The 54,825-nt window shown below is 68.9% G+C and carries 66 protein-coding genes (2 of these 66 running past the window's edge); 55 read left to right on the top strand and 11 right to left on the bottom strand.

The window, feature by feature from the left end:
* From Pka01_RS27540 to truA, 38 genes are all read left to right on the top strand, one after another.
* A protein-coding gene (locus Pka01_RS27540; protein ID WP_203885795.1) for a DNA-directed RNA polymerase subunit beta' crosses the window boundary here: on the top strand, window positions 1-2,401 show its 3' portion. Its footprint begins 1,475 nt before the window's first position; 2,401 of the gene's 3,876 nt are visible here — the last part of the coding sequence; its start codon lies beyond the left edge, outside the window; it ends in the stop codon at window positions 2,399-2,401.
* Window positions 2,402-2,941: 540 nt separating this feature from the next.
* A complete protein-coding gene (gene rpsL / locus Pka01_RS27535; protein WP_067130077.1) occupies window positions 2,942-3,316 on the top strand; it encodes a 30S ribosomal protein S12 in 375 nt (124 codons plus the stop codon).
* A 1-nt stretch (window position 3,317) separates the two neighbouring features.
* Complete coding sequence (rpsG, locus tag Pka01_RS27530) at window positions 3,318-3,788, top strand: 30S ribosomal protein S7 (RefSeq protein WP_061253214.1); 471 nt, start codon at window positions 3,318-3,320, stop codon at window positions 3,786-3,788.
* 39 nt (window positions 3,789-3,827) lie between these two features.
* Entirely contained in the window at window positions 3,828-5,927 is a 2,100-nt protein-coding gene (gene fusA, locus Pka01_RS27525; RefSeq protein WP_203885794.1) for an elongation factor G, read from the top strand.
* A gap of 166 nt (window positions 5,928-6,093) precedes the next feature.
* Window positions 6,094-7,287, top strand: coding sequence for an elongation factor Tu (gene tuf / locus Pka01_RS27520; protein ID WP_203885793.1), 1,194 nt, complete (start codon window positions 6,094-6,096; stop codon window positions 7,285-7,287).
* Between the two features lie 242 nt (window positions 7,288-7,529).
* The gene (rpsJ, locus tag Pka01_RS27515; protein WP_012887830.1) at window positions 7,530-7,838 is read left to right on the top strand and encodes a 30S ribosomal protein S10; all 309 of its coding nucleotides are present in this window, start codon (window positions 7,530-7,532) and stop codon (window positions 7,836-7,838) included.
* Window positions 7,839-7,852: 14 nt separating this feature from the next.
* Window positions 7,853-8,506, top strand: coding sequence for a 50S ribosomal protein L3 (gene rplC, locus Pka01_RS27510; protein ID WP_203885792.1), 654 nt, complete (start codon window positions 7,853-7,855; stop codon window positions 8,504-8,506).
* Window positions 8,503-9,150: a 50S ribosomal protein L4 gene (gene rplD / locus Pka01_RS27505; RefSeq protein WP_203885791.1), complete on the top strand. Its 648-nt coding sequence runs from the start codon at window positions 8,503-8,505 to the stop codon at window positions 9,148-9,150. Before rplC ends, rplD begins: the two co-directional genes overlap by 4 nt.
* Entirely contained in the window at window positions 9,150-9,452 is a 303-nt protein-coding gene (gene rplW / locus Pka01_RS27500; RefSeq protein WP_203885790.1) for a 50S ribosomal protein L23, read from the top strand. Before rplD ends, rplW begins: the two co-directional genes overlap by 1 nt.
* A gap of 129 nt (window positions 9,453-9,581) precedes the next feature.
* Window positions 9,582-10,418 carry a 50S ribosomal protein L2 gene (gene rplB / locus Pka01_RS27495; RefSeq protein WP_203885789.1) on the top strand — a complete coding sequence of 279 codons (837 nt, stop codon included), beginning with the start codon at window positions 9,582-9,584 and terminating at the stop codon, window positions 10,416-10,418.
* An 11-nt stretch (window positions 10,419-10,429) separates the two neighbouring features.
* A complete protein-coding gene (gene rpsS / locus Pka01_RS27490) occupies window positions 10,430-10,708 on the top strand; it encodes a 30S ribosomal protein S19 (RefSeq protein WP_203885788.1) in 279 nt (92 codons plus the stop codon).
* 32 nt (window positions 10,709-10,740) lie between these two features.
* A complete protein-coding gene (rplV, locus tag Pka01_RS27485; protein ID WP_203885787.1) occupies window positions 10,741-11,100 on the top strand; it encodes a 50S ribosomal protein L22 in 360 nt (119 codons plus the stop codon).
* Window positions 11,100-11,963: a 30S ribosomal protein S3 gene (gene rpsC / locus Pka01_RS27480; protein ID WP_203885786.1), complete on the top strand. Its 864-nt coding sequence runs from the start codon at window positions 11,100-11,102 to the stop codon at window positions 11,961-11,963. The genes rplV and rpsC overlap by 1 nt, the downstream gene beginning before the upstream one ends.
* A gap of 2 nt (window positions 11,964-11,965) precedes the next feature.
* Window positions 11,966-12,385: a 50S ribosomal protein L16 gene (gene rplP, locus Pka01_RS27475; protein ID WP_203885785.1), complete on the top strand. Its 420-nt coding sequence runs from the start codon at window positions 11,966-11,968 to the stop codon at window positions 12,383-12,385.
* Window positions 12,385-12,621, top strand: a complete 237-nt coding sequence (gene rpmC, locus Pka01_RS27470; RefSeq protein ID WP_203885784.1) for a 50S ribosomal protein L29 — start codon at window positions 12,385-12,387, stop codon at window positions 12,619-12,621. The genes rplP and rpmC overlap by 1 nt, the downstream gene beginning before the upstream one ends.
* The gene (gene rpsQ / locus Pka01_RS27465) at window positions 12,614-12,898 is read left to right on the top strand and encodes a 30S ribosomal protein S17 (protein ID WP_203885783.1); all 285 of its coding nucleotides are present in this window, start codon (window positions 12,614-12,616) and stop codon (window positions 12,896-12,898) included. Before rpmC ends, rpsQ begins: the two co-directional genes overlap by 8 nt.
* 180 nt (window positions 12,899-13,078) lie before the next feature.
* Window positions 13,079-13,447, top strand: coding sequence for a 50S ribosomal protein L14 (gene rplN / locus Pka01_RS27460; protein WP_203885782.1), 369 nt, complete (start codon window positions 13,079-13,081; stop codon window positions 13,445-13,447).
* A gap of 9 nt (window positions 13,448-13,456) precedes the next feature.
* The gene (rplX, locus tag Pka01_RS27455; RefSeq protein ID WP_203885806.1) at window positions 13,457-13,768 is read left to right on the top strand and encodes a 50S ribosomal protein L24; all 312 of its coding nucleotides are present in this window, start codon (window positions 13,457-13,459) and stop codon (window positions 13,766-13,768) included.
* On the top strand, window positions 13,768-14,337 hold the full coding sequence (gene rplE, locus Pka01_RS27450) for a 50S ribosomal protein L5 (RefSeq protein WP_203885781.1): 570 nt from the start codon (window positions 13,768-13,770) through the stop codon (window positions 14,335-14,337). The genes rplX and rplE overlap by 1 nt, the downstream gene beginning before the upstream one ends.
* A gap of 2 nt (window positions 14,338-14,339) precedes the next feature.
* Entirely contained in the window at window positions 14,340-14,525 is a 186-nt protein-coding gene (locus Pka01_RS27445) for a type Z 30S ribosomal protein S14 (protein ID WP_030451489.1), read from the top strand.
* A 121-nt stretch (window positions 14,526-14,646) separates the two neighbouring features.
* Window positions 14,647-15,045, top strand: a complete 399-nt coding sequence (gene rpsH, locus Pka01_RS27440) for a 30S ribosomal protein S8 (protein ID WP_203885780.1) — start codon at window positions 14,647-14,649, stop codon at window positions 15,043-15,045.
* Between the two features lie 18 nt (window positions 15,046-15,063).
* Window positions 15,064-15,606: a 50S ribosomal protein L6 gene (gene rplF / locus Pka01_RS27435; protein WP_203885779.1), complete on the top strand. Its 543-nt coding sequence runs from the start codon at window positions 15,064-15,066 to the stop codon at window positions 15,604-15,606.
* A gap of 2 nt (window positions 15,607-15,608) precedes the next feature.
* Window positions 15,609-15,992: a 50S ribosomal protein L18 gene (gene rplR, locus Pka01_RS27430; RefSeq protein ID WP_203885778.1), complete on the top strand. Its 384-nt coding sequence runs from the start codon at window positions 15,609-15,611 to the stop codon at window positions 15,990-15,992.
* Between the two features lie 40 nt (window positions 15,993-16,032).
* A complete protein-coding gene (gene rpsE, locus Pka01_RS27425) occupies window positions 16,033-16,662 on the top strand; it encodes a 30S ribosomal protein S5 (RefSeq protein ID WP_203885777.1) in 630 nt (209 codons plus the stop codon).
* Between the two features lie 3 nt (window positions 16,663-16,665).
* Window positions 16,666-16,848, top strand: coding sequence for a 50S ribosomal protein L30 (rpmD, locus tag Pka01_RS27420; RefSeq protein WP_020542293.1), 183 nt, complete (start codon window positions 16,666-16,668; stop codon window positions 16,846-16,848).
* 2 nt (window positions 16,849-16,850) lie between these two features.
* Window positions 16,851-17,306, top strand: a complete 456-nt coding sequence (gene rplO, locus Pka01_RS27415) for a 50S ribosomal protein L15 (RefSeq protein WP_203885776.1) — start codon at window positions 16,851-16,853, stop codon at window positions 17,304-17,306.
* 180 nt (window positions 17,307-17,486) lie between these two features.
* Window positions 17,487-18,794, top strand: a complete 1,308-nt coding sequence (gene secY, locus Pka01_RS27410) for a preprotein translocase subunit SecY (RefSeq protein ID WP_203885775.1) — start codon at window positions 17,487-17,489, stop codon at window positions 18,792-18,794.
* Window positions 18,794-19,447 (top strand): adenylate kinase, encoded by a 654-nt coding sequence (locus Pka01_RS27405; RefSeq protein ID WP_203885774.1) that lies wholly within the window; start codon window positions 18,794-18,796, stop codon window positions 19,445-19,447. Before secY ends, Pka01_RS27405 begins: the two co-directional genes overlap by 1 nt.
* Window positions 19,448-19,532: 85 nt before the next feature.
* Entirely contained in the window at window positions 19,533-20,360 is an 828-nt protein-coding gene (map, locus tag Pka01_RS27400) for a type I methionyl aminopeptidase (RefSeq protein ID WP_203885773.1), read from the top strand.
* 60 nt (window positions 20,361-20,420) lie between these two features.
* Window positions 20,421-20,870, top strand: a complete 450-nt coding sequence (locus Pka01_RS27395; RefSeq protein WP_203885772.1) for a DUF1707 domain-containing protein — start codon at window positions 20,421-20,423, stop codon at window positions 20,868-20,870.
* A gap of 432 nt (window positions 20,871-21,302) precedes the next feature.
* The gene (gene infA / locus Pka01_RS27390; protein ID WP_012887858.1) at window positions 21,303-21,524 is read left to right on the top strand and encodes a translation initiation factor IF-1; all 222 of its coding nucleotides are present in this window, start codon (window positions 21,303-21,305) and stop codon (window positions 21,522-21,524) included.
* 49 nt (window positions 21,525-21,573) lie between these two features.
* On the top strand, window positions 21,574-21,687 hold the full coding sequence (gene rpmJ / locus Pka01_RS27385) for a 50S ribosomal protein L36 (protein ID WP_003956441.1): 114 nt from the start codon (window positions 21,574-21,576) through the stop codon (window positions 21,685-21,687).
* A gap of 246 nt (window positions 21,688-21,933) precedes the next feature.
* Window positions 21,934-22,314, top strand: coding sequence for a 30S ribosomal protein S13 (gene rpsM, locus Pka01_RS27380; protein ID WP_203885771.1), 381 nt, complete (start codon window positions 21,934-21,936; stop codon window positions 22,312-22,314).
* A 34-nt stretch (window positions 22,315-22,348) separates the two neighbouring features.
* Window positions 22,349-22,753 (top strand): 30S ribosomal protein S11, encoded by a 405-nt coding sequence (gene rpsK / locus Pka01_RS27375; protein ID WP_020542285.1) that lies wholly within the window; start codon window positions 22,349-22,351, stop codon window positions 22,751-22,753.
* A 19-nt stretch (window positions 22,754-22,772) separates the two neighbouring features.
* A complete protein-coding gene (gene rpsD, locus Pka01_RS27370; protein ID WP_203885770.1) occupies window positions 22,773-23,399 on the top strand; it encodes a 30S ribosomal protein S4 in 627 nt (208 codons plus the stop codon).
* Window positions 23,400-23,559: 160 nt separating this feature from the next.
* Entirely contained in the window at window positions 23,560-24,576 is a 1,017-nt protein-coding gene (locus Pka01_RS27365) for a DNA-directed RNA polymerase subunit alpha (protein WP_203885769.1), read from the top strand.
* Window positions 24,577-24,675: 99 nt separating this feature from the next.
* Entirely contained in the window at window positions 24,676-25,200 is a 525-nt protein-coding gene (rplQ, locus tag Pka01_RS27360; protein WP_203885768.1) for a 50S ribosomal protein L17, read from the top strand.
* A 166-nt stretch (window positions 25,201-25,366) separates the two neighbouring features.
* On the top strand, window positions 25,367-26,281 hold the full coding sequence (gene truA, locus Pka01_RS27355; RefSeq protein ID WP_203885805.1) for a tRNA pseudouridine(38-40) synthase TruA: 915 nt from the start codon (window positions 25,367-25,369) through the stop codon (window positions 26,279-26,281).
* Here truA and Pka01_RS27350 read toward each other — a convergent pair.
* The 3 genes from Pka01_RS27350 to Pka01_RS27340 form a co-directional block, all read right to left on the bottom strand.
* A complete protein-coding gene (locus Pka01_RS27350; protein WP_203885767.1) occupies window positions 26,271-29,249 on the bottom strand; it encodes a hypothetical protein in 2,979 nt (992 codons plus the stop codon). The genes truA and Pka01_RS27350 overlap by 11 nt on opposite strands.
* Window positions 29,250-29,406: 157 nt before the next feature.
* The gene (locus Pka01_RS27345; protein WP_203885766.1) at window positions 29,407-30,663 is read right to left on the bottom strand and encodes an atrophin-1 family protein; all 1,257 of its coding nucleotides are present in this window, start codon (window positions 30,661-30,663) and stop codon (window positions 29,407-29,409) included.
* 41 nt (window positions 30,664-30,704) lie between these two features.
* Window positions 30,705-31,403 carry a CAP domain-containing protein gene (locus Pka01_RS27340; protein ID WP_203885765.1) on the bottom strand — a complete coding sequence of 233 codons (699 nt, stop codon included), beginning with the start codon at window positions 31,401-31,403 and terminating at the stop codon, window positions 30,705-30,707.
* 355 nt (window positions 31,404-31,758) lie between these two features.
* Between Pka01_RS27340 and rplM the strand changes: the two genes are divergently transcribed.
* The 3 genes from rplM to glmM are packed head-to-tail and all read left to right on the top strand — an operon-like array spanning window position 31,759 to window position 34,111.
* Window positions 31,759-32,202 (top strand): 50S ribosomal protein L13, encoded by a 444-nt coding sequence (gene rplM, locus Pka01_RS27335; protein ID WP_203885764.1) that lies wholly within the window; start codon window positions 31,759-31,761, stop codon window positions 32,200-32,202.
* Between the two features lie 30 nt (window positions 32,203-32,232).
* Complete coding sequence (gene rpsI / locus Pka01_RS27330; protein WP_203885763.1) at window positions 32,233-32,754, top strand: 30S ribosomal protein S9; 522 nt, start codon at window positions 32,233-32,235, stop codon at window positions 32,752-32,754.
* A gap of 1 nt (window position 32,755) precedes the next feature.
* On the top strand, window positions 32,756-34,111 hold the full coding sequence (glmM, locus tag Pka01_RS27325; protein ID WP_203885762.1) for a phosphoglucosamine mutase: 1,356 nt from the start codon (window positions 32,756-32,758) through the stop codon (window positions 34,109-34,111).
* Window positions 34,112-34,196: 85 nt separating this feature from the next.
* Here the strand turns inward: glmM and Pka01_RS27320 are convergent, their stop codons facing one another.
* The 6 genes from Pka01_RS27320 to coaA all read right to left on the bottom strand — a co-directional run bounded on the left by Pka01_RS27320 (window position 34,197) and on the right by coaA (window position 39,717).
* A complete protein-coding gene (locus Pka01_RS27320; protein WP_203885761.1) occupies window positions 34,197-34,913 on the bottom strand; it encodes an ABC transporter permease in 717 nt (238 codons plus the stop codon).
* A gap of 46 nt (window positions 34,914-34,959) precedes the next feature.
* Entirely contained in the window at window positions 34,960-35,913 is a 954-nt protein-coding gene (locus Pka01_RS27315) for an ABC transporter ATP-binding protein (protein WP_239115378.1), read from the bottom strand.
* Complete coding sequence (locus tag Pka01_RS27310) at window positions 35,910-36,779, bottom strand: ABC transporter permease (protein ID WP_239115376.1); 870 nt, start codon at window positions 36,777-36,779, stop codon at window positions 35,910-35,912. Before Pka01_RS27310 ends, Pka01_RS27315 begins: the two co-directional genes overlap by 4 nt.
* On the bottom strand, window positions 36,776-37,705 hold the full coding sequence (locus Pka01_RS27305; RefSeq protein ID WP_203885760.1) for an ABC transporter ATP-binding protein: 930 nt from the start codon (window positions 37,703-37,705) through the stop codon (window positions 36,776-36,778). The genes Pka01_RS27310 and Pka01_RS27305 overlap by 4 nt, the downstream gene beginning before the upstream one ends.
* An 89-nt stretch (window positions 37,706-37,794) precedes the next feature.
* On the bottom strand, window positions 37,795-38,757 hold the full coding sequence (locus Pka01_RS27300) for a DUF389 domain-containing protein (protein WP_203885759.1): 963 nt from the start codon (window positions 38,755-38,757) through the stop codon (window positions 37,795-37,797).
* A gap of 18 nt (window positions 38,758-38,775) precedes the next feature.
* Entirely contained in the window at window positions 38,776-39,717 is a 942-nt protein-coding gene (gene coaA / locus Pka01_RS27295) for a type I pantothenate kinase (protein WP_373318191.1), read from the bottom strand.
* A 157-nt stretch (window positions 39,718-39,874) separates the two neighbouring features.
* Between coaA and Pka01_RS27290 the strand changes: the two genes are divergently transcribed.
* From Pka01_RS27290 to tsaD, 13 genes are all read left to right on the top strand, one after another.
* Window positions 39,875-40,225, top strand: coding sequence for a holo-ACP synthase (locus Pka01_RS27290; protein ID WP_203885757.1), 351 nt, complete (start codon window positions 39,875-39,877; stop codon window positions 40,223-40,225).
* Window positions 40,226-40,286: 61 nt separating this feature from the next.
* On the top strand, window positions 40,287-41,783 hold the full coding sequence (locus tag Pka01_RS27285; protein WP_203885756.1) for an NAD(P)H-hydrate dehydratase: 1,497 nt from the start codon (window positions 40,287-40,289) through the stop codon (window positions 41,781-41,783).
* Window positions 41,784-41,869: 86 nt separating this feature from the next.
* Complete coding sequence (gene alr / locus Pka01_RS27280) at window positions 41,870-43,015, top strand: alanine racemase (RefSeq protein WP_203885755.1); 1,146 nt, start codon at window positions 41,870-41,872, stop codon at window positions 43,013-43,015.
* 25 nt (window positions 43,016-43,040) lie between these two features.
* Window positions 43,041-44,087: an alpha/beta fold hydrolase gene (locus Pka01_RS27275; protein WP_203885754.1), complete on the top strand. Its 1,047-nt coding sequence runs from the start codon at window positions 43,041-43,043 to the stop codon at window positions 44,085-44,087.
* Window positions 44,088-44,149: 62 nt separating this feature from the next.
* A complete protein-coding gene (gene tsaE / locus Pka01_RS27270) occupies window positions 44,150-44,569 on the top strand; it encodes a tRNA (adenosine(37)-N6)-threonylcarbamoyltransferase complex ATPase subunit type 1 TsaE (protein WP_203885802.1) in 420 nt (139 codons plus the stop codon).
* Between the two features lie 97 nt (window positions 44,570-44,666).
* Complete coding sequence (locus Pka01_RS27265; protein ID WP_203885753.1) at window positions 44,667-45,191, top strand: PadR family transcriptional regulator; 525 nt, start codon at window positions 44,667-44,669, stop codon at window positions 45,189-45,191.
* A complete protein-coding gene (locus tag Pka01_RS27260) occupies window positions 45,188-45,883 on the top strand; it encodes an ABC transporter ATP-binding protein (RefSeq protein WP_203885752.1) in 696 nt (231 codons plus the stop codon). The genes Pka01_RS27265 and Pka01_RS27260 overlap by 4 nt, the downstream gene beginning before the upstream one ends.
* On the top strand, window positions 45,880-48,210 hold the full coding sequence (locus Pka01_RS27255) for an ABC transporter permease (RefSeq protein WP_203885751.1): 2,331 nt from the start codon (window positions 45,880-45,882) through the stop codon (window positions 48,208-48,210). The genes Pka01_RS27260 and Pka01_RS27255 overlap by 4 nt, the downstream gene beginning before the upstream one ends.
* A gap of 147 nt (window positions 48,211-48,357) precedes the next feature.
* Window positions 48,358-48,993 carry a hypothetical protein gene (locus Pka01_RS27250; RefSeq protein WP_203885750.1) on the top strand — a complete coding sequence of 212 codons (636 nt, stop codon included), beginning with the start codon at window positions 48,358-48,360 and terminating at the stop codon, window positions 48,991-48,993.
* A gap of 2 nt (window positions 48,994-48,995) precedes the next feature.
* The gene (locus Pka01_RS27245; RefSeq protein WP_203885749.1) at window positions 48,996-49,550 is read left to right on the top strand and encodes a class F sortase; all 555 of its coding nucleotides are present in this window, start codon (window positions 48,996-48,998) and stop codon (window positions 49,548-49,550) included.
* A 124-nt stretch (window positions 49,551-49,674) separates the two neighbouring features.
* Window positions 49,675-50,397, top strand: a complete 723-nt coding sequence (gene tsaB, locus Pka01_RS27240; RefSeq protein WP_203885748.1) for a tRNA (adenosine(37)-N6)-threonylcarbamoyltransferase complex dimerization subunit type 1 TsaB — start codon at window positions 49,675-49,677, stop codon at window positions 50,395-50,397.
* A 47-nt stretch (window positions 50,398-50,444) separates the two neighbouring features.
* Window positions 50,445-50,900 carry a ribosomal protein S18-alanine N-acetyltransferase gene (gene rimI / locus Pka01_RS27235; RefSeq protein WP_203885801.1) on the top strand — a complete coding sequence of 152 codons (456 nt, stop codon included), beginning with the start codon at window positions 50,445-50,447 and terminating at the stop codon, window positions 50,898-50,900.
* Window positions 50,887-51,924: a tRNA (adenosine(37)-N6)-threonylcarbamoyltransferase complex transferase subunit TsaD gene (gene tsaD, locus Pka01_RS27230; RefSeq protein ID WP_203885747.1), complete on the top strand. Its 1,038-nt coding sequence runs from the start codon at window positions 50,887-50,889 to the stop codon at window positions 51,922-51,924. The genes rimI and tsaD overlap by 14 nt, the downstream gene beginning before the upstream one ends.
* Before the next feature lie 26 nt (window positions 51,925-51,950).
* On the opposite strand, the gene Pka01_RS27225 is transcribed toward tsaD, so the two are convergent.
* Together Pka01_RS27225 and Pka01_RS27220 are read right to left on the bottom strand one after the other, a co-directional pair.
* Window positions 51,951-52,763 (bottom strand): hypothetical protein, encoded by an 813-nt coding sequence (locus Pka01_RS27225; RefSeq protein WP_203885746.1) that lies wholly within the window; start codon window positions 52,761-52,763, stop codon window positions 51,951-51,953.
* Window positions 52,764-52,927: 164 nt separating this feature from the next.
* Complete coding sequence (locus Pka01_RS27220; RefSeq protein WP_203885745.1) at window positions 52,928-54,205, bottom strand: class I SAM-dependent methyltransferase; 1,278 nt, start codon at window positions 54,203-54,205, stop codon at window positions 52,928-52,930.
* Window positions 54,206-54,589: 384 nt separating this feature from the next.
* Here Pka01_RS27220 and groES point away from each other — a divergent pair, with 384 nt between their 5' ends.
* Window positions 54,590-54,825, top strand: the 5' portion of a protein-coding gene (gene groES / locus Pka01_RS27215) for a co-chaperone GroES (RefSeq protein WP_425571062.1). 76 nt of this gene lie beyond the right edge of the window; the window shows 236 of its 312 coding nt (coding positions 1-236); its start codon is at window positions 54,590-54,592; its stop codon lies beyond the right edge, outside the window.

Raw genomic sequence — 54,825 nt, 5'->3', positions numbered from 1 at the left:
CGAGCACCCGGTGCTGCTGAACCGTGCGCCCACGCTGCACCGTCTGGGCATCCAGGCGTTCGAGCCGCAGCTGGTCGAGGGCAAGGCGATCCAGATTCACCCGCTCGTCTGCACCGCGTTCAACGCGGACTTCGACGGTGACCAGATGGCCGTCCACCTGCCGCTGTCCGCCGAGGCCCAGGCCGAGGCGCGCATCCTGATGTTGTCCACCAACAACATCCTCAAGCCGGCCGACGGCAAGCCCGTGACGATGCCCACCCAGGACATGGTCATCGGCCTGTACTGGCTGACGACGGACAAGGCCGACGCTCCGGGTACCGGTCGCGTGTTCGCCACCGTGTCGGAGGCCCTCATGGCCCACGACCGCCACGAGCTGGACATGCAGGCCAAGATCCAGGTTCGGCTCAAGGACGTCCCGCCGCCCCGCGGCTGGGAGGCCCCGGAAGGATGGGAGGCCGGCGAGCCGATCCGGCTGGAGACCACGCTCGGCCGCTGCCTGTTCAACCAGACGCTGCCGGACAACTACCCCTTCGTGAACTACCAGGTCGGCAAGAAGCAGCTCTCCGGAATCGTCAACGAGCTGGCCGAGCGGTACCCGAAGGTCGAGGTCGCCAACGCGCTCGACTCGCTCAAGGACGCGGGCTTCCACTGGGCTACCCGCGCCGGTGTCACGATCTCGATCGAGGACGTCGTGGCCCCGCCGAACAAGGCGGCGATCATGGAGTCGTACGAGAAGCGGGCCGACAAGGTCCAGCGCGAGTACGACCGCGGTCTGATCACCGACGAGGAGCGCCGTCAGGAGCTCATCGAGATCTGGACCCACGCCACGGCGGACGTCGAGACCGACATGGTCAACGCGTTCCCCGCGACGAACCCGGTCTGGATGATGGTCAACTCCGGTGCCCGCGGTAACAAGATGCAGGTGCGTCAGATCGCCGGCATCCGCGGCCTGGTGTCCAACACCAAGGGTGAGACGATCCCGCGTCCGATCAAGTCCTCCTTCCGCGAGGGCCTGTCGGTGCTGGAGTACTTCATCTCCACCCACGGCCAGCGCAAGGGTCTGGCGGACACCGCCCTGCGGACCGCCGACTCCGGTTACCTGACCCGTCGTCTGGTCGACGTGGCCCAGGACGTCATCGTCCGCGAGATCGATTGCGGCACCGACCGCGCGGTCCCGCTGCACGTCGGCGAGCGCGACCCCCAGGGCAACCTGGTCAAGGCCGAGAACGCCGAGAGCAACGTGCACGGCCGGATCCTGGCCGAGGACGTCGAGGTGGACGGCAAGCTCGTCGCCTCGGTCGGCGTCGACATCAACGACGCGATCGTGACCGCGCTCGTCGAGGCCGGCGTCGAGACCGTCCGGACCCGCAGCACCCTGGTGTGCGAGGCCAAGATCGGTGTCTGCGCCACGTGCTACGGCCGTTCGCTGGCCACCGGCAAGCTGGTCGACGTCGGTGAGGCCGTCGGCATCATCGCGGCCCAGTCCATCGGTGAGCCCGGCACCCAGCTGACCATGCGTACCTTCCACACCGGTGGTGTGGCGGGTGCGGACATCACGCACGGTCTGCCGCGTGTCCAGGAGCTGTTCGAGGCGCGCATCCCCAAGGGTGTCGCTCCGATCAGCGAGGTCATGGGCCGGGCGCGGATCGACGAGACCGACAAGACCCGCAAGATCGTCATCACTCCGGACGACGGCTCGGAAGAGATCGCCTACCCGGTGTCGATGCGGTCCAGGCTGCTGGTCTCCGACGGTCAGCGCGTCGAGGTCGGTCAGCTGCTGATCGCCGGTGCGCGCAACCCGAACGAGGTCCTGCGCATCCTCGGCCCCCGTGCGGTGCAGCTGCACCTGGTGGACGAGGTCCAGCAGGTCTACCGCTCGCAGGGTGTGTCGATCCACGACAAGCACATCGAGGTCATCGTCCGGCAGATGCTCAAGCGCGTGAACGTGCTCGAGTCGGGCGACACCGAGCTGCTGCCCGGAGAGCTCGTCGAGCGGCCGCGCTTCGAGGTGCTCAACCGTGAGACCAAGGCGGAGGGCGGCCAGCCGGCCTCCGGCCGTCCGGTCCTCATGGGCATCACGAAGGCGTCCCTCGCCACCGAGTCGTGGCTGTCGGCGGCGTCCTTCCAGGAGACGACCCGGGTGCTCACCGACGCGGCGATCCACGCCAAGTCGGACTCCCTGCTCGGCCTCAAGGAGAACGTCATCATCGGTAAGCTCATCCCGGCCGGTACGGGCATGCCCCAGTACCGCAACATCCGGGTGGAGCCCACCGAGGAGGCCAAGGCCGCGATGTACACGGTCGGCGGCTACGACGGCTCGGCCGCGGACTACACGTTCGGCTCCGGCAGCGGCGAGGCCGTCCCGCTGGAGGAGTACGACTTCGGCCAGTACGGCCGGTAAGTCCTAGCTCGTACGTCACACATGAAACGCCCGGGGTGGTCCGCCACTCCGGGCGTTTCATGTTCTTTGTCCTCGCTCCGAGCGGAGCGAGGACAACTAGACACGGAAATGGCCAGATGACCTGTCCGGTGCAGGTAGACTTCGCAGCGAGCCCAGTGGCGGCCTGTGAGGAAGGCAGGACGCGGGGGCCATGGGTACGGGGTGCAAACCATCCGGCGACAACCGTTTTGACGTGTTGCGTAGTCCTGGGTAACCTGTGTCTTCGTGCCTATGGACTCCATGGGCTCGCATGCGTGCGCTCGAAGGTCGTTCCCGAAGGGGAGGCTAGAGCGGCGTGTGACTCCTCCAAATCGGCCGGGCTTGCCGAGTGTGGGCGCGCCAAGTGCGCGACACGCCCGAGCGCGTGGGCCGAAGGAGACTAAAAACCAGCAGGTCATGACACCGGCAGTGCCTGCGAAATGCACGGCCTGGATCGAGATGCCAACGGCGTCCTGGACCAGGAACTACGTATCACCGGCCAAGGCACGAAACGGAGACGCGGTGCCCACCATTCAGCAGTTGGTCCGAAAGGGCCGGCAGGACAAGGTCACTAAGACCAAGACTCCTGCCCTCAAGGGAAGCCCGCAGCGGCGCGGCGTATGCACGCGCGTTTACACCACGACCCCCAAGAAGCCCAACTCGGCGCTGCGCAAGGTGGCCCGTGTTCGGCTCACCAACGGCATCGAGGTCACGGCGTACATCCCTGGAGTGGGTCACAACCTCCAGGAGCACTCGATCGTGCTCGTGCGCGGCGGCCGTGTGAAGGACCTGCCGGGTGTTCGTTACAAGATCATCCGTGGCTCACTGGACACCCAGGGTGTCCGTAACCGCAAGCAGGCCCGCAGCCGCTACGGCGCGAAGAAGGAGAAGAGCTGACATGCCGCGCAAGGGTTCCCCTGGCCGCCGCCAGCTTGTCGCTGACCCGGTGCACAACTCTCCGCTGGTCACGGCGCTGATCAACAAGGTTCTCCTTGATGGCAAGCGCTCGATCGCGCAGTCGATCGTCTACGGCGCCCTCGAGGGATGCAAGGACAAGACCGGCAACGACCCTGTCGTCACCCTCAAGCGGGCGCTCGACAACGTCAAGCCCACTCTCGAGGTTCGCAGCCGCCGCGTCGGCGGTGCGACCTACCAGGTGCCGGTCGAGGTGCGCGCGGCGCGCAGCACCACGCTGGCTCTGCGGTGGCTCGTGCAGTACTCCCGGGCCCGCCGCGAGAAGACCATGACCGAGCGGCTCATGAACGAGCTGCTCGACGCGAGCAACGGCCTCGGCGCCAGCGTCAAGCGGCGCGAGGACACCCACAAGATGGCCGAGTCCAACAAGGCCTTCGCTCACTACCGCTGGTAGTCGGCGGAATTTCGACGAGACGACGAGGACGCGAGAGAAGTGGCCGCAAGTACCGCTCTTGACCTGGCCAAGGTCCGCAACATTGGGATCATCGCCCATATCGATGCGGGCAAGACCACGACGACCGAACGCATCCTGTTCTACACCGGTATCAACTACAAGATCGGTGAAGTCCACGATGGCGCTGCCACCATGGACTGGATGGAGCAGGAGCAGGAGCGCGGTATCACGATCACGTCGGCCGCGACGACCTGCGAGTGGGACGGTCACACGATCAACATCATCGACACTCCGGGTCACGTCGACTTCACCATCGAGGTCGAGCGCAACCTTCGTGTCCTTGACGGTGCGGTCACCGTGTTCGACGGCGTCGCGGGTGTTGAGCCCCAGTCCGAGACCGTGTGGCGTCAGGCCGACCGCTATAACGTCCCGCGCATCTGCTTCGTCAACAAGATGGACCGGGTCGGCGCGGAGTTCCACCGCTGCGTCGACATGATGATCAACCGTCTGGGCGCGACCCCGGCGGTCATCCAGCTCCCCTGGGGCGTTGAGGCCGACTTCAAGGGCGTCATCGACCTGGTGCGGATGAAGGGTCTGATCTGGCCCATCGAGGCGGCCAAGGGCGAGATGTACGACATCGTCGACATCCCGGCCGACCACGCCGACGCGGCTCGCGAGTGGCGCGACAGGCTGGTCGAGACCGTCTCCGAGAACGACGACGAGCTCATGGAGCTCTTCCTCGAGGGCGTCGAGCCCACCGAGGAGCAGCTCGTGGCCGCCATTCGGCGCGCGACGATCGCCAGCGCGATCAACCCCGTCCTGTGCGGCACGGCGTTCAAGAACAAGGGCGTGCAGCCCCTGCTCGACGCCGTCGTGGCCTACCTCCCCGCTCCGATCGACATCCCGGCCTTCAAGGGCCACGCCGTCGGGCACGAGGACCAGGTCGTCGAGCGGCACGCCGACCCGAACGAACCGTTCTCCGCGCTGGCGTTCAAGATCATGAGCGACCCACACCTGGGCAAGCTCACCTACCTCCGCATCTACTCGGGTTCGCTCGAGACCGGCACCAGTGTCATCAACTCGGTGAAGGGCAAGAAGGAGCGGATCGGCAAGATCTACCAGATGCACGCCAACAAGCGTGCTGAGCTCCCTTCGTCCTCCGCCGGCGCCATCGTCGCGGTCATGGGCCTGAAGGACACCACCACCGGTGACACGCTCTGCGACCCGAGCAACCCGGTTGTCCTCGAGTCGATGACGTTCCCGGCGCCGGTCATCAGCGTCGCGATCGAGCCGAAGACCAAGGGCGACCAGGAGAAGCTGGGCACCGCGATCCAGCGGCTGGCCGAGGAGGACCCGTCCTTCCAGGTCCGCCGGGACGAGGAGACCGGACAGACGGTCATCTGGGGTATGGGTGAGCTCCACCTGGAGATCATCGTCGACCGGATGCGCCGCGAGTTCAAGGTCGAGGCGAACATCGGTCGTCCTCAGGTCGCGTACCGCGAGACCATTCGCCGCAAGGTGGAGAAGGTCGAGTACACGCACAAGAAGCAGACCGGTGGTTCCGGTCAGTTCGCTCGCGTGATCATCGACCTCGAGCCGCTGGGCGAGGGCAACGACGGGTACGAGTTCGAGAACAAGGTCTCCGGTGGCCGCATCCCGCGGGAGTACATCCCGTCGGTGGACGCGGGCGCCCAGGAGGCCGCCGAGTTCGGTGTTCTCGCCGGCTATTCGATGGTCGGCGTCAAGGTCACCCTGCGAGACGGCGCGTTCCACGAGGTCGACTCGTCGGAAATGGCCTTCAAGATCGCTGGTTCGATGGCCTTCAAGGAGGCCGCGCGCAAGGCCGACGCCGTGCTCCTCGAGCCGATGATGGCCGTTGAGGTCGTCACGCCCGAGGACTACATGGGTGACGTCATCGGTGACCTGAACGGTCGCCGCGGACAGATCCAGGCGATGGATGATCGCGCAGGCGCTCGGGTCATCACCGCGCTCGTTCCGCTCTCTGAGATGTTCGGCTACGTGGGTGACCTGCGTAGCAAGACGCAGGGACGGGCGAGCTACAGCATGCAGTTCGACTCCTACGCGGAGGTGCCCCCGGGCATCGCCAAGGAGATCGTCGCGAAGGCTCGGGGCGAATAGTTCCGTGCCGCTCCAGACGGGGCGCCGATGCGAATCGACGCCCCGTCTCCGGAGAGGCTCGGGACGTGAGTCCCTTCGCGTACGGCAGGGCGCTCTCGGGCGCCGAGCGGTACGGGGCCTGAGTTGGAAACGCAAGTCAAGTCAGAATCTCTAAGGAGACAGAGCAGTGGCCAAGGCCAAGTTCGAGCGGAACAAGCCGCACGTGAACATCGGCACCATTGGGCACATCGACCACGGCAAGACCACTCTGACCGCGGCGATCACCAAGGTGCTCCACGACCGTTACCCGCAGCTCAACGAGGCGACCCCGTTCGACAAGATCGACAAGGCGCCCGAGGAGAAGGCTCGCGGAATCACGATCTCCATCGCGCACGTCGAGTACCAGACCGAGAAGCGCCACTACGCTCACGTGGACTGCCCCGGTCACGCCGACTACGTGAAGAACATGATCACGGGTGCCGCGCAGATGGACGGCGCGATCCTCGTGGTCGCCGCCACGGACGGCCCGATGCCGCAGACCAAGGAGCACGTCCTCCTGGCCCGCCAGGTCGGCGTCCCCTACATCGTCGTCGCCCTGAACAAGGCCGACATGGTCGACGATGAGGAGATCCTGGAGCTCGTCGAGCTCGAGGTCCGTGAGCTGCTGTCCGCTCAGGAGTTCCCGGGCGACGACCTGCCGGTCGTGCGCGTCTCGGCGCTCAAGGCGCTCGAGGGCGACGAGAAGTGGGCCGACAGCATCATTGAGCTCATGACCGCCGTGGACGACAACGTCCCCGAGCCGGTTCGTGAGACCGAGAAGCCGTTCCTGATGCCGATCGAGGACGTGTTCTCGATCACCGGTCGTGGCACCGTCGTCACCGGCCGTATCGAGCGTGGCGTCGTCAAGGTCAACGAGACCGTCGACATCATCGGCATCAAGGAGAAGAGCACCACGACCACCGTCACCGGTGTCGAGATGTTCCGCAAGCTCCTCGATGAGGGTCAGGCCGGTGACAACGTCGGTCTGCTCCTGCGCGGCATCAAGCGTGAGGACGTCGAGCGCGGCCAGTGTGTCATCAAGCCGGGCACGACCACCCCGCACACCGAGTTCGAGGCGCAGGTCTACATCCTGTCCAAGGACGAGGGCGGCCGCCACACGCCGTTCTTCAACAACTACCGCCCGCAGTTCTACTTCCGTACGACGGACGTTACGGGCGTCGTGACGCTGCCTGAGGGCACTGAGATGGTCATGCCCGGTGACAACACCGAGATGTCCGTCCAGCTCATCCAGCCGATCGCGATGGAGGAAGGCCTCAAGTTCGCGATCCGTGAGGGTGGCCGCACCGTCGGCGCCGGCCGGGTTACGAAGATCATCAAGTAGCACCACCGCGGAGTGGCGGTCAGGCCCCCTACGGACCTGACCGCCGCACCACGGAGGGGCCCAGGCCCCGTCCCACGAACGACGAGACCGTGATCTCGCAGTGGTTTCGGCAGGTGATGACCGAAACGACTGCCAGATCACGGAGAACCGGACGAGATCCGGACGCCGATCGCGGGGAAACCACAGCGGCAACAGGCCGCATGAAGCTTTATACGACGACAGCGAAGGACACCGAGGCCACTATGGCGGGACAGAAGATCCGCATCCGGCTCAAGGCGTATGACCACGAGGTCATCGACAGCTCGGCCAAGAAGATCGTCGAGACGGTGACGCGGACCGGCGCCAAGGTCGCTGGCCCGGTGCCGCTGCCGACCGAGAAGAACGTGTACTGCGTCATCCGGTCGCCGCACAAGTACAAGGACAGCCGCGAGCACTTTGAGATGCGCACGCACAAGCGGCTGATTGACATCATCGACCCGACGCCGAAGACCGTCGACTCGCTCATGCGGCTCGACCTTCCTGCCGGCGTCGACATCTCGATCAAGCTCTGAGGGAACGCACTGACATGGCTAAGCAGATCAAGGGCGTCCTGGGCAAGAAGCTCGGCATGACCCAGGTCTTCGACGAGGGGAACAGGCTGGTTCCGGTCACCGTCGTCGAGGCCGGTCCGTGTGTGGTGACCAGGGTCCGCACGCCGGAGCAGGACGGCTACTCCGCCGTCCAGCTCGGCTACGGGCAGGTCGACCCGCGGAAGGTCAACAAGCCGCTGGGTGACTACCTGCGCAAGCACGACATCACCCCGCGCCGTTACTTCACCGAGGTCCGCACCGACGACGCGTCCGAGTACACCATCGGCCAGGAAGTCCTCGCGGACACCTTCGAGGCCGGGCAGTACGTGGACGTCACCGGCAAGAGCAAGGGCAAGGGCTTCGCGGGTGTCATGAAGCGCCACAACTTCCGTGGTCTGGGCGCTTCGCACGGTACCCAGCGCAAGCACCGCTCCCCGGGTTCAATCGGCGGCTGCGCCACCCCGGGCCGCGTATTCAAGGGCCTGCGCATGGCCGGCCGGATGGGTAACGTCCGCGTGACCATCCAGAGCCTGAAGGTCCACGCCGTGGACGCCGAGAAGGGCCTCATCCTGATCAAGGGTGCGATCCCCGGCGCCAACGGCAGCCTGGTCCTCCTCCGCACCGCTGCCAAGAAGGGGGCTGCCAAGTGAGCACCATTGACGTCCTCGACGCCAGCGGCTCGAAGACCGGAACCGTCGACCTGCCCGACGCCGTCTTCGGCGCCAAGGTCAACATCCCGCTGATCCACCAGGTCGTGGTCGCGCAGCTCGCCGCTCGCCGGCAGGGCACGCACAAGACCAAGACCCGCGGCGAGGTCAGCGGTGGCGGCAAGAAGCCGTACCGCCAGAAGGGCACCGGCCGCGCCCGCCAGGGTTCGACCCGCGCCCCGCAGTTCACCGGTGGTGGCGTCGTCCACGGCCCGACGCCGCGCTCGTACGAGCAGCGGACGCCCAAGAAGATGAAGGCCGCCGCGCTGCGCGGCGCCCTGTCGGACCGGGCCGGCGGCGGACGCGTCCACGTGGTGAGCAGCCTGGTCGACGGGGAGACCCCCAAGACCAAGGCCGCGCTGCAGGCGCTGCGGAAGATCACTGAGGCTCGCAGCGTGCTCGTCGTCGTCGACGAGAACGACGAGAACACCTGGCTGAGCCTGCGTAACGCTCCCGAGGTCCACCTGCTGGACGCCGGGCAGCTGAACACCTATGACGTGCTGGTCCATGACGACGTGGTCTTCACTCAGGAAGCCTACGAGCAGGTCGTGGCCCGGCTGGCGAGCACCGGGAAGGATGAGGGCTGATGCAGAAGATCGCCGACCCTCGCGACGTCATCCTCAAGCCGATCGTCTCTGAGAAGAGCTACGGCCTGATCGATGAGCACAACAAGTACACCTTCCTGGTCCGCAAGGATGTGAACAAGACCCAGGTGAAGATCGCCATCGAGCAGATCTTCGGGGTCAAGGTCACGAGCGTGAACACGATCAACCGCCAGGGCAAGCGCAAGCGGACGAGGACCGGCTACGGTCAGCGCCCCGACACCAAGCGCGCGATCGTGAGCCTGGCTGAGGGTGAGCGGATCGACATCTTCGGTCAGATCGGCTAACTCCGCCACACGCAGGGACGGGCCGCCTCGCCGGGAGGCGAGCCGGCCGGTCCTGGAAAGTCAGCACCGGGGGGACCGCCGTGAGGCGGACCCCTACCGGTATGAACCGACGAAGGATGAACGAAAAAGATGGGCATCCGCAAATACAAGCCGACGACACCGGGTCGTCGCGGCGCGAGCGTCTCGGACTTCGCCGAGATCACGCGCAGCACGCCCGAGAAGTCGCTGCTTGCACCCCTGCACAGCAAGGGCGGTCGTAACGTACACGGCCGGGTCACCGCCCGGCACCAGGGAGGCGGGCACAAGCGCGCCTACCGGATCATCGACTTCCGCCGCCACGACAAGGACGGGATCCCGGCCAAGGTCGCTCACATCGAGTACGACCCGAACCGGACCTCCCGCATCGCGCTGCTGCACTACGCCGACGGCGAGAAGCGCTACATCCTCGCGCCCGCCGGCCTCAAGCAGGGGGACCGCATCGAGAACGGCCCCGCCGCCGACATCAAGCCGGGCAACTGCCTGCCGCTGCGCAACATCCCGACCGGTACCTTCATCCACGCGGTGGAGCTCCGTCCGGGTGGTGGCGCCAAGCTCGGTCGCAGCGCCGGCGCGCAGATCCAGCTGCTCGCCAAGGAGGGCAGCTACGCCACGCTGCGTATGCCGTCCGGAGAAATGCGCCAGGTCGACATTCGCTGCCGCGCCTCTGTGGGCCAGGTGGGCAACGCCGAGCAGGCCAACATCAACCTCGGTAAGGCCGGCCGCAACCGTTGGAAGGGCAAGCGCCCCACGGTCCGCGGTGTCGCCATGAACCCGGTCGACCACCCGCACGGTGGTGGTGAGGGCAAGACCTCCGGCGGTCGCCACCCGGTGAACCCCAAGGGCAAGCCCGAGGGCCGCACCCGGCAGGCGAACAAGCCGAGCGACCGGCTGATCATCCGTCGTCGGAGCAAGCGGAAGAAGCGGTAGGAGCAGCCAAAATGCCACGTAGCCTTAAGAAGGGCCCCTTCGTGGACGACCACCTTCAGAAGAAGGTGGACGCACAGAACGAGAAGGGCACCAAGAACGTCATCAAGACGTGGTCGCGGCGCTCCATGATCGTGCCGGACATGATCGGTCACACGATCGCCGTGCACGACGGCCGCAAGCACGTCCCGGTGTTCATCACCGACGCGATGATCGGTCACAAGCTCGGAGAGTTCGCGCCCACGCGGACGTTCCGCAGCCACGTCAAGGAAGACCGCCGCAGCCGGCGGTAAGCGCCTTCAAGTAAGCATCAGAGGAGACAGCGATGGAAGCCAGGGCACAGGCGCGGTTCGCGCGCCACACGCCCCGGAAGGCCCGCCGTGTGGTGGACCTCATTCGCGGGCTGCCCGCTTCGGAGGCGCAGGCCGTGCTGCAGTTCGCTCCCCAGGCGGCGAGCGAGACCGTTTACAAGGTGCTCTCGAGCGCGATCGCGAACGCGGAGCACAACTTCAAGCTCGACCGTGACACGCTCGTCGTGAGCCGTGCGTGGGTCGACGAGGGCCCGACGCTCAAGCGGTTCCGTCCGCGTGCCCAGGGTCGCGCCTACCGGATCAACAAGCGGACGAGCCACATCACGGTGATCGTGGAAACTCGCGAGCCGAAGCCGAAGGGAAGGACCCGATAGTGGGCCAGAAGGTTAACCCGCACGGGTTCCGCCTCGGCATCACGACCGACTTCAAGAGCCGGTGGTACGCCGACAAGCTCTATAAGTCGTACGTCGCCGAGGACGTGGCGATCCGTCGCATGCTGCAGAAGGGCATGGAGCGGGCCGGCATCTCCAAGGTCGAGATCGAGCGTACGACCGACCGCGTGCAGGTCGACATCCACACCGCCCGGCCGGGCATCGTCATCGGCCGTCGCGGCGCGGAGGCCGACCGCATCCGCGGCGACCTGGAGAAGCTGACCAAGAAGCAGGTCCAGCTGAACATCCTCGAGGTGAAGAACCCCGAGATCGACGCGCAGCTCGTCGCGCAGGGCGTGGCCGAGCAGCTGTCCAGCCGCGTCTCGTTCCGCCGGGCCATGCGCAAGGCCATGCAGTCCGCCATGAAGAGCGGCGCCAAGGGCATCCGTGTCCAGTGCGCCGGCCGCCTCGGCGGTGCGGAGATGTCCCGCTCGGAGTTCTACCGCGAGGGCCGCGTGCCCCTGCACACGCTCCGCGCCGACATCGACTACGGCTTCTACGAGGCCCGCACCACGTTCGGCCGCATCGGCGTGAAGGTGTGGATCTACAAGGGCGAAGCCCCGACGAGCCGCGCCGAGCGTGAGGCCGCCGCCGTCGCGGCTGCCGGCGCCCGCGCCGGTCAGCGTCGTGAGCGCGACGACCGCCGTGGCGGCCCGGGCGGAGACCGCCCGCGTCGTGGTGGCGGAGACCGTCCGCGTCGTGGCGGGGCCGCCGGTCGTTCGGACCGTGCACCCAGAACCGAGGCCGCCGCGCAGGCTGCCCCCGAGACCGGCCCGGCGGAGCAGCCGGGTGCCGAAGGGAGCTGACCATGCTGATCCCTCGCAGGGTCAAGCACCGTAAGCAGCACCGGCCCGACCGTCATGGTGCCGCCAAGGGTGGTACCAGGGTCGTCTTCGGCGAGTTCGGCATCCAGGCGCTTGAGCACTCCTACGTGACCAACCGCCAGATCGAGGCCGCACGTATCGCCATGACCCGGCACATCCGCCGTGGTGGCAAGGTGTGGATCAACATCTACCCGGACCGTCCCCTCACCAAGAAGCCTGCCGAGACCCGCATGGGTTCCGGTAAGGGTTCTCCGGAGTGGTGGATCGCCAATGTCAAGCCCGGCCGGATCATGTTCGAGCTGTCCGGTGTCGCCGAGCCCGTGGCCCGTGAGGCCCTGCGCCGTGCGATGCACAAGCTCCCGATGAAGTGCCGGTTTGTGAAGCGTGAAGTGGGTGAGGCGTGATGGCTAAGGGCCTGACCGCCGGTGAGCTGCGGCCCGAGGACCAGGAAGTCCTGGTCCAGAAGCTGAAGGAAGCCAAGGAGGAGCTGTTCAACCTCCGCTTCCAGTCGGCGACCGGTCAGTTGGAGAGCCACGGGCGGCTGCGTGCCGTCCGGCGCGAGATCGCCCGTATCTACACCGTGATGCGTGAGCGCGAGCTCGGAATCGTCACGGTCGAGAAGGAGACGAGCGATGGCTGAGGCAGCAGAGACAACCGAGAAGCAGGCGCGGAACTACCGCAAGACCCGTGAGGGCCTGGTGGTCAGCGACAAGATGGACAAGACCGTCGTCGTCGCCGTCGAGGACCGCGTGAAGCACCCGCTGTACGGCAAGGTCATCCGCCGTACGACGAAGTACAAGGCCCACGACGAGCAGAACACCTGCGGCGTCGGCGACCGTGTCCTCCTGATGGAGACCCGGCCGCTGTCGGCCAGCAAGCGCTGGCGCGTCGTCGAGATCCTCGAGAAGGCCAAGTAACGAGAACGCGCCTCGTGGGGGATGGGAGACCATCCCCCACGACGGTGTCCAAGGGTCCGGGCCGAACGGTCCGGGCCGCCAGCGGCGGCGGTCCACGGGCTGTCGCCGAGGGAACAAGACCACATCAGTTCCGCCAGGCTCACCGGAAGGTGAGAACCGGCGCGACACACAGGAGTTGACGTGATCCAGCAGGAGTCGCGGCTCAAGGTCGCCGACAACACGGGTGCCAAGGAGATCCTTTGCATCCGCGTTCTCGGTGGCTCGGGTCGGCGCTACGCGGGAATCGGCGATGTCATCGTTGCGACGGTGAAGGACGCCATTCCCGGCGGCGGCGTGAAAAAAGGCGACGTTGTCAAGGCTGTCGTGGTGCGCACCGTGAAGGAGCGCCGCCGCCCCGACGGCTCCTACATCCGCTTCGACGAGAACGCCGCGGTCATCATCAAGGACAGCGGCGACCCCCGGGGCACGCGCATCTTCGGCCCGGTCGGCCGTGAACTTCGTGACAAGAGGTTCATGCGCATCATCTCGCTCGCCCCGGAGGTGTTGTAAATGCCGAAGCTGCATGTGAAGAAGGGTGACCTGGTCAAGGTCATCGCCGGCAAGGACAAGGGTGCCGAGGGCCGGATCATCGCCGCCTACCCGCGCGAGGAGCGCGTGGTGGTCGAGGGCGTGAACATGGTCAAGAAGCACTCGAAGGTGACCCACCAGGGTCCGCGCGGCGCCAAGGAAGGCGGCGTGCAGACCATGGAGGCCCCCATCCACGTGAGCAACGTCAAGAAGCTCAAGGATGAAGAGAAGCCCAAGGACAAGCCCGAGAAGAAGGCCGCCGCGAAGAGCGCCGAGGCCGACGAGACGGGTGAGGACAACTGATGACCGCCACCACTGAAGAGCGCACCGTTCCGCGCCTCAAGCAGCGCTACCGCGAGGAGATCATCGCGAAGCTGCGCGAGGAGTTCGGCATCGAGAACATCATGCTGGTTCCCGGGGTCACCAAGATCAAGGTGAACATGGGTGTCGGCGAGGCCGCCCGCGACTCGAAGCTCATCGAGGGCGCCGTCCGCGACCTCACCGCGATCACCGGTCAGAAGCCGGCCGTCGCCCGCGCCCGCAAGTCCATCGCGCAGTTCAAGCTCCGCGAGGGCATGCCCATCGGCGCCCACGTGACGCTGCGCGGCGACCGCATGTGGGAGTTCCTCGACCGGCTGCTGTCGCTGGCGCTTCCGCGTATCCGTGACTTCCGCGGTCTGTCGCCGAAGCAGTTCGACGGTAACGGCAACTACACCTTCGGACTCACCGAGCAGGTCATGTTCCACGAGGTCGACCAGGACAGGGTCGACCGGCAGCGGGGCATGGACATCACGGTCGTGACCACCGCGAAGAACGACGAGCAGGGGCGGGCGCTGCTGAAGCACCTCGGATTCCCCTTCAAGGAGGCCTGATCATGGCGAAGACGTCGCTCAAGGTCAAGGCAGCGCGCAAGCAGAAGTTCGAGGTCCGGGCGTACACTCGGTGCTCGCGCTGCGGCCGTCCGCGCGCTGTCTACCGCAAGTTCGGGCTCTGCCGCGTGTGCTTCCGCGAGATGGCGCACCGGGGCGAGCTGCCCGGCATCACCAAGTCGAGCTGGTAGACCCCGCCCGGGGTCACCCGCCGCAGCAGAAGTCATATAAACCGGGCGCCGGCACCGCCGGCGCCCATGACCGCACCGTAGGTCCACTCGATGGAAACCGCGGTGAGGAAGGCCACCGGCCATGACGATGACCGACCCGATCGCAGACATGCTGACGCGTCTGCGTAACGCGAACTCGGCCTATCACGACACCGTCACCATGCCCTACTCGAAGATCAAGGCGCACATCGCCGAGATCCTGCAGCAGGAGGGCTACATCCAGGCCTGGAGCGTCGAGGACGCCAAGGTCGGCAAGAACCTCGTGGTGGAGCTGAAGTTCGGCCCCACCCGTGAGCGTTCGCTCGCGGGCCTGCGCCGGGTGTCCAAGCCCGGTCTGCGGGTCTATGCAAAGAAGGACAACCTGCCCCGAGTCCTCGGCGGACTGGGCGTCGCGATCATCTCGACGTCCGGCGGCCTGATGACGGACAAGCAGGCAGGCAAGCGTGGAGTGGGCGGGGAAGTCCTCGCCTACGTCTGGTAAGAGGGGAGGAACCACAGCATGTCGAGAATCGGACGGCTGCCCATCCCCGTACCGGCAGGTGTCGACGTCACCATCAGTGGTCGGGACGTCCAGGTCAAGGGGCCCAAGGGCACGCTCAGCCACACGGTGGCCGAGCCCATCGAGGTTGTGCGGGCTGAGGACGGCGCCATCGCCGTCAGCCGCCCCAACGACGAGAACAAGGTCCGTGCGCTGCACGGCCTGTCGCGCACTCTGATCGCCAACATGGTGTCGGGCGTGACGCAGGGCTACACGAAGTCCCTGGAGATCGTCGGTGTCGGTTACCGCGTCCAGGCCAAGGGCCCGACGCAGCTGGAGTTCTCGCTGGGCTTCAGCCACCCGGTGATCGTCGACGCGCCCGAGGGCGTGACCTTCCGCGTCGAGCGGCCCACGTTGTTCCACGTGGACGGCATCGACAAGCAGAAGGTCGGCGAGGTCGCCGCGAACATCAGGAAGCTGCGCAAGCCGGACCCGTACAAGGGCAAGGGCGTGCGCTACCAAGGCGAAGTTGTCCGCCGCAAGGTCGGAAAGGCTGGTAAGTAGTCATGGCTGGCAAGACTGCGTTCGGCAAGCACACGGCCGCCCGCGCTGTCTCGCGGGCCCGCCGGCACAACCGAGTCCGCAAGAACGTCTTCGGCACCACGGAGCGCCCGCGTCTGGTCGTCAACCGGTCCACGCGGCACCTGTTCGTGCAGATCGTCGATGACACCAAGGGCCACACGCTGGTGAGCGCGTCCACCATGGACGCCGCCCTGCGCGGCGCCGAGGGTGACAAGACGGAGAAGGCGAAGAGGGTCGGCGAGCTTCTCGCTCAGCGGGCCAAGACCGCCGGGATCACCGCCGTCGTCTTCGACCGCGGTGGCAACCGCTACGCGGGCCGGCTGGCCGCACTGGCGGACAGCGCCCGGGAAGGCGGGCTGGAGTTCTGATGTCGGCCCGTCCCATGAGCAACGAGAAGAGGAACCACTGATGGCTGCAGCTCCGCGTCGCGGCGCAGGCGGCGGTGGCGAGCGGCGGGACCGTCGTGACGATCGCCGCGGCGGCGCCGCAGACAAGGGCGTCTCGTACATCGAGCGCGTCGTGAAGATCAACCGAGTCGCCAAGGTCGTGAAGGGTGGTCGGCGCTTCAGCTTCACCGCGCTGGTCATCGTCGGTGACGGCAACGGCCTCGTCGGGGTCGGCTACGGCAAGGCCAAGGAGGTGCCCGCGGCGATCGCCAAGGGTGTCGAGGAGGCCAAGAAGCACTTCTTCAAGGTGCCGCGCATCCAGGGCACCATCCCGCACACCGTGCAGGGTGAGGACGCCGCCGGCGTCGTCCTGCTGCGTCCGGCCTCCGCCGGTACCGGTGTCATCGCGGGTGGTCCGGTGCGCGCGGTCCTGGAGTGCGCCGGGATCCACGACGTGCTGTCCAAGTCGCTCGGCTCGGACAACCCGATCAACATCGTGCACGCCACCGTGGCGGCTCTGAAGGGCCTCAGCAGGCCCGAGGAGATCGCCGCCCGTCGTGGCCTGCCCATCGAGGACGTCGCCCCCAAGGCGATGCTGAAGGCGCGTGCGGAAGGCCTCGCGGAGGCCGCCGCCGCAAAGGCGGTGAGCTAGCCGATGGCTCGGCTGAAGATCACTCAGGTCCGGTCGAAGATCGGTGGCAAGCAGAACCAGCGTGACTCGCTTCGCTCGCTGGGCCTGAAGCGAATCGGCGATGTCGTCGTCAAGGAGGACCGCCCGGAGATCCGGGGCATGGTCGCCGTGGTGACGCACCTCGTCGAGGTCGAGGAGGTGGACTAGTCATGACGGAGAACGCTCCGCTCAAGATCCACGACCTCCGTCCGGCTCCTGGTGCCAACAAGGCCAAGATCCGCAAGGGTCGTGGCGAGGCGTCCAAGGGCAAGACGGCCGGCCGTGGTACCAAGGGCACCAAGTCCCGTACCAACGTCCCGCTCGGCTTCGAGGGTGGCCAGATTCCGCTCCAGCGGCGGCTGCCCAAGCTGAAGGGCTTCTCCAACGCCCTGTTCAAGACGACCTACCAGGTCGTCAACCTGGACAAGCTCGGGGAGCTCTTCCCCGAGGGCGGGAACGTCACCGTCGACGACATGGTCGGCAAGGGTGCCGTTCGCAAGAACCAGCTCGTCAAGGTGCTGGGAACCGGTGACATCTCCGTGGCGTTGAACGTGCAGGCGCACGCCTTCTCCACCAGCGCCAAGGAGAAGATCGCCGCTGCCGGGGGCTCGGTTTCCGAGCTTTAGGCATGATGCTGTACGAGGCGCGGGGGTTCGTTATGAGCCTCCGCGCCCGTAGTGCGTTAGAGTTCGCTGGGCAATGGGCTTGATTCGCGTCCCGCCCGGCGCACTGGCAACAAGACATGTCGATGGACGTCCCCCGGCCATCGCCGACCGTTACCGCGTCTCTGGCGCGCAGGAGGGACCGTGCTAACCGCGATTACCCGGGCATTCCGGACGCCTGACCTGCGCAAGAAGTTGCTCTTCACTTTGGGCATCATCGCGCTTTTCCGGCTCGGCTCGGTGCTTCCCACGCCCGGCGTCAACGCGACCAACGTCCGGCTCTGCCTGGACCAGGCGCAGGCCGGCGACGCCAACAACATCTACGGCATGGTGCAGCTGTTCAGCGGCGGTGCGCTGCTGAAGCTGTCGGTGTTCGCGCTCGGCATCATGCCGTACATCACGGCGAGCATCATCCTTCAGCTGCTGACCGTGGTCATTCCGCGGCTCGAGGCCCTCAAGAAGGAGGGCCAGTCGGGCAACGCGAAGATCACGCAGTACACGCGTTACCTCACCATCGGCCTGGGCGTCCTGCAGTCGACGGCGTTCGTCGCCCTCGCCCGCAGCGGCCAGCTGTTCCCGAGCTGCCGCGAGGAGATCCTGCTCAACCAGGACGTCTTCACCATCGTCACGATGGTGATCACGATGACGGCGGGCACCGCCGTGATCATGTGGCTGGGCGAGCTCGTCACCGACCGCGGCGTGGGCAACGGCATGTCCATCCTGATCTTCACGCAGGTCATCGCCGTCTTCCCGGCCGAACTGCTGAACATCTACCGGCTCAGCCCGTTCAAATTCGTCGTCGTGATGATCGTCGGCGTCGTGATGATCGCGGTCGTGGTCTTCATCGAGCAGGCGCAGCGCCGCATCCCGGTGCAGTACGCCAAGCGGATGGTCGGACGCCGGATGTACGGCGGAACCTCGACCTACATCCCGCTGAAGGTCAACCAGGCCAGCATCATCCCGGTGATCTTCGCTTCCTCGCTGCTCTACCTGCCGCAGCTGCTGGTGACGATCTTCGGTAACAGCCAGCAGCCCAACGCGGTCATCGAATGGCTGGCGCAGAACCTGGTAAGGGGCGACCACCCGGTCTACATGGCCACGTTCTTCCTCCTCATCATCTTCTTCACCTACTTCTACGTGTCCATCATCTTCAACCCTGTTGAAGTCGCCGACAACATGAAGAAGTACGGTGGGTTCATCCCGGGCATCCGTCCGGGCCGGCCGACCGCCGAGTACCTCAGCTTCGTGCTCAACAGGCTCACGGCCGCGGGCGCTCCGTATCTGGGTGTCATCTCGCTCATCCCGATCATCGCGCTCGCGGTGGCCGGTGCCAGCCAGAACTTCCCGTTCGGAGGGACCAGTATTCTGATCATGGTGGGTGTTGGTCTGGACACGGTCAAGCAGATCGAGAGCCAGCTTCAGCAGCGCAACTACGAGGGCTTCCTGAGATAGTGCGCGTCGTCCTGGTAGGGCCCCCCGGAGCGGGCAAGGGGACGCAGGCCCAGTTCATCGCATCGCGTCTGTCGATCCCGAAAATCTCGACAGGCGACATCTTCCGTGCCAACGTCTCCGGAGGCACGGAACTCGGCAAGCTCGCCAAGGGGTACATGGACCGGGGTGACCTCGTCCCGGACGAGGTCACCGTCGCCATGGTCCGCGACAGGCTGTCCGAGGACGACGCGCAGGAAGGCTTCCTGCTCGACGGCTTCCCCCGGAACGTGCCGCAGGCGGAGATTCTCAAGAAGATGCTCGCCGAGTTCGGCACCGGCCTCGACCTCGTCCTGGAACTGGTCGTCGACGATGAGGAGGTCGTCCGCCGGCTGGCCGGGCGGCGTACCTGCCGGTCGTGCGGCAAGGTGTGGCACATCGACTTCGACCCGCCCGCCGTCCCCGGTGTGTGCGACGCGTGCGGGGGAGAGTTGTTCCAGCGTGACGACGATCGCGAGGAGACGATCAGGCACCGGCTCGAGGTCTACCAGGAGCAGACCTCGCCGCTGATCTCCTTCTACGCCGATGAGGGCATCCTCGTCGGAGTGGACGCGACCGGTCCGGTCGAAGAGGTGACCCAGCGCGCCATGTCAGCGCTCCGGCGGTTCGCCGACTGACCCGTTACCGTGGCAATGAACGCCATCCCTATCCTTGGGATGGCGTTCAGTCATTTATGGGACAATCCCGAAAGGGGGTGCACAAGTGTTCAAGAAGAGTAAGCACGGTATTCAGATCAAGTCGCCCGAACAGGTCGACAAGATGCGTGCGGCGGGTCTGGTCGTCGGCAGGACGCTTGAGCTGCTGCGATCGTCGGTCCAGCCGGGAGTCACCCCCCTCGAGCTCGACGCGGTCGCCGAGGAGGCCATCCGGGGGGAGGGCGCCATCCCGTCCTTCAAGGGCTACCAGGGGTTCCCCGCCACCATCTGCGCCTCGGTCAACGACGAGGTCGTTCACGGCATCCCCACCGACCGCCGCAAGCTGCGCGAGGGAGACATCATCTCCCTCGACTGCGGGGCGATCCTGGACGGCTGGCACGGGGACTCCGCGATCACCGTCCCTGTGGGCGAGGTCGCCCCGGCGCTCGCCGAGCTGATCCGGGTCACCGAAGAGGCCATGTGGCGCGGGATCTCGGCGCTGACGGTCGGCGGCCACCTGTCGGAGATCGGGTTCCGCGTCGAGCGGTACGTCCGCTCGCAGGGCCGTTACGGCATCCCTCCCGAGTACGGAGGCCACGGAATCGGCACGGAGATGCACATGGATCCGTGGGTGGCCAACCACGGCAGGCCCGGGCGCGGGCCGCGCTTCGAGGTCGGCATGTGCTTCGCGGTCGAGCCGATGGTGAACATCGGCACCGAGCGGACGAAGGTCCTCGACGACGAGTGGACGGTCGTCACGATGGACGGCAAGCCGTCCGCCCACTTCGAGCACAGCGTCGCCGTGACGGAGGACGGGCCCGTGGTGCTCACGGCACTCGACGGTGGCGTCTCCCGGCTCAAGGCGCTGCTCGCCGGCGCCAAGGATGAGGCCTGACGCGCAGGTAGTGCCGGTGGCTCATAATGGTCGGTATTGCGCGGCAAACAGGAGATGGTGATGGCGGCAACCCCGGAGATGCGGGCCTCTGACGGCGACCGGGATCGGGTCGCCGCCGCTCTGCGTGAACACGTGGCGGAGGGCAGGCTCACCGTCGACGAGTTCAACGAGCGCCTGGAGTCGGTCTACCAGAGCCGCACCTACGGGGAGTTGGCGAAGCTCACCTCCGACCTGCCGGAGATCGACCTGCACACGCTTCCCGCCGCGGTCAAACCGCAGGCCGAGCCGCCGGCCCAGTCCGGGCGTAAGCAGACGGCCACCCGGGCGGCCTGGTCGAGCTGGGTGGGCACGAACGCCGTCCTGTGGGTCATCTGGCTCATGTCGTGGGTGGGCTCCGGTCACCCCACCTATCCGTGGCCGCTGTGGGTGACGCTCATGTGGGGCATCCCTCTCGCGGTGGGCACCGCTTTCGGAACGGGCCCGGGGCGCGGCAGGGAACGCCGCCGCTGAGCCGGATTCCTCCGATTGGCGGGGGGCTCTTCGGTTGGACGCACTCTTTACCGATGCGTCACCATCGGCCGGTTTCCGCAGGGGTACGTGATCGATATCGAGCGACGCGGTACGGCTGGGCTGTGCCGCGTCGCTCGATGATCGAGTCGTGCCCACCCGGACCGGCATATCGGCGGTGCGGGGACGGGTGGGCGCGATCATTCGGACGACAGCGGGCGCGGTCGGAATCTGGGGTACTCTGAGCTGGTTGTGTCAAGACACCCTGCTTCCGTTTCGCTTTTAGCGGTGGGCTGTCGTACACTACTTTGTCGGTTCACTATGACCTTTTGCGCATGGGCGGTCTTGGCCGACCGCGCTCTCCGAATGGTGCGAAGGTCGCGGCTGCTTAGTGTTCCGAAACCTCAGACGACCGATCAGTGAAACGCGAGGGTCATGGCCAAGAAAGACGGCGCCATCGAGATTGAGGGCACTGTGGTGGAGTCGCTCCCGAACGCCATGTTCCGGGTTCAACTCGACAACGGCCATAAGGTCCTTGCCCATATCAGTGGGCGGATGCGGATGCACTACATCCGGATCCTCCCCGACGACCGTGTCGTCGTCGAACTGAGCCCCTACGACCTCAGTCGTGGGCGGATCGTCTATCGGTACAAGTAGGCCATCCTCCGGTGATGGAGGCCGGCCGTACGCGGAACGAATAAGGACTATGAAGGTCAAGCCGAGCGTCAAGAAGATCTGCGACAAGTGCAAGGTGATTCGCCGGCACGGTCGCGTCATGGTGATCTGCGACAACCTGCGCCACAAGCAGCGTCAGGGCTAGTCGCGGCCGGCCCCGCCTGAGTCCGCTCCCGTAGCGGACTCGCTTCATGCGAGGGCCACCGGTGCGGACGTCGTGAGACGGCCGGTGCCGGAACAGTAATCGCGTGCCACACCCGCGAAGGCGGCCTCCATGCGGAGGTCGTACCACGCGGGAGACCCCCGGTCGGAGGCCGGGGCCCTCACCCCGGGCATGGGGAGGGGAAGTGGAGCGCAGGACCTCCGCCACAAAAAAGGAGAATGCCCGACCATGGCTCGCCTGGTTGGCGTCGACCTCCCCCGCGAAAAGCGGCTGGAGATCGCTCTCACCTACATTTTCGGAATCGGCCGCACTCGCGCTCACGAGATCCTCGAGGCCACGGGCGTAAGCCCTGACCTGCGCGTCCACCAGCTCACCGATGCTGAGCTGGTCCCGATGCGTGACTTCATCGAGGCGAACTACAAGATCGAGGGTGACCTCCGCCGCGAGGTCCAGGCCGACATCCGGCGCAAGATCGAGATCGGTTGCTACCAGGGCATCCGGCACCGCAAGGGGCTGCCTGTCCACGGTCAGCGGACGCAGACGAACGCGCGCACCCGCAAGGGCAAGAAGAAGACCGTGGCCGGCAAGAAGAAGCCGGGCAAGAAGTAGTCCTAGCAGCCACATTTCAGGAGACAGCGCTTAAATGCCGCCGAAGAGCCGCCAGGGCGCGCCCAAGAAGGTGCGCCGTAAGGAAAAGAAGAACGTCGCTCACGGGCACGCCCACATCAAGAGCACGTTCAACAACACGATCGTTTCGATCACCGACCCGAACGGGAACGTGATCTCCTGGGCCAGCGCCGGCCATGTCGGGTTCAAGGGCTCCCGCAAGTCCACCCCGTTCGCCGCGCAGATGGCCGCCGAGAACGCCGCCCGCCGCGCCATGGAGCACGGCATGCGGAAGGTCGACGTGTTCGTCAAGGGTCCCGGTTCCGGTCGTGAGACCGCGATCCGCTCGCTCCAGGCGACCGGCCTGGAGGTCGGGTCCATCCAGGATGTGACCCCGGTCCCGCACAACGGCTGCCGTCCGCCCAAGCGCCGTCGCGTCTGAGTCCAGGAGATACAGGAAAATGGCTCGTTACACGGGTGCGGACTGCAAGCTGTGCCGGCGAGAGAAGACCAAGCTCTTCCTCAAGGGCAAGAAGTGCGAGTCCGCGAAGTGCCCCATCGAGATCCGTCCTTACCCGCCGGGTGAGCACGGCCGTGGCCGTCCCAAGGAGTCGGAGTACCAGCTCCAGCTCCGGGAGAAGCAGAAGACCCGCCGCATCTACGGCATCCTCGAGAAGCAGTTCCGCAACTACTACGAGGAAGCCAACCGCAAGGCGGGCAAGACCGGCGAGAACCTCCTCCAGATCCTGGAGAGCCGTCTCGACAACGTGGTCTACCGTGCCGGCTTCGCCGAGTCGCGTGACGCGGCCCGCCAGCAGGTGCGTCACGGACACGTCGTGGTGAACGGGAAGAAGGTCGACATCCCGTCGTACCGCGTCCGTGAGCACGACATCGTCGAGATCCGCGAGAAGTCGCGCAACCTGCTTCCTTACGAGGTGGCCCGCGCCACCGCCGGGGACAAGACGGTCCCGGCGTGGCTCGGTGTCGCTCCGGAGAGCATGCGCGTCCTCGTGCACCAGCTCCCGGTCCGCCAGCAGATCGACACGCTGGTTCAGGAGCAGCTCATCGTCGAGCTCTACTCCAAGTAGTAGCGGTCTCGATCAGACGATGACGCCGTACGGCTCGCTCATGGCGGGCCGTACGGCATCATGGTTGTTAGCGAGTGGCGTCAAATAGCGGGCGCCGCCGTAACCAGAGGGGCAGTAGACCCGGAGCGACGCGGGCCTGCCCCGGATTCAGGAGTAACACATGCTGATCGCCCAGCGCCCGAGCCTCCAGGAGGAGTCGCTCGAGGAGCACCGGTCCAGGTTCGTCATCGAGCCGCTGGAGCCGGGCTTCGGTTACACCATCGGCAATTCCGTGCGGCGCACGCTGCTGTCCTCCATCCCGGGGGCGGCGGTCACCAGCATCCGCATCGAGGGCGTGCTCCACGAGTTCACGACCGTTCCCGGGGTCAAGGAAGACGTCACCGACATCATCCTCAACCTCAAGGCGCTGGTCGTCTCCTCCGAGCACGACGAGCCCGTGGTGATGTACCTGCGCAAGCAGGGCCCGGGTGAGGTCACGGCCGCGGACATCGCGCCCCCCGCGGGCGTCGAGGTCCACAACCCCGACCTGCACATCGCCACGCTGAACGGCAAGGCGAAGCTCGAGATGGAGCTGACCGTCGAGCGTGGCCGCGGATACGTCTCCGCGGCGCAGAACAAGCAGCCGGGACAGGAGATCGGCCGGATTCCGATCGACTCGATCTACTCCCCGGTTCTCAAGGTCACCTACAAGGTCGAGGCCACCCGTGTCGAGCAGCGCACGGACTTCGACCGTCTGATCCTCGACGTCGAGACCAAGCCCTCCATGAAGCCCCGCGACGCGGTGGCCTCGGCGGGCAAGACCCTCGTCGAGCTCTTCGGCCTGGCCCGTGAGCTCAACGTCGAGGCCGAGGGCATCGACATCGGCCCGTCGCCGACGGACGCGGCTCTGGCCGCCGACCTGGCGCTGCCGATCGAGGAGCTCAACCTCACGGTCCGTTCCTACAACTGCCTCAAGCGCGAGGGCATCCACACCGTGGGTGAGCTCGTCGCCCGCAGTGAGCAGGACCTGCTCGACATCCGCAACTTCGGCGCCAAGTCGATCGAAGAGGTCAAGCAGAAGCTGCACGAGATGGGCCTCGCTCTGAAGGACTCGCCGCCCGGATTCGACCCCACCGCGGTCGCCGGCGGAGGGTACGACGACGAGGACGGCGGTTTCATCGAGACCGAGCAGTACTGATCGGTACTGCACGGCACTGACAGTGACGACCGGTCCGCCGGTCGGCCCGACCCCGGTACCTGATACGGCCGGGGCGGGTTATCCCATGAGGAGCATCAAATGCCCAAGCCCACCAAGGGCGCGCGCCTGGGCGGCAGCCCGGCGCACGAGCGGCTGATCCTGGCGAACCTCGCCACCCAGCTGTTCCAGCACGGCCGCATCCGCACCACCGAGGCCAAGGCCAAGCGCCTTCGGCCGCTGGCGGAGAAGCTGATCACCAAGGCGAAGAAGGGCGACATCCACAACCGTCGCCAGGTGCTGACCGTCGTCCGCGACAAGAGCGTCCTGCACCACCTCTTCACCGAGATCGCGCCGACCTTCGCCGAGCGTCCCGGTGGTTACACCCGGATCACGAAGATCGGGCCGCGCAAGGGGGACAACGCTCCCATGGCGGTCATCGAGCTGGTGACCGAGCAGCTCAGCCCGGTCACGGTCTCGCGGACCACGCCCGCCGCCGCGCCGGCGCCCGAGCCCAAGGCCGAGGAGGCCGAGGCTCCCGCGACCGACGCCACTCCGGAGAGCGCCGAGGCCACCTCGGAGCCGGAGACCGCCGAGGCGGACGGCGCCAAGAAGGACGAGGCCTGATTTCAGGCACCTGAGAGCGGGTCCGGTCTTCCTCACGGGGATGCCGGGCCCGCTTTCGCGTTGAGTACGGCAGGCTCGGGTCTGCCGGCAAGGAAATCGACGCGGCCGACCCGCCCAGGCCTGGCCGTACGGGAAGGGTGACGTGGAGCGGCACGTTCGGCTGCGGATGGACCTGTCCTACGACGGGACCGAGTTCTCCGGGTGGGCTCGCCAGCCTGGCAGGCGGACCGTCCAGGGGGAACTGGAAGAGGCGCTCGGCCGGGTTCTGCGGCTGGAGGCCGCTCCGGCGCTGACGGTGGCCGGCCGTACCGATGCCGGAGTCCACGCCCGCGGCCAGGTGGCCCATGTGGATCTCGCGATCTCGTCACTGGCCTCTCTGGACGCCTCGGCCCGGGGGAGAGGGCGCGCCGGTGGCCCGGAGGCCGGCCCTCAGGGGAAGACCGACGAGCGGGACGTAGATGTGGAGGGCTGGGCTGAGAAGGGCGCTCAGTGGCTCGCTGCGCTTGTTAGGCGGCTATCGGGCGTTCTGCCGTTGGATGTCAGGGTAAAGGCCGTCTGCGTGGCTCCTGAGGGCTTCGATGCACGTTTCTCCGCCCTGTACCGTCGATATGTCTATCGCCTGTCCGACGCCCCCGGTGGCGTGGATCCCCTGCGGCGGCGGGAGGTCGTCTGGCACAACCGGCCCCTCGACGTGGATCTGCTCAACGCCGCCTCCGCGGCGCTCCTCGGTGAGCATGATTTCGCGGCCTTCTGCAAGAGCAGGGAGGGAGCGACGACGATTCGCGAACTCCAGCGGCTCGACTGGGCGCGGGGCGAGGACAGGATCATTCGCGCCACGGTCGTCGCAGATGCCTTCTGCCACTCGATGGTGCGGGCTCTCGTCGGCTCACTCCTCGCGGTCGGCGAGGGGAGGCGCCCCGCCGAGTGGCCGGGCCACGTGCTGGCCGCCGCGATCAGGGACTCCGGCGTGCACGTCGCCCCCGCGCACGGCCTGACGCTGGAGGAGGTCGGCTACCCGGCCGCGGAGGAACTGGCCCGGCGCGCCGCCTCGACGCGCCGGGTTCGCACGCTCAACTCGTGAGGCGCTTTTCCAGCACTTGGGCGGTGTGGTCACGGAAGGCGCTGCTCACCGGGCCGAGGCTCTTGTCCTTGAGGTCGGGTGTGTGGCCGTCGGCGTAGGTCGCGTAGCTGAACACGATGTAGCGGCCCCAGACCATCCCCGCGGCGTATCCGCCGGAGATCGTCACCCGGTCGGTCGACGTCTCCGCGGTGCCGTCGAGGCCCCGGAACCACTGATTGCCGCCGAGATTCTTGCTCTGGTCGACGGTGAGCGCGGCCTGCTTGGTGGGCAGGACCGCTATCCCGGTCGTGACCGCGAACTGCTTCTTCGAGTCCACGTAGGTCGCCCGGAGCACCCGGCTGCACTTCTGCTTCTGCAGTGCCACCGCGAACGCGCCGCCGGCCGCCTGGCCGCACGTGTCGGTGCTGCCGACCTTGACCCGTCTGTAGGCGCGCCCGCCGACGGTCACCCGTGACACGGGGAAGGCCTCCGTCAGCGACATCTTCCTGGGATCGGTCTTCTGCGAGTCGAGGATCGTGGCCGCCGCCGGCTTCGGGGAGGGAGCCTCCGCCACGTCCGGTGTGCCGGCCGCCGAGGGCGCGGCCGCGGGTGCGGCGGTGGTCGTGCCGGTCGTCGGCTGGCCCGTATAGGCGTAGAACGCGGCCGCGCCGATGCCGGCGATGACCACGGCGCCGGCGGCGGCGAGCAGCAGCCTCTTGGACATCCCGGAGGCCGGCCTGCCCCGGTCGTCCTGGGAGACCGGGGGGAGATCCGGCGGCGGACCAGGGAGGACGGGAACCTTGGGCTGAGGGGTGGTGGCCGGGCCGTCGGCGTCGAACTCAGGAGTGGCTCCGAGCGAGTCGAATCCGGCGGGCAGGCTCTTCATGGCCGCCTTGGGCGGCGTGACCGGGGTGAAGGCGAAGGGGGTCGTCGGGGCGGAGGCGGGATTCTGCGGTGTTGGAGCGGGGGGCATGTGTCCAGGTGTCGTGTGGGGGGTCGGTGTCTGCGGGGGCCGCGCTCCTGAGGGCTCCTCGATGGGCAGAGCGTGGAGCCCGGTCTCCGGCGGGGGAAAACCCGACGTCGGCGTGATCGCCAGCGCGATCGCCTCATCGGGACCCTGACCGGATTCGGAAGGATCATTCTCGAGACGCGGCCACAGAGATCGTACGGTCCCGGTCGGCGTGCCCTCTCCGCCTCCGGACCCCCAGGGATCGAGGGCGCCGGAAGGGGCCTCGTGTCGGGCGGGCCCTGTGAGAGCCTCGTCGGACGCGGGGCCGGACGGGGCCCCGGCTGCGAGACCGGCGGGGAGCGTGGCCTCGGAAAGCGGCTCGTATCCGCCCGTCCGGAAGTCGGCCGGGTCCACAGGCGCGGGCTGTTCCGCTGCGGGAACGTCAGGGCGCACCGCGGACGAGCCCAGCGGCCACACCGTTCTGGCGTCGGCCACCTCGATGACGGCCGCATCGTGCTCGACGGGAGGCGCCTCGTGATGGAGGTGCCTGCCCTCGGCGAGGGCCTCGTCGCCGGTCAGCCGCGGAGGCCAGACGGGGACGTCTCCTGGCTCGGCGGGCCGGGCGGACGCGGACTCGGCTCCGTCGGCGTGCTCCCCGGCCTCGCCGCTCGGGTCTCCCCCCTGCGGTGCGCCGTCGAGGTCGAAGACGTCGCCGGATGTCCCGTGGTCGGGTGCGGTCAGGAAGGGCGCGTCGTAGACGGGCGCGCCGAGAACCGGGGCGCCAAAGGCGAGGTCATCCCGTCCGGACCTGCCGTGGGCGGCCACATCGTGTCGGGGTGCACCGGCGACCGGGGTGTCGAGGACGGGGATGTCCACGACGTCCTGACCTGGGAGGTCGTGGCGGGAAGTGTCGTAAACCGGGGCCCCGAAGACGGGAGCACCTGAGACGGGGATGTCCAGGCCAGAGGCGTCCGGGGCGGGGGCGTCGTTCGCGGGCGTGGCGGTGGTGGCGCCGTCGGCGTGGCGGCCGTGCCCGAGCGGGTCGCCCGGATCGACCAGGTCGTACGGCAGAGCGGTGCCGTACGTCTCGGAAGCGCCGTGGGCGGGGGTGTACGCCTCCGGAGCCGGAGTCGGCTGGGAGGTCCCGTACGTCTCAGGTGCGGGAGTCGGCCATGCCGCGTGCCGTGCGGGCCAGGACCCTTCGCGGTAAGGCGTGTCGTCCGACGCGCTCACGCCGGGGTCGGGACTCCACGGCCGGGAGTGATCCTCCAGGTTGGGAGGCGGGGTCCACGGTGGAGGCCAGTCGCCATGGCCGCCGGGCTCCGCCGGGAGGGCGTACGGATCGGCGGGCTGGACCGGATGCGCCCCCGCGTCGACCGCCTCTCCGGCTCTGAAGACATCCCGGGTGGCGCCGGGGTCCTGCGTGGTGGCGGGGTCCTGGGCGGTGGCGGGGCCCTGCGCTGTGCCGCCGCCGGACCAGCCGTCGTCCCGCCAGGTGTCGGCCGGCCACAGCTGCTCCGGCTGGTGGTGCGGGTCTTCGGGCTGAGGGGCGAAGGCTCCCTGCGCAGCCGATGGGCTCGGCGTGTGCCCTCCGGGTCCGGCGGCATACGGCGTGATCCCCGGTGCGGGGGCGGCTTCCGGTGCGGGTGTGATCCCCGGGCCGGGGGCCGTCTCCGGCACGGGCGCGATCCCGGGCGCCGACCTCAGCCTGGCCGTGGTCTCCGGTCCGGGCTCGGGCGTGAACGCCGTCCCCTCCGCGGCGTCGAGGCCGTCGTGGTGGGGGACCGGTGGAGTGCCGGAAGGCTGGAAAGGCGGGAACGAGTCGGACGGCTTGATGGCCCTGAACTGGTTGGTGTCCTCGAAACGGTCGGAGGTCTCAGCCTCGCGGGCCTCCGTCTGGGGCGGTGCGAACCAGCTGTAGGCGGGCTCATCTTCGGCAGTCCACGCCGCCTCCCCGGCGGGCGAACGGCCGAAGCTCGGCGGTGGTGTAGGGGCTGCCGCCGAGCTCTGGGCGTCCGCCTCACGGCGGGTCCATGCCATATCGTTTTCGTGCTCGGAACCGGAATCCTGGCCACGCATAGCCGGAAGCGTATCGGCGCAGACGAGATCGCCGTGTCGCTATGGGCGTTTCCGAGGGGACCTCGGGGGCCGTTCGTCCGAGAAGATCACCTTATGAACGCACTGGTGACCAGTCGTGTCAGGCGGGTCCCCCGGTGAGCGAACGGGTTTCGAGGGCAGGGAAAACGGTCGCATCGGTGATGTCCACCGCGGCCTGGTAGAGCTGCTTCAAGCCGGTCTTGCTCGGCTTGTGGCCGTCCTTGAACTGGAACCACAGCAGGACGGTGTAGTGGCCGTGCGTCCAGCCGCCGGCGTACGCCTCGCCGGCGCCGAGGTTCTTGGTGACCGAGTCCTTGCCCGGCAACGGCTTGAGGTAGTCGGTGCGCTCACCGCCGCCGCCCGCCGAGGCCACCTTCTTCGCGCCGCCCGCGGTCTTCAGGTTCGCCACGCCGACGGTGCCGATGATCGAGCCCTTGGCGTCCCGGAAGCTCGCGCGGATCATCTGCGTGCAGGAGCCCGACTTCAGCGCCTTCGTGATCTTCGTTCCGGAGATGCCGTCGGCGCACTTCTTCTCCGTGCGCCACACCGTCATCTGATAGGAGTGCTTGTTCTGGGTGATCTTCTTCTTGCCGAACAGTTCCTTGACGGTCAGCGCCGACTTGTCCGTGGCGCGGGACTCGGCGTAGCCGAACTTGCCGCCGGGACCCGACGGCACGACGATCGTCGGCGTCGGCACGGCCTGCTTGCGCACCGGCGGCTTGTCGTTCTTCGCGGCGACCCAGAGCCCGGCGAAGAGCGCGGCGATCAGGGCGACGAGCGCGATGCCGAAAACGATCGGACGACGCCACAACGGCACCGGGGCGTCGGGATCCCACTTCGGCTCGGGTGGCGGAGGCGGGCCGGGCGGAGGCGCCGAGGGGCCCGCGCCGAACGATTCGAGCGCGGTCGGCGGATTGCCGTAGCCCTGTCCCGAGTCGTTCTGCCAGCGATCGTTCGACGGCGCCCCGTAGGGCTGCGCGTCCTGCTGGTACCCGGGCCCGGCGCCGAAGGACGAGCCCTGCTGGAGTCCGGATCCGCCGAAGGACGGGTCCTGCGGGTACCCCGGGCCGCCGCCGAAGGGTGAGTCCTGCTGGTGCCCGGGGCCACCACCGAAGGGCGAGTCCTGACGGGGGCCGGGCCCGGCACCGTACGGCGGGGTGTCCTGCCGGTATCCGCCCGCCGCGCCGTACGGTGCGGCGATCTCACCGGTCTCGAAGGGCGAGGGCTCCCGAGTGCGCGGTCCGCCCCATGGCGAGGAGGTCTCCTCGGCCTGGTGCGGCTGGGCGTCCCGCCGGCTCGGCGGGTCGGGAGGTGTCAACGGCTGGCGATGTGGATGTTGGTCGCCGGGATAACCCATGCGCCCGAGATTAGCCGGGTATCAGAGCACATGAGGAAAGGTCACGAATACCCGAAGTCCTGGGTCCACCATGGACCCCCAGGTCCGAGGGCCACCGCCACTCCCGTCGCCACCAGTCGGCAGTTGAGGACGTTGCGGCTGTGCCCCGGGCTGTTCATCCAGCCGCGGACCGCCTCTTCGGCCGATCGGTAGCCGCGGGCGATGTTCTCCGCCCCGCCGTCCTTGTAGCCCGCCTCGGCCATCCGCGCCCAGGGCGTCTCGCCGTCGGGGGAGTTGTGGTCGAAGACGTTGCTCTTGGCCATCTCCGCCGAGTGGACCTGCGCCGACCTGACGAGACGCAGATCCAGGCGCAGCGGCCGGCATCCGGCCTTGGCTCGCTCGACGTTGACCAGTTGCACGACCTTCTTGCTGGTGAAGGTCCTGGCGCCGCCGTCACGTGACGGAGGACGGGTGAAACCGGGGTTGCGCTGCGGCCCCCGGTCTGACGGTCCCGCGCTCGGCGTGGTCGGCGTGGTCGCCGTGGCGGTCGGCCGGGTGATCGAGGTGGCCGCCCGGGACGCGGCGGCCTTCGGCCGTACGGCCTCCAGCGGCGGGCGGTCCCTGCGGCTCGCGGCGACCGCGCTGGGGGAAGGCTGGGAATTGCGCAGGTAGACCTCGTCGACGCCGCCGCCGTTGAGGGTCATCCTGCCGACGACGACCCCGAAGAGCAGGATCGCCAGCACGCACGCCAGCAGCCCCACGCGAGCTCCGCGTCGGGGAGTCCGCCGGGTATGCCGGGTGTGAGGGGTCTGCCACATAGCGCAGTCAAATATAGAGATCCGCGGCATGTGGAAGAAGGGGACAACGGGAAAGTATTTGCTGAACGTTCAAATGTTACCTCGGAGTCAGATGTCCGTCTGATCTTCTTGCTTCTGGGCGTCGTTTTGACCCCGTCGCAGGAGGTCGGTTAGTCTGCTAGTTCGTTGTGTGTGGATCGGTCTGCGATAAGACCGGCTCGCGGCGCGTCCGGCGTCTTCTCCCGTTCAGTGGAGACGGAGGTTGTCGTCGTGCCTGCGCAACCTACCGAGAGTTCACATCCCGACAGAAGGCACTGCCGTGCGCACGTTCTCACCGAAGCCCAACGACGTCGAACGTCAGTGGTACGTCATCGACGCCACCGACGTCGTGCTCGGCCGGCTGGCCAGCCACGTCGCCAATCTGCTTCGCGGCAAGCACAAGCCGATCTTCGCTCCGCATGTCGACACCGGTGACTTCGTCATCATCATCAACGCGGACAAGATCGCCCTGACCGGCAACAAGCTCGAGCAGAAGAAGGCCTACCGCCACTCGGGCTACCCCGGTGGTCTGCGTGCCGTGACCTACGGCGAGCTCATGGAGAAGCGGCCGGACCGGGCCGTGGAGAAGGCGGTCAAGGGCATGCTGCCCAAGAACGCCCTCGGCCGGAAGATGGCCAAGAAGCTCAAGGTCTACGCGGGAGCCGACCACCCGCACCAGGCCCAGAAGCCTGTGACCTTCGAGATCACCCAGATCGCCCAGTAATCGTCGAGCCAGGAAAGTAAGAGGAGAACCGTGGCTGAGCCCACCGGTACCGAGACGCTCGTCGAGGGCGAGCTGGAAGACTTCTCCGCGGAGGAGTTCCCGTCGGAGTACACCACTGAGTCCACGCCCCAGAGCGACGCCCCCGTGCGCAAGCCCGTCACCACGGGCAACTCGTACGGCACCGGCCGCCGCAAGGAGGCCATCGCCCGGGTCCGCATCGTTCCGGGCACCGGCAAGTGGACGATCAACGGCCGTTCGCTGGACACCTACTTCCCGAACAAGGTCCACCAGCAGATCGTGAACGAGCCGTTCGTCGTCCTCGGCGCCGAGGACGCGTTCGACATCATCGCCCGCATCGACGGCGGCGGCGTGACCGGCCAGGCCGGTGCGCTGCGCATGGGCCTGTCCCGCGCGCTCGCCATCCTGGACGCCGAGGTCAACCGCCCGCCGCTGAAGAAGGCCGGCTTCCTCACTCGTGACGCGCGTGCCACGGAGCGCAAGAAGTACGGCCTCAAGAAGGCCCGTAAGGCTCCGCAGTACAGCAAGCGTTAAGTTGGGACGCCTTTTCGGCACCGACGGGGTACGTGGGGTCGCGGGTCGCGACCTCACCGCGGAACTGGCCATGGACCTGTCCGTGGCCGCCGCTCATGTCCTCGGCGACGCCGGGGCGTTCCACGCCAGCGTCGGGCGGCGCGGCCGCCCGATCGCCGTCGTAGGCCGGGACCCGCGTGCCTCAGGGGAATTCCTTGAGGCATCCGTGGTCGCCGGCCTCGCGTCGTCAGGCGTGGATGTGCTTCGGCTCGGCGTGCTGCCCACCCCGGCGGTCGCGTATCTGACATCCGCGCTGGGAGCCGACCTCGGGGTCATGCTCTCCGCGTCCCACAATCCGGCTCCGGACAACGGGGTCAAGTTCTTCACGCGTGGCGGGTACAAGCTGCCCGACGCGGTGGAGAACGAGATCGAGCAGCGGCTCGGGGAGAAGTGGGACCGCCCGGTCGGCCCGTCCGTGGGCCGGGTCCGGGAGGCGTACGGCGAGGCTGATCGATATGTCTCGCACCTGTTGTCCACCCTTCCCCACCGTCTGGACGGGCTCCGCGTGGTCGTCGACTGCGCGCACGGCGCGGCGCACATGGTCGCTCCCGAGGCGTTGCTGCGCTCGGGCGCCGCCGTGGAGACCATCGGTGCCGCTCCGGACGGCCTAAACATCAACGAAGGCGTGGGATCGACGCATCTCGACGCCCTCAAGCAGGCCGTCGTCGAGCGCGGCGCCGACCTCGGGGTCGCCTACGACGGTGACGCCGATCGTTGCCTCGCGGTGACCGCCGACGGCGACGAGATCGACGGCGATCAGATCATGACGATCCTGGCGCTGGCCATGCACGAGGACGGCCGCCTGGCCGAGGACACCGTGGTCGCCACCGTGATGTCCAACCTCGGATTCAAGATCGCTATTCGGAACGCCGGGCTGAACATGGTGGAGACCGCCGTGGGCGACCGGTACGTCCTGGAGGCGATGAAGGAGCACGGGTTCAACTTCGGCGGGGAGCAGTCCGGTCACGTGATCATGCTGGATCACGCCACGACCGGCGACGGTCTCCTCACCTCGTTGCACCTGATGGCCGAGGTGGCGAGGTCGAAGCGGTCGCTGGCGGAACTGGCGTCCGTGATGACCAAGCTGCCCCAGGTGCTGGTGAACGTTCGCGACGTCGACAAGGCCAAGGCGTCCGCGCCCGAGCTGCTGTCTGCCGTCACGAAGGCGGAGGCCGACCTCGGCGACACCGGGCGGGTGCTCATCCGGCCGAGCGGCACCGAGCCGATGATCCGCGTCATGGTCGAGGCCGAGACGCACGACCGGGCGTCGTCCGTGGCACACCACCTGGCGGACGTCGTCCGTACGGTCTGCGCCTGAACACACGCTGAAAGGAAAAGGCACGGCCCGCGCCCCGAGGGTGCGGACCGTGCCTTTTCCTTTGCCGGTGGATGCGGCCGGAAGGTCACTCGTCGCCGGTGAGCGACAGCGACCGCAACCGCTGGCCCGCCCACACGAGCGCGCCCACCGTCACGATGATCATCGCGGGTACGGCGAAGCCGAGTGAGACGTCCGAGCTGAGGAAGGGCGAGGACGAGATCCGGTCGGCGATCGACTGGGCCCACTGCTGGATGGACAGGGACCGCGCGCCGGGCACGTACCCGCCGACCAGGCCCTCCCACACGAGCGCGTAGATGACGCCGACCGTCACCGCGTGCCGCGTGAGCACGCCCACGAGCATGAACACCGCCGCGTACGCCACGCCGCCGAACAGGGCGCCGAGTGAGAAGCCGTAGGCCACGCCCGACTCGTCGCGGATCAGCAGAAACGCCGCCACGAATGTGCTCACCGCCCCGAACACCGCCACCAGCGACGCAGCGACGGCGAACTTCGTCAGCGCGATCACCGGCCGGGAGATCGGCTTGGACAGCAAATGGATGATCGTGCCGTCCTCGATCTCCGGGGCGATCACGCCGGTGCCCGCGATGAGCCCGAGAAGGGGCAACATCGTCCCGATGGAGAACTTCTCCATGAGGATCACGGCTGTGTGCTCGTCCGGGCCGCCGATCAGTCTCAGCAGCGCCGCCATGCCGATCAGGGCCGCTGGAAGCAGCGCCAGCAGCCAGATGCGCTTGCGCCCCAGCATCGCCCGATAGGTGATATCCGCCACCACTGCGTTCATCGGTCTCGCTCCGCTCGACTGCTCGATTCCTTGGGCGTTCGCGGGTTCATGCGGAGCTCCGGGAGATCAGGTAGGAGAAGACGCTCTCCAGGTCCTCGTCCGTGGGAGAGACCTGCCACAGATGGATGCCGAGGTCTCTGGCGATCCTGGGCAGCAGCGAGGTGAACCGGGAGAAGTCCACGGCCTGGACCTCGACGCCCTGGTCGGTGAGCGACACCGCGCTTGAGGAGGCGTCCGCGATCAGCGCTGCGGCCAGTCGCCTGTCGTCGCTCGATCGCACCCGGAACATGTGTGGCCGGTCGGACATCCGCCTGCGGATCTCGCGGAAGTCGCCGGAGGCCGCGTGGCGGCCGGCGACGAGCACCTCGATCTGCTGGGCGACCCGCTCGACCTCCTCGAGGATGTGCGAGCTGAACAGGATGGTCCGGCCCGCCTCTCCGAGCTGCCGGACGAGGTCCATGAGATGGAGCCGCTGGCGCGGGTCCATGCCGTTGAACGGCTCGTCGAGCAGCAGCACCTGAGGGTCGTGGACCAGTGCGGCGGCGACCTTCACCCGCTGGCGCATGCCCTTGGAGTAGGTCTCGATGCGGCGGTCCTGCGCCGCCGTCATCTCCACGAGCTCGAGTGCCCTGGCCGCGGCGTCCGCCGGGGACGGCAGGCCGTGCAGCCGGGCGGAGGAGAGCACGAACTGCCATCCGGTGAGGAAGCCGTACACGCCCTCCTTCTCCGGGACCAGCCCGATGAGCCGGTAGACGTCGTGGTTGCGCCAGATGCGCCGGCCGTCAAGCGTGGCCGTGCCGCCGGAAGGCGCGAGGAACCCGGCCATCATGTGGAGCAGCGTGGACTTGCCGGCGCCGTTCGGGCCGAGCAGGCCGGTCACGCCCGGTCCGATCGTCATCGTGACGTCGTTGACGGCGACGACGTTGCCGTACCAGCGGGAGACCTGAGTGAGCTCCACGACGCTGTGGCGGGTGGGCGCCTGGGTGGTGGTCATGGTCATGACGACGCGGCCTTCCGGTAGCGGAGGACGAGGCCGACCGTCGCCACGGCGAGCACAATCAGCACGAACAGGCACGGCCACAGACCGGGCGGGTAACCCTCTCCGTTGGACGGAGCGGTGCCGAACAGCGCCACCTGCACGGAGTCGACCAGGAAGAACGGATTGATCAGCATCGCCCACTTGGCCGCGGCGTCCCTGCCCAACGACATGAACACGCCGAAGAACACCCCCGAGACGACCGAGGTGAACAGGTAGAACGCGATCACCGAGGCGACGCCGAGCCCGCGGCGCGGCGTGAACGACGCCAGGGCGAGACCGAGCGAGGCGAGCAGCACGGCCAGGATCACTCCGCCGCCCAGCGCGGAGAAGTACTCGGTCGTGTGCGTCGGCCCGGGCGGGTCGACCAGCAGTTCGCCGGCGAACAGGAGGGTGAGCGGGAGGGCCAGCACGAGGAACATCGCGACCGACATCGCGGCCAGTTTCGCGCCGAGGTAGTCGATCATGGCCAGCGGCCGGGACAGGTAGAGCGGAAGAACCCGGAAGCGCAGGTCGGGCGCGACGAGATAGGGCGCCTGAGCCGCCAGGAAGATGGCGAGCACGGGCTGCATGATGGACGCGTAGTTGTGATAGCCCATGCCCTGCTGCTTCACCAGCGCCATGATGGCGATCGACACCACGGCCGGCAGCAACATGATCGTGACCAGCAGCAGCGGCATGATCTTCGCACGTGCCGTGCGGCCGAGGCCGAAGGCTCCCCTGAGGCTGTGGACGGCGAGGGCGGCGAAGGCACTGCCCCGGCCCAGCCGTTCGCCCTCGTAATGGCGGTATCCGATGTCGTGGATGACACCGGTCGGCTCTGACATCATGCGGCCGGCTCCTTGAACACGTCCTCGATGTGGCCGCGGCGCTGCTCGAGCCGTACGAGGTTGAGGTTGAGATCGCAGACGGCGTCGCGCACCGCGTCGTAGGCCCGCCCCGGGTCGGCGTCCGCCGGCACCTGGACGGTCAGCGTCCGGCCCTGCACGGCGACCGCCTCGCCCACCCCGGCCAGGCGGTCGGCCAGCGACTGGAGGCCGTCCTCGACCTCCACGGCGATGGCCTGGGTGGCCTGGGTGAACTCGCCGATCGACGACGACCGCAGCAGGCGGCCCGCGTCGATGACGACGACGTGGTCGCAGACGCGCTCAAGTTCGCCCAGCAGGTGGGACGTGACGAGGACGCTGATGCCGAACTCGGCGCCGATGCGCCGGATGAGTGCGAGCATCTCGTCCCGGCCGCGCGGGTCGAGGCCGTTGGTGGGTTCGTCGAGGAAGACCAGACGGGGATCGTGGACGAGGGCCTGGGCGAGCTTGACCTTCTGGCGCATGCCGGTCGAGTAACCGCCGATCGGGCGGTAACGCTCTTCGTCCAGGCCGACGTGCCGCAGCGTGTCGGCCGCCCGCTCGCGGGCGGCGGTGCGCGGCAGCCCGGACATCTGGGCCATGTGGACCACGAACTCGGTGGCCGACACGTCGGGCGGCAGGCAGTCGTGCTCGGGCATGTATCCCACGATCCGGCGGATCTCCGCGCCCCGGGTGGCCGCGTCCATGCCGAGGACGCTGGCGCGTCCCGACGTCGCGGGCAGCAGGCCGAGGAGGATCTTGATGAGGGTGGACTTCCCCGCACCGTTGGCGCCTACCAGGCCGGTCACCCCGGCTCCCGCCGTGACCGTCAGGTCCTCGAGCGCGGTGACGCGAGGGAATCGTTTGGTCAGCCCCTCGGTCGCGATGCAGGTTGTGGCGCTCGCTGTCATGAATCGCACACTAGCGGCCCCGCAATGTGACGGGCCTCCTTCGGACGGACGAGTCGGCCGTCATCCTCCGGTGGGCGGAGGGTCCTCCTTCATACGCCTTCCCGGGGAACGGACCGAGGGGACGTGGTCAGGCGCGGGCCGTACCGCCGCCACAGGAGTCGCTGGACCAACAGGGTCGCGGTGCCGGCGACGACCATTCCAGCGATGTTGACGACGAGTTGGGCCAGCGACCCGCCCACCTCGGTCCACTGCCCGAGGGCGAGCGCCACCGCCATGTAGCCGGCCGCCGGCACGGTCGTGACCGAGATGAAGACGCCGACCAGGGCGGACGACTTGCCCGCCGTGATCGACAGGACTCCTGCGGCGCCCGCGAGCACAGCCACGATGAACGACCATTTGTCGGGCGTGACGATGAAGCGGACGTCGTCGTTGTGCCGCAACATCGCGGGATCGACCCACCCGAGGCCGCGTGAGACGAGTGCGCAGGCCAGCGTGACGGCGATGGCGGTCGCGAAGCCGACGGCCAGCGTGCGTGAGGCGGTGCCGATCAGGCTCCATCTGCGGCGGAGCAGTCCGAAGCAGACGGCGGCGACCGCGCCGAACTCGGGGCCGAGCACCATGGCTCCGACGATGAGGATCTGGGAGGGGATGAGCACGCCGATCGCCGCGATCTGGGTGGCGATCGCGAGGAAGGCGAGGTACGCCCAGGTGATCCGTGACTCGGCGGCGACGCGCTGGGCGAACTGGTCCCAGATGACGGCGTCGTCGCCTTCTCCGGGCGCTGTGGCCTCCGCTTCCTCCGCACCGTGCGAGATCGACACCTCGATGTCCTCGAGGGTGATCGAGCCGTCCTCGGCCAGGCCGAAATCCTTCAGCCGGGAGATCAGGCCGTTGGCGGCCTCGCGCGCTACGTCCGCGAGGATCACATCGCCCGCGGGCCGGCGGGCTGCGCCGTACAGGAGCACGATGTTCGTCACGCCCGCGGCCTGGTCGAGCACGTCCGCGACCTTGTCCGTGCGGTCCGGCGGAACGATCACTCGTAGATGCAGCACGGACCGATTATGTCCGCTTCAGGTACGGCGGAGGCGGACCCGCTCGACGGAGTGGTCGGAACCCTTGCTGAGGATCAGGCCCGCGCGGCCCCGGGTGGGCGCGATGTTCTCGACGAGATTGACCTCGTTGATGTCGCGCCACACGTTTCTGGCGAACTCGGTCGCCTCGGCGTCCGACAGGTCGGCGATGTGCGTGAAGTAGGACTTGGGGTCGGAGAAGGCCGTACGCCGCAACTGGTGGAACCGGTCCACGTACCAGCTCCTGATGTCCTCGACCCGGGCGTCCACGTAGATCGAGAAGTCGAAGTAGTCGCAGACGGCCAGCGCGTCGGGCGGCGCGGGCTGCAGGACGTTGAGGCCCTCGACGATCAGGATGTCCGGTCGCCGGACGGTCTGCGACGCGCCGGGCACGATGTCGTACTCCAGGTGGCTGTAGACGGGGGCGTCGACCGCGGCCCGGCCCGCCTTGACGTCGGCCACGAACCCGACGAGCGCCCGCCGGTCGTAACTCTCGGGGAAGCCCTTGCGGTGCATGATCCCGCGCTCTTCCAGCACCTTGTTGGGGTAGAGGAAGCTGTCGGTGGTCACCAGGTCCACCCTGGGATGCTCCGGCCAGCGCGCCAGGAGGGTGTGCAGCAGCCGGGCCGTGGTCGACTTGCCGACCGCGACGCTCCCGGCGATCCCGAGCACGTACGGCACGTGCACCCCGGGCTCGCCCAGGAACGCGCCGACCGCGGCTCCCCGCTGGCGCGACCCGGTGAAGTGCAGGTTCAGCAGGCGGGTGAGCGGCAGGTAGATGTCGGTCACCTCGGCGAGGTCGATGGGGTCGTCGACGCCCCGCAAGTCCTCCAGTTCGTCCTCGGTGAGCGTGAGCGGGGTGTTCTTGCGAAGATCCCGCCACTGCTCCCGGCTGAACTCGGCGTACCCGTCTCCATCTGCCACGACGGAAGCGTATTCGATCGCTTAGGCGTCGATCGATCCCGGGTCGTGCACAGCCTGTGGACAAAAATCGATGGATTACTTATGTGAGGAAGTGGGAACGACTGGCCGATACCGCCGGGATTCGGTGGCGTGGCGAGCGGCCTTCCTCCCTGCTCGTTCCGCGTACGCTGCTCAGGTGATCGTGGGCATCGGGGTCGACGTCGTCGACGTGGCGCGCTTCGAGGCGGCGCTGAACCGCACCCCCAAACTGAGGTCCCGCCTGTTCACCGACGCGGAACGGACGCTTCCGCCGGCCTCGCTCGCCGCCAGGTTCGCCGCCAAGGAGGCGGTGGCCAAGGCGCTCGGCGCGCCGCCGGGGATGAGCCATCTCGAGGCCGAGATCCTCAGAGAGGACGACGGACGGCCCACCCTGCGGATCACCGGCCGTGCCGCCGACGTGGCCCGCGAGCTCGGGGTCGCCCGCTGGCACGTGTCGCTCTCCCATGACGGCGGGATGGCCGTGGCCTACGTGATCGCCGAGTCCTGACACGCACGTCGCCGCGGGCCCGTGATCGAGCCGTTGGCCCCCGCGGGTTACCGTCGGACCCATGCGGACCGCGTACAACCCCGACCAGATCCGGACCGCCGAGGCGGCGCTGATGGCCGGCCTGCCGGCCGGGACGCTGATGCAGCGGGCGGCGGCGGGTCTGGCCGTCGTGTGCGCCCGCCTGCTGACGGGGGCGCACGGCCGGGTGTACGGCTCGCGCGTCACCGTGCTCACCGGCAGCGGCGACAACGGCGGCGACGCCCTCTACGCCGGGGCCCGGCTGGCCCGCAGGGGAGCCCGCGTCGTGGCGGTCCTCGCGGGCTCGCGGACCCATGAGGACGGCCTGGCCGCGCTCCTGGCGGCTGGGGGAAGGGCCGTCGCGTTCACCGAGGAGGCCCTAGACCTGGTCGGCGACGCCGATCTCGTCCTGGACGGGCTCGTCGGCATCGGAGGCGGCGGCGCGCTGCGGGAGCCGTACGGGACGCTGGCGAGCGCGACCGCCGACACGCCCGCGCTGGTGGTGGCGGTCGACGTGCCGAGCGGGGTCGACTCGGGCACGGGACTCGTGGCGGGTCCGGCGGTCAAGGCGCACCTCACCGTGACGTTCGGCGCCTACAAGACGGGCCTGTTCGTGGATCCGGGCGCCACGCACGCGGGCACGGTGGAGCTGGTGGACATCGGCCTGCGCCCCCACCTGCCGGAACCGGACGTCGTGGCGCCGGCGGACGGGGACGTGGCCGCCATGCTGCCCCGGCCGGCGGCGGAGTCCGACAAGTACCGCCGGGGCGTCGTTGGGATCGCGGCAGGCAGCGACACCTACACCGGGGCCGCCGTGCTGTCGGCGGGCGGCGCCGTGCGGGCGGGCGCGGGCATGGTGCGCTTCGCGAGCTCGGCGGAGCCGGTCCGGCTCGTGCGGGCCCGCTGGCCGGAGGTCGTCACGACCGTCCTGGACACCTCCTCCGGGGTCTCGCTGGACGCGATCGGGCGGGTGCAGGCGTGGGTGGTCGGTCCCGGGCTGGGCACGGGACCCGAGGCCCACACCGTTGCCCGTGCCGTCCTGTCGGCCGAGGTGCCCGTGCTCGTGGACGCCGACGGGCTCACGATCGTGGCCGCCGACCGCGCTCTGCTGCACCGGACGGCGCCCACGCTCATCACTCCGCACGCGGGCGAGCTGTCCCGGCTGCTGGGGGTGCCGCGGGAGCAGATCGAGGCCCGCCGCCTCGAGCACGTACGCCGGGCGGCGGAGGAACTGGGCGTCACCGTGCTGCTGAAGGGGTCGACGACGCTGATCGCCGAGACCGGCCTGCCGGTGCGGGCGATCACCACCGGCACGCCGTGGCTGGCCACGGGGGGCACCGGCGACGTGTTGTCAGGGATCGCCGGCGCCCTACTGGCCGGGGGCCTCGGCCCATACGACGCCGCCTCGTGCGCGGCGCATGTGCACGGTCTGGCCGCCAGGGTCGCGGCCAGGGGCGGTGCGGCGGGGGGCCGGGGCGAGGCGCCGATCGCCGCTCTCGACGTCGCCGAGGCGCTTCCCGCGGCCCTCCGGATGCTCTGAGAAAACGCCCGAGAGCCGAGGGAAAGCGCTCTAGCGCGGGGTGTCTCGTGGTCACGGGCGCGGTACCCAACTGACAGACTGGAGAAATGAGCTTCTCGACAGCGCACCAGGTCACCCCGGCCGAGGCGCGGGTGGATCTCGCCGCGATCCGGCACAACGTGGGGCTGCTGGCGGCCAACGCCCCCGGCGCGGCGATGATGGCGGCCGTCAAGGCCGACGCCTACGGTCACGGCCTGGTCCCCGTGGCGCGGGCGTGCCTCGAGGCGGGCGCCTCCAGGCTCGGCACCGCGTTCGTACGAGAGGCCCTCGCGCTGCGCGAGGCGGGAGTCGAGGCGCCGATCCTGTCGTGGATCATCACGCCGGGGGAGCCGCTGGACGAGGCGCTGCTCCAGGATGTCGAGCTGTCCGCGAGCGGGTCCTGGGTGATCGACGAGATCGCCGCCGCCGCGGGCCGTACGGGACGGACCGCCAGGGTCCATCTGAAGGTGGACACCGGCATCTCGCGTGGCGGGGCGCCGATGGCCGAGTGGCCCGCGCTCGTGGAGAAGGCGCTGGCCGTACAGGCCGGAGGCGGGATCGAGATCACGGGGATCTGGTCCCACTTCGCCTGCGCCGACATTCCCCGGCACCCCTCGATCGACAGTCAGATCTCGACCTTCGACGAGGCCCTCGCCGTCGCGGACAAGGCGGGCGTCTCGAGCACCGTCATCCGCCACATCTCGAACTCGGCCGCCACCCTCACCGTGCCGCGCGCCAGGTACGACATGGTCAGGACGGGCATCGCCCTCTACGGGCTGAGCCCCGTACCCGAACTCGGCGACTTCGGGCTGCGCCCCGCGATGACCCTCACGGCGAGGCTGGCCCAGGCTAAGCGGGTCCCGGCCGGCTCGGGCGTCTCCTACGGCCACCTGTACGTCACCGAGCGGGAGACCACGCTCGGTCTCGTCCCGCTGGGTTACGCGGACGGGATCATGCGTGACGCGACGAACCGGGCCGAGGTGCTGGCCGCGGGGAAGCGGCGGACGATCGCCGGCCGGGTGTGCATGGACCAGTTCATGCTCGATCTCGGCGACGATCCCGCGGCGGAGGGCGACGAAGTGATCATTTTCGGCCCCGGGGACCATGGTGAGCCGACATGTCAGGAATGGGCGGATTCCCTGGGGACGATCACTCATGAGATCGTGACCAGGATCGGGTCCCGCGTGCCGCGCGTCCACGTGGACGGACGCTGAGCCGCGGTTGCGAGGAGAAGCGGTGATGAGCACACGTCGCAGGGTCGGCATCGCCGGTGCGGTCGTCGGTGCGGCCTCGGCCGGCGTGGCCGCGGCCGCCCTGGCCAAGAGGTACGCGGTCGGCCGCATCCGGTTGCGTCCGGATCTCGAGGCAACGGAGCCCTTCGGTGAGCTCCGGGGGCGTCCCGTGACGCTCACGACGTCGGACGGGGTGCTGATCCACGCCGAGGTCGACGGACCGGAGGACGCGCCGCTCACGATCGTGATGTGCCACGGCTACTGCCTGACGCTGGACTCCTGGCACTACCAGTGGCGGGATCTGCGCGAGTCCCACCGTCTCGTGTTGTGGGACCAGCGATCCCACGGGCAGTCGGCGCGTTCGGAGGACTGCTCGATCGACCGCCTCGGTGAGGACCTCGCGCTCGTGCTGGAGGAACTGGTCCCCGGCCCCTGCGTGCTGGTGGGCCACTCCATGGGCGGCATGACGATCATGGCGCTGGCCGACCGGCGGCCGGAGCTGTTCGGCGACAAGGTCCGCGGCGTCTCGCTGATCTCAACGTCGGCGGGCAAGCTGGCCGAGCTCACGCTGGGCCTGCCCGCCCTGTTGTCGAAGGTCGTGCACAAGGCCGTGCCGTCCGCGGTGTCCGTCATGCGCAGGAGCGGAGCCCTGGTGGACCGCGGCCGTGAGGCAGGGACCGACCTGTCCTTCCTCGCCCTGCGCCATCTCGGGTTCGGCGACTCGAAGAGCGTCAGCCCCACCGTGGTGGACTTCGTGGATTCGATGATCAGGGCCACCCCGAGCGAGGTGATCGCCGACTTCTATCCCGCCCTGATGTCGCACGACAAGCTGACCGCGCTCGACGTGCTGAACAAGGTGCCCACGGCGATCATCGTCGGGGACCGCGACTGGCTGACCCCCCTCGACCACAGCAGGGCCATCGCGGCGGCCGTGCCCACCGCCGAGCTGACCACGGTGCCGGACACCTCGCATCTCGTGCAGCTCGAACGGCCGGGAGCGGTCAACGACGCCCTGCGCGCACTGCTGAAGCGGACGGAGAGGGAGGACGTGTGAGCGCCACATCACCCGGTTCGGGGGCCGGCGTCCAGGAGATCGGTGCGGCGACCGCCGAGGAGATGCGGGCGGTGGGGGTTCGGCTGGCCACGCTGCTCGGCCCCGGCGACCTGGTCGTGCTCGGCGGGCCTCTGGGAGCGGGCAAGACCACTCTGGTGCAGGGCATCGCCGAAGGTCTCAAGGTGCGCGGACCGATCACCTCGCCGACGTTCGTGATCGCGCGGGTGCATCCCTCGCTGTCCGGCGGTCCCGCCCTCGTCCACGCGGACGCCTACCGGCTGGGCGGCTCGCTGGAGGTGGACGACCTCGACCTGGACGCCTCGATCGAGGAGTCCGTCACGGTCGTCGAGTGGGGCGAGGGTCTCGTCGAGGGCCTCTCCGACGAGCGGCTCGAGATCCACATCGAGCGCGGGGACGAAGGCGAGCAGCGGCTGGTACGGGTCCGGGGCGTCGGCGCCCGATGGGCCGGCACCGTCCTCTGATTCTCCGGCTCCGCCACCTCTCGCTCATTCCAGCAGTGACGAACCACACGTCAGGCTGTACACACGGCATGTATACATCATGTGTATATTCCCTGGCATGTCGATTGGACACACTTTCCTCGGCCTCCTCGAGTCCGGGCCGCGTCATGGCTACGACCTGAAGAAGACGTTTGACGACCGGTTCGGCCATGCGCGCCCCCTGCACTACGGCCAGGTCTACGCCACGCTCTCGCGACTGCTGAAAGACGGCCTCGTCGAACTCGACGGCGTCGAGCCGGGTGAGGGCCCGGAGCGCAAGCGGTACGCCGTCACGTCCGCCGGAGTGAGCGACGTCGAGCTGTGGCTGGCGAGTGCCGAGAAGCCCGAGCCGTATCTGCAGAACACCCTCTACACCAAGGTGATCCTGGCGCTGCTCACGGGCCGGTCCGCCGCGGACCTGCTCGACGTGCAGCGGGCCGAGCACCTCCGGCTGATGAGGGAGCTCACCCGGCGCAAGGCCGGCGGCGACCTCGCGGACAACCTCATCTGCGACCACGCGCTCTTCCACCTCGATGCCGACCTTCGCTGGCTTGAGTTGACCGCGGCCCGGCTCGACGACCTCCGCAGGCAGGTGCGGGCATGACCGGGCAGCCGTTGCTGGAGGCCGACGGCCTGCACAAGGCCTTCGGCCCGACGAAGGCGCTCGACGGCGCCTCGATCGCCATCCGGGCGGGTGAGATCGTCGCCATCATGGGGCCGTCGGGATCGGGCAAGTCGACCCTGCTGCACTGCCTCGCCGGCATCGTCCGGCCCGACTCCGGTCACGTGCGGTATCAGGGCGCCGAGATCTCGGCGATGACCGACGGGGAACGCAGCGCGCTGCGCCGCACCCAGTTCGGCTTCGTCTTCCAGTTCGGCCAGCTGGTGCCGGAGCTGACCTGCCTGGAGAACATCGCGCTCCCGCTGCGCATGGAGGGGGTCCGCCGTCGTGAGGCCGAGGCCCGGGCCGCCGAGTGGCTGGATCGTCTCCACCTCGCCGACGTGGGGCGGAAACGGCCGGGAGAGGTCTCCGGAGGTCAGGGCCAGCGGGTCGCCGTGGCCCGTGCGCTCGTCACGCGGCCACAGGCGGTGTTCGCCGACGAACCGACCGGCGCCCTCGACTCACTCAACGGTGAACGGGTGATGCGGCTGCTGACCGAGGCGGCCCGCGAGACGGGCGCGGCAGTGGTGCTGGTGACCCACGAAGCACGGGTGGCCGGATACTCCGATCGTGAAATCGTCGTGCGCGACGGCCGCACCCGCGACATCGCGCGGGAAATGGAGGAGGCGCTGTGAGCGACCGCCGGGGCCGGGCGTCCGCCTCGCGCGACGTGCTGCTGGGTATGCGGTTCGCCTTCGCCGGCGGCCGCGACGGCTGGACCCGCACCGTTCTCACCGCGGTGGGCGTGGGGATCGGCGTCGCGCTGCTCCTGCTTGCCGCCGCGGTGCCGGGCGCGTTGCAGGCCCGCCAGGAACGCACCTCCGCTCGCAGCGACCTGCGGTTGGGGGAGCAGATCCCGGCGGCGGCCGACACCATGCTGGTGGGACAGGTCGACACCTCCTTCCGCCAGACGCCGGTGCACGGGCGTCTCCTGCACCCCGAAGGCCCGCGGGCGCCGATCCCGCCCGGACTCACGGCCGTTCCCCGGCCCGGCGAGGTCGTGGTTTCGCCCGCGCTGAAGGACCTGCTCGACTCGCCGGACGGACCCCTGTTCGCCCCACGCCTCGACGGCGCCCGTGTGACCGGGACGATCCGGCAGGAAGGCCTGTCCGGCCCGGGCGAGCTGGCCTTCTACCGCGGCGTCGACGCCCTGCCCGCCGACGAGGTCACCAGGCTGCGAACCTTCGGCGACAGCCCTTCCTCGGAAGGGCTGGGGACGGTGCTCACCATCCTCGTTGTGATCATCATCGTTGTGTTGTTGCTGCCCATCGCGGTCTTCCTGGCCGCGGCCGTACGGTTCGGAAGCGAGAGCCGTGACCGGCGGATGGCGGCCCTGCGGTTGATCGGCGCCGACCGCCGGATGACGCGCCTGATGGCGGCAGGCGAGACGACGGCCGGTGCCTGCCTGGGGCTCGTGGTCGGCGGTGTGCTGTTCCTGGTCGGCCGCCAGATCGCGCCGATGCTCTCGCTCTGGGACATCAGCGTTTACGCGTCGGACGTACGGCCGAGCATTCCCCTCGTCGCCGTCATCGCGGTGGCCGTACCGGCGCTGTCAGTGGCGGTGAGTGTGCTCGCACTGCGAGGAGTGGCGATCGAGCCGCTGGGAGTGACCCGGCGCGCGACTCCGCCGCGGCGCAGGCTCTGGTGGCGGCTGATCCTGCCCGGAACCGGCCTGGCCCTTCTCGTCCCGCTGGTCGGCGGTCTACCCGAGACCATGGGCGGCGTCGTTCAATACCAGGTCGCGGCGGGGGCCGTCCTGTTGCTGATCGGCGCGGTCACCGTGCTCCCCTGGGTGATCGAGCTGGTCGTGCGTCCCCTGCGCGGCGGTCCGGTCGGCTGGCAGCTCGCCGTCCGGCGGCTGCAGCTCGACAGCGCCATGTCGGCGCGTCTGGTCAACGGGATCGCGGTCGCGGTCGCCGGTGCCATCGCGCTGCAGATGCTCTTCGCGGCCGTGCAGAAGGAGTCGACCGTTCAGACCCGGCAGGACCCCTCCCGGGCGCAGGCGCAGATCCGCACCCACGACCCGGCCTCGGCGGGACCGATCGCGGTGAGGCTGCGCGCCACACCGGGGGTGACCCGCGTCACCGAGACGCTGGTCGGCGGCGTGTCCGCCGAGCCGCCCGCCGGAGCGGCCGGGCAGGATCCCGCCTTCGCCTTGCTGCAGGTGGGGGATTGCGCCGCGCTGGCGGAGTACGCGGACCTGGGATCGTGCGCCGGCGGCGACGTCTTCATCGCCCGGGCGACGCCCGTCGACCCGGGCGCGCAGGAGGCCATCCGCCCCGGCGCCACGGTCACGGTCACGGTCGGAGACGGCGGGCCACGGTGGACGGTGCCGGGCGACGCCCGGCAGGTCCCCGCGCGCAGGGACCCCTCCGGTGTCTACCAGGACGTCATCCTCGCCACGCCGGGTGCCATCGACGCGAGGGCCGTGCCGAGGTCGATCGCGAACACGTTCGTCAGCCTCGACCCAGGCGATCCCGACGCGATGGAGCGGGTCAGGAACGTGGTGGCGCAACTCGATCCCGTCGGGACGGTCGCGACTCTGGCGGCCAGTGAGACCGTCGGCAGGTTCGACGGCATCCGTCGCGGCCTTTACGTGGGCGTCGTGGTGACTCTCCTGCTGATCGGGGCCAGCATGCTGGTGGGAACCGTGGAACAGTTGCGGGACCGGCGCAGGATGCTCGCCATGCTCGTCGCGGTCGGCACGCGGCGTAGCGCGCTGAGCTGGTCGGTGTTCTGGCAGACGTTCATACCGGTCATGATCGGTCTCGCCCTCGCGGTCGTCTTCGGGCTGGGACTCGGCGTCGCTCTGCTGAGGATGGTGTCGGTCCCCGTGTCGATCGACTGGGCGACGGTCGCGATCTCGGCGGGCATCGGCGCGGCCGTCGTCCTGCTGGTGACCGCGTTGAGCCTGCCGACCCTGTGGCGGCTCACCCGGCCGGAGGGTCTGCGCGTGGAGTGATCCCGAGGACGCGAGTGGAGCGCGTCCGCTCCCGGTAACCCCCTTGTCACCTCGACACGTCTGCCGAACATGCCGAAAAGAAGATCTCTAGTCATGGATTGGCATAGATTTTCTGGGTAAATGACCGGGCGTGGGAGGGGTTGGCCGATGAGCAGGGTCACGCAGGTCGCCGTCGCGGGAGTCGTTCTGTTCGGCGCGCTCGGGTGCTCGGCCTCGGCCCAGACGGACTCACCCACCCCCGCGATCACGCTGACCCCCGGTCTTCCCTCGCCGACGGTCACGATCCCGCGCCAGGACATCGAGGTCGTGGTGGAGCCCTCCACGGTCACCGGCGGGGCGACGAGAAGCGTCCGGATCACGGCCCGCTGCCCGCTTCCCCAGGGCGGCACCGCCTACCGGGCCGTCGCCCGCTCGGACGCCTTCACCGGCCCGATCTCGCTGCTGCCCCCCGTGGCGACGCCCTCCGCCTCCCCGACGGCCGAACCCGCCGTGCCTGGGCTGACGGGCAGCGCCCCCGTCCGGGCGGACGCCAAGGCCGGCGGCTACCGGGTGCAGGTGCGCTGTGAGGCCACCAACGACATCGGCACCGCCTCGTTCAAGGTCGTCTCGCCGACGCCGACGCGCACGCGGATTCCCACCCGGGCGCCGCACGCGGGCGGCGGAGGCACCGCCGCCGGCGGCCCCACCGACGATTCCGGCCTGCCCGTGGGCGTGACCGCGGTGGCACTGCTCGCCGTCCTCGGCGTCGGCATCGGCGTGGCCCGCAGGCGCTCGAGGAGCTGATTTTGGCGGTATCGACCCGGTGGGTCGTGGTGGCCGGGGTCGTCACCGGGCTCGCATTGTTCGCGGTGAACGGACGGTCCCAGGAGCCCCGCACCGCCGCCCGTCCCGACCCGATCGTGCCCAGGCGCATCGACATCCCTTCGCTGAGCCTGAAGGCGCCGCTGATGAAGCTCGGGCTCGACTCGGCCGGCGACGTCGAGCTTCCGCCGTTCGACAAGCCGTCGACGGCGGGGTGGTACACCGGCAGCGCGGTTCCTGGTGATCCTGGAGCCTCGGTGATCATCGGGCACGTCGACACCAAGACCGCGCCCGCCGTGTTCTACAAACTGCGCGATCTCCACAAGGGCGCGCTGGTCAAGGTCGTGCGCAGCGACGGCAAGACAGCCGACTACCTCGTCGACTCGGTCGAACGGGTCCCCAAGGACGACTTCCCGGCCGAGCGCGTCTACGCCGAGGACGGGCTGCGCCTGATCACCTGCGGCGGCGCCTTCGACTGGTCGGAGCACCAGTACCGCGACAACATCATCGTCTACGCGTCCCTCGAGAAGGACGTCTGATCGCTCGACGAGGATCGATCGTCGCCTTCTCCGTGATCATCGGCACGGTACGGCATGGCCCGGGGCGGCGGCCCGCTCGGCGTTCGGTCCACCTGCGCCCCCACACCGACTACCCTTGACGTTCGTGCTTGTCTTGGCCTTCGACACCGCCACACCCGCCGTCACGGCCGCCCTGCACGACGGAGGACGCGTGCTGGCCGAGTCGACGACGATCGACGCGCGGCGGCACGGGGAGCTGCTCGCTCCCACGATCGAGCGCGTCCTGCGCGACGCGGACGTGACGCTGCGGGATGTCACCGCGATCGTCGCCGGAACCGGCCCGGGGCCGTACACGGGACTGAGGGTCGGCCTGATGACCGCCACGGCGCTCGCGGCGACCGCCGGCGTGCCGGCCTTCGGCGTGTGCACCCTCGACGCCCTGGCGTATGCCACGAAGACGCCCGGCCCGTTCCTGGTCGCGACCGACGCGCGGCGCAAGGAGGTCTTCTGGGCGAGGTATGGCGACCGCGAGACGCGCCTCGACGGCCCCAAGGTGGACAGGCCGCAGGACCTGCCCGCCGACCTGCCCGTGGTCGGGGCCGGAGGCCTGCTCTACGCGGACGTCGTGGGTCCCGGCCGCATCGAGGGCCCGGAGCACCCGTCGGCCGCGGCGCTGGCGGCGCTCGCCGCCGGACGCCTCGCCACTCTGACGGACGAGGAGGCCGCCGCGATCGCCCGGGTGCCCGAGGGGCGCGTCGACTCGGTGGAGAAGGCTCGCGAGCTCGGCGTGCTCGGGCCGCCCCGGCCGATCTACCTGCGCCGCCCCGACGCCCAGGTGCCCGGGGCGCCCAAGAAGGTGACGACGTGAGCGTCCCGGTCGAAGAAGTGAGCGGGACGGGCGCCGTGTTGCGGCAGATGACCGTTGACGACCTCCCGGCGGTCATGGAGATCGAGCGGACCACCTTCCCCGCCGACGCGTGGAGCGAGTCCATGATGCGCGGGGAGCTGAACGACCAGCCGCGTACGCGGCACTACGTCGTCGCGTGCGTCGGCGACGCGATCGTCGGCTACGCGGGGCTGGCGGCGGCCGCGGACCAGGCCGACATCCAGACGATCGCGGTCCTGGCCGGGCACCGCCGTTCCGGAGTCGGGGCCGCCATGATGAGCGCGCTGCTGGCCGAGGCGGCGCGGCGCGGGGCAGAGACGGTCTTCCTCGAGGTGCGGTCGGACAACGAGCCCGCCCAGGCCATGTACGAGCGGTTCGGGTTCGAACGGCTCGGCGTGCGGCGCCGCTACTACGAGGACGGGACCGACGCCATCACGATGCTGAAGAAACTCGAGCGCGAGGGGACAGGGCATGAGCGGAGCTGACGAGCCGATCGTCCTGGGGATCGAGACGTCCTGCGACGAGACCGGCGTCGGCATCGTCCGCGGTCACACGCTGCTCGCGGACACGATCGCCTCCAGCATGGAGGAGCACGCGAGGTTCGGCGGCGTCGTGCCCGAGGTGGCCTCACGCGCCCACCTGGAGGCCATGACGCCGACGGTGGAAAGCGCGCTCGCCAAGGCGGGCCTGCGCTTCTCGGACATCGACGCGGTCGCCGTCACGGCCGGCCCCGGGCTCGCGGGTGCGCTGCTGGTGGGCGTCGCCGCCGCCAAGGCCTACGCCATGGGGCTCGGCGTCCCGCTGTACGGGGTCAACCATCTGGCCGCGCACGTGGCCGTCGACCAGCTCGAACACGGACCGCTGCCGAAGCCCGCCATCGCACTGCTGGTCTCGGGCGGCCACTCCTCGCTGCTGCTCGTGCCCGACGTGGCGCGCGAGGTCGTCTCGCTCGGCTCCACCGTCGACGACGCGGCCGGGGAGGCGTTCGACAAGGTGGCCCGGGTGCTCGGCCTGCCGTTCCCCGGAGGCCCGTACATCGACCGCGCGGCCCGCGAAGGCTCCGGCACCGCCGTCGCCTTCCCCCGGGGCAAGTACGACGACGGCACGCTGGACTTCTCCTTCTCCGGGTTGAAGACGGCGGTCGCCCGCTGGGTGGAGGCCCGTACGGCGGCGGGCGAGTCCGTTCCGGTCCACGACGTCGCCGCCTCGTTCCAGGAGGCCGTCGTCGACGTGCTCACCCGCAAGGCCCTCCAGGCGTGTGCCCGGCACGGTGTCGAGGACCTGCTGATCGGTGGCGGGGTGGCGGCCAACTCCCGGCTCCGCGCACTGGCCCAGGAGCGGTGCGACGCCGCCGGCGTGCGGCTGAGGGTCCCGCGGCCGGGCCTGTGCACCGACAACGGCGCGATGGTGGCCGCACTGGGATCGGAGCTGGTCGCCGCCGGCGCCGCCGCCTCCACGCTGGAGATCCCCGCGGACTCGTCGCTCCCGATCACGACCGTTCACGTCTGACCGGTCTCCGCCGGTCAGGCAGGTGATCAGTCGCCGGGGGAGCGCACCGGGCGCAGCAGGGCCTCGGCGAGCGCCAGCATGGTCTCCTCGAGCGCGGCCAGCCGCCGGGCCACGTCGCCGTGGACGGGCTCCACGACCCGGCTGGTGGCCTCGGAGACGGTGTCCGCTAGCTCCTCGAGGCCGGGCCGGCTCCTGATCGCGTCGAGGAGGGGCGCGAGCGAGCTCGCGGTGGCGCCGACCTGCACGCCCATCTCGGCGACGGCGGCGCGCAACTCGGCGACCTCGAGCTCAGCGGGCAGCCCTCCCACGCGCTCGCTCGCCGCCTCCAGCCGCTCGTCCACGGCATCGAGCCGCCCGAGGACGGCGGCCTCCAGGCGCTCGACCCGCTGGACCACCTCGGTGACGGCCTTGTCGAGGCGGGTGAACCGGCCCGCCGCCGCCTCCATGCTCGCGTGGACCTGACCGAGGCGCTGGGTGACGGAGGACATCTGGTCCGCGACGTCCTGGGTGCGGCCCCTGACCTCGTCCACGTGCTCGCGCAGCGACTCCACGTGCTGCGCGAGAGCCTCGGCCCAGGCGGGCGGCCGGGTGGTCATGTCCTCGAGCCGTCCCGCGACGCTCTCCACGGCGCCGCTCAGGCCGCCGAGCTCACGCTCGCGGACCTCGCGCAGCAGCCACTCCATGCCCTCCAGGCGCTGCCGGATCTCGTCGAGCACGGCCCCCTGCGTCCGCTGCTCGTAGACGTGGTCCTGGGCCGCGCGGGCCAGGAGTTCGCGCATCCGGTCGGAGATGGCGGTCTGGCTGCCCGCCTGGAGGAGGGTGTGGCTGGAATGGTCCACCGAAAGCTCCTTCACTCGCTGAGGCGGTGGTATCGGCCCGGTCTCGCGGAAATGAACGAACAGGGGGAACAGACCGCGCGGCCAACTGTAGGCCCTGAGCGGCGCGGCTTTCGGGTGGACTGTAAAAGATCGCAATTCTCGATGAATTGCCGGGATTGCTGGGTTCAGTGCAGGTCGGCGGGGTCGCACAGCAGCACGTACGGCCGGTCGTCGATGCGCGTGAGAACGACGACCGCTGAATTTCCGCCGGAAAGCCGGAGGTCTTTCCTTAAACGCTCGATATCGACGGCGGAACCGCGCTTCTTGATGGTGACGTTTCCGACTTTCCGGTTTCTCAGCACGCTCCGGAGGTGCTTGAGCGAGAAGGGCATCATGTCGGCGACCTCGTAACAGGACGCCCATTGCGTGGGCACCCGGCTGTCGCCGGTGATGTAGGCGATCCGCGGGTCGAGCAGGCGCCCGCCGACCATCGCGGCCACCTCGGCGACCAGGTGCGCCCGGACCGCGGCGCCGTCGGGTTCGTAGAGGTAGCGGCCCACCGGCCCGGCCTCGGCCCCGGCGCCGGAGGACGTGAGCGTCTCACCGGACGGCAGCATGGTCGCGCGCCGGCCGCTCGCTCGCGTCCCGACCCAGATGGCCGCTTCCTTGACCTCTCTCCTGTGGGAGATCCACTCCGCCTCCGCGCCCTCGGGGACGAGTTCGTGCGGGATGCCGGGCGCGACCTTGAGGCAGGCCGTGCGCGTCCGGGAGACCAGGTCGAGCACCGCGGGCCAGGTGGGGGAGTAGGCCATCGGGTCGAAGATCCGTCCCCTGGCCCCCCGCCTGGCGGGGTCGGCGAACAGCAGGTCGTAATCAGAGGGGTCGGTCTCGACGGCGTCGGCGGTGCGGACGCCGACGAGGGAGGACAGTCCCAGCGCCGCGGCGTTGGCCCTGGCGACCTCCACGGTCAGCGGGTCGAGGTCGACGGCGTCGACGGCGAACCCCGCGCGGGCGAGCGCGATGACGTCTCCGCCGACGCCGCAGCACACGTCGAGGACCCGTGCGATCGGCCCCGTGGCGGGGTGCGCGGCGGGCCCCGCGGGTGGTTCCGGGCTCGGTGCCGGGCCTGACGTCGTGGCCGATGCCGGGTCCGATGTCGTGGCGGGCGCGATGAGCAGGCGGGCGCGACGGGCGCGATGGGCGGCTACCTCGGCCCGCGTGGCCTGTTCCAGTCCGTGTGGCGTGAAATACATCACGGCGGCGTCCGGGCCGAACTTGGCCTCGGCCCGTCGCCGCAGCGAGGCCTGGGTGAGCGCGGCCGCGGTGAGCTCGGGCGGGTGGCTCCTGCGTAGCGTGGTGGCCGCCACGATCGGATCGGCTCCCGCTTCCGCCAGCTCGACGGCCTGCGCCAGGGCCTTCTGCCCGGCCGGTTCGAGCAGGTCGCGAAACGCCTCGAGGTCCACGCCTCCCGACGTTATCGCTTCGCCGTACGGGCTCTGGACGCGTGGGCGGCCCGTCCGGCGGCCCCGGTGCCCGGTCCTGCGGCTCAGGCGCGGGTGCGGCGGACCAGGCCCGGGGTTCGGAGGCTCAGACGTGGGGTGCGGTGGCTCCGGCCCCGGGCGCGGCGGTCCGGGCGGCCCGCTAAGTGAGTCCGGCGTGTCCGGAAAGCGAGATGACCTGCGGCGTGAGTTCGTGTTGACTGTCACGGCCCCCTTGCATACTGTTTCGTGTTGGCACTCGCCTAGTGAGAGTGCCAACATGCGACGAGGCAGGTCTGACACCCGCGACGGCAGGCCGCTGGTCGCCTCTTCAGCTCATTCATCGCAATCTGAAGGGGAGGTCCGATCGTGACGACCGCCACTAAGGTTCCCGTTAAGCCGCTTGGTGACCGCATCGTGGTCCAGCCGCTCGAGGCTGAGCAGACCACCGCTTCCGGTCTGGTCATCCCGGACACCGCCAAGGAGAAGCCCCAGGAGGGCCGCGTCCTCGCTGTGGGCCCGGGCAACTGGGACGAGGACGGCGAGAAGCGGATTCCGCTCGACGTCAGCGAGGGCGACATCGTCCTCTACAGCAAGTACGGCGG

This window comes from Planotetraspora kaengkrachanensis (assembly GCF_016862895.1).
In the GTDB taxonomy this organism is placed as follows: domain Bacteria; phylum Actinomycetota; class Actinomycetes; order Streptosporangiales; family Streptosporangiaceae; genus Planotetraspora; species Planotetraspora kaengkrachanensis.
The sequence above is the reverse complement of the archived record's forward strand: the minus strand, read 5'-3'. Positions and strand labels throughout refer to the sequence as shown.

Excerpts from the sequence above, each read along its gene's own strand:
- truA (WP_203885805.1), top strand. The coding sequence starts at position 25,367 with ATGGACCTGTCCTACGACGGGACCGAGTTCTCCGGGTGGGCTCGCCAG.
- rpsH (WP_203885780.1), top strand. The coding sequence starts at position 14,647 with ATGACGATGACCGACCCGATCGCAGACATGCTGACGCGTCTGCGTAAC.
- Pka01_RS27260 (WP_203885752.1), top strand. The coding sequence starts at position 45,188 with ATGACCGGGCAGCCGTTGCTGGAGGCCGACGGCCTGCACAAGGCCTTC.
- Pka01_RS27365 (WP_203885769.1), top strand. The coding sequence starts at position 23,560 with ATGCTGATCGCCCAGCGCCCGAGCCTCCAGGAGGAGTCGCTCGAGGAG.
- rpsJ (WP_012887830.1), top strand. The coding sequence starts at position 7,530 with ATGGCGGGACAGAAGATCCGCATCCGGCTCAAGGCGTATGACCACGAG.
- tsaD (WP_203885747.1), top strand. The coding sequence starts at position 50,887 with ATGAGCGGAGCTGACGAGCCGATCGTCCTGGGGATCGAGACGTCCTGC.
- rpmC (WP_203885784.1), top strand. The coding sequence starts at position 12,385 with ATGGCTAAGGGCCTGACCGCCGGTGAGCTGCGGCCCGAGGACCAGGAA.
- rpsK (WP_020542285.1), top strand. The coding sequence starts at position 22,349 with ATGCCGCCGAAGAGCCGCCAGGGCGCGCCCAAGAAGGTGCGCCGTAAG.
- rpsQ (WP_203885783.1), top strand. The coding sequence starts at position 12,614 with ATGGCTGAGGCAGCAGAGACAACCGAGAAGCAGGCGCGGAACTACCGC.
- rplW (WP_203885790.1), top strand. The coding sequence starts at position 9,150 with ATGCAGAAGATCGCCGACCCTCGCGACGTCATCCTCAAGCCGATCGTC.
- rplQ (WP_203885768.1), top strand. The coding sequence starts at position 24,676 with ATGCCCAAGCCCACCAAGGGCGCGCGCCTGGGCGGCAGCCCGGCGCAC.
- rplB (WP_203885789.1), top strand. The coding sequence starts at position 9,582 with ATGGGCATCCGCAAATACAAGCCGACGACACCGGGTCGTCGCGGCGCG.
- rplO (WP_203885776.1), top strand. The coding sequence starts at position 16,851 with ATGACGGAGAACGCTCCGCTCAAGATCCACGACCTCCGTCCGGCTCCT.
- rplR (WP_203885778.1), top strand. The coding sequence starts at position 15,609 with ATGGCTGGCAAGACTGCGTTCGGCAAGCACACGGCCGCCCGCGCTGTC.
- Pka01_RS27445 (WP_030451489.1), top strand. The coding sequence starts at position 14,340 with ATGGCGAAGACGTCGCTCAAGGTCAAGGCAGCGCGCAAGCAGAAGTTC.
- rplV (WP_203885787.1), top strand. The coding sequence starts at position 10,741 with ATGGAAGCCAGGGCACAGGCGCGGTTCGCGCGCCACACGCCCCGGAAG.
- Pka01_RS27315 (WP_239115378.1), bottom strand. The coding sequence starts at position 35,913 with ATGACCATGACCACCACCCAGGCGCCCACCCGCCACAGCGTCGTGGAG.
- rpmD (WP_020542293.1), top strand. The coding sequence starts at position 16,666 with ATGGCTCGGCTGAAGATCACTCAGGTCCGGTCGAAGATCGGTGGCAAG.
- Pka01_RS27395 (WP_203885772.1), top strand. The coding sequence starts at position 20,421 with ATGGCGGCAACCCCGGAGATGCGGGCCTCTGACGGCGACCGGGATCGG.
- rplF (WP_203885779.1), top strand. The coding sequence starts at position 15,064 with ATGTCGAGAATCGGACGGCTGCCCATCCCCGTACCGGCAGGTGTCGAC.
- Pka01_RS27275 (WP_203885754.1), top strand. The coding sequence starts at position 43,041 with ATGAGCACACGTCGCAGGGTCGGCATCGCCGGTGCGGTCGTCGGTGCG.
- infA (WP_012887858.1), top strand. The coding sequence starts at position 21,303 with ATGGCCAAGAAAGACGGCGCCATCGAGATTGAGGGCACTGTGGTGGAG.
- Pka01_RS27305 (WP_203885760.1), bottom strand. The coding sequence starts at position 37,705 with ATGACAGCGAGCGCCACAACCTGCATCGCGACCGAGGGGCTGACCAAA.
- alr (WP_203885755.1), top strand. The coding sequence starts at position 41,870 with ATGAGCTTCTCGACAGCGCACCAGGTCACCCCGGCCGAGGCGCGGGTG.
- Pka01_RS27320 (WP_203885761.1), bottom strand. The coding sequence starts at position 34,913 with ATGAACGCAGTGGTGGCGGATATCACCTATCGGGCGATGCTGGGGCGC.
- rpmJ (WP_003956441.1), top strand. The coding sequence starts at position 21,574 with ATGAAGGTCAAGCCGAGCGTCAAGAAGATCTGCGACAAGTGCAAGGTG.
- tsaE (WP_203885802.1), top strand. The coding sequence starts at position 44,150 with ATGCGGGCGGTGGGGGTTCGGCTGGCCACGCTGCTCGGCCCCGGCGAC.
- rpsE (WP_203885777.1), top strand. The coding sequence starts at position 16,033 with ATGGCTGCAGCTCCGCGTCGCGGCGCAGGCGGCGGTGGCGAGCGGCGG.
- Pka01_RS27345 (WP_203885766.1), bottom strand. The coding sequence starts at position 30,663 with ATGGGTTATCCCGGCGACCAACATCCACATCGCCAGCCGTTGACACCT.
- rpsM (WP_203885771.1), top strand. The coding sequence starts at position 21,934 with ATGGCTCGCCTGGTTGGCGTCGACCTCCCCCGCGAAAAGCGGCTGGAG.
- Pka01_RS27350 (WP_203885767.1), bottom strand. The coding sequence starts at position 29,249 with ATGGCATGGACCCGCCGTGAGGCGGACGCCCAGAGCTCGGCGGCAGCC.
- rimI (WP_203885801.1), top strand. The coding sequence starts at position 50,445 with ATGACCGTTGACGACCTCCCGGCGGTCATGGAGATCGAGCGGACCACC.
- Pka01_RS27285 (WP_203885756.1), top strand. The coding sequence starts at position 40,287 with ATGCGGACCGCGTACAACCCCGACCAGATCCGGACCGCCGAGGCGGCG.
- rplP (WP_203885785.1), top strand. The coding sequence starts at position 11,966 with ATGCTGATCCCTCGCAGGGTCAAGCACCGTAAGCAGCACCGGCCCGAC.
- rpsD (WP_203885770.1), top strand. The coding sequence starts at position 22,773 with ATGGCTCGTTACACGGGTGCGGACTGCAAGCTGTGCCGGCGAGAGAAG.
- rpsG (WP_061253214.1), top strand. The coding sequence starts at position 3,318 with ATGCCGCGCAAGGGTTCCCCTGGCCGCCGCCAGCTTGTCGCTGACCCG.
- Pka01_RS27250 (WP_203885750.1), top strand. The coding sequence starts at position 48,358 with ATGAGCAGGGTCACGCAGGTCGCCGTCGCGGGAGTCGTTCTGTTCGGC.
- rplC (WP_203885792.1), top strand. The coding sequence starts at position 7,853 with ATGGCTAAGCAGATCAAGGGCGTCCTGGGCAAGAAGCTCGGCATGACC.
- Pka01_RS27310 (WP_239115376.1), bottom strand. The coding sequence starts at position 36,779 with ATGATGTCAGAGCCGACCGGTGTCATCCACGACATCGGATACCGCCAT.
- Pka01_RS27265 (WP_203885753.1), top strand. The coding sequence starts at position 44,667 with ATGTCGATTGGACACACTTTCCTCGGCCTCCTCGAGTCCGGGCCGCGT.
- rplE (WP_203885781.1), top strand. The coding sequence starts at position 13,768 with ATGACCGCCACCACTGAAGAGCGCACCGTTCCGCGCCTCAAGCAGCGC.
- rpsS (WP_203885788.1), top strand. The coding sequence starts at position 10,430 with ATGCCACGTAGCCTTAAGAAGGGCCCCTTCGTGGACGACCACCTTCAG.